We start from the raw sequence: 57,671 nt of genomic DNA on the forward strand, positions 1-57,671 counted from the left end.
TTGGAATGTTGTTAAAGTTATCTGGGGCGGTAACTGGGATGCATTAATCGCTAAAGATACGTCTGGTAAATTATTACAATTAATGGAAGAAACCGTTGATGGTGATTACCAAACATTCAAATCTAAAGACGGTGCTTACGTTCGTGAACATTTCTTCGGTAAATACCCTGAAACAGCTGCACTAGTAGCTGACATGACAGATGAAGAGATCTTTGCACTTAAACGTGGTGGTCATGATTCATCTAAACTGTACGCTGCATTTAAAAATGCAGAAGATACAGCAGGTAAACCAACAGTAATCCTAGCTAAAACAGTTAAAGGTTACGGTATGGGTGCTGCCGCTGAGGGTAAAAATATTGCCCACGGCGTTAAGAAAATGAATGAAGATCATATTCAAAGCTTACGCGATCGTTTAGGTCTACAAGACTTAATTTCTGACGAAAAAGCAGCAACACTTCCTTACCTAACACTTGAAGAAGGTTCTGAAGAGTACAAATACCTGCACGGTAAACGTGAAGCACTAATGGGTTACACGCCTAAGCGTCTACCTAAGTTTACTGAAAAGCTAGCTGTGCCAGAATTAGATAAATTCTCAGCACTTTTAGGTGAGCAGAAGCGTGAAATTTCAACGACAATGGCTTACGTACGTATCTTAAACGTATTGTTAAAAGATAAAGGTATCGGTAAAAATATCGTACCAATCATTGCTGATGAAGCGCGTACATTTGGTATGGAAGGTTTATTCCGTCAAGTTGGTATCTACAACCCACATGGTCAAGAATACACGCCTGAAGACCGCGGCGTAGTGTCTTACTACAAAGAAGCGACTTCTGGTCAAGTATTACAAGAAGGTATTAACGAACTAGGTTCTATGTCTTCTTGGGTTGCTGCTGCAACGTCATACAGTACAAATGACTTACCAATGATTCCATTCTACATCTACTACTCTATGTTTGGTTTCCAACGTATTGGTGATATGGCTTGGATGGCGGGTGACCAACAAGCACGTGGTTTCCTATTAGGTGCTACTGCTGGTCGTACTACGCTAAATGGTGAAGGTCTACAGCACGAAGATGGTCACAGCCATATTCAAGCTAACACTATCCCTAACTGTATTTCATACGACCCAACGTTTGCTTATGAGCTAGCGGTTATCGTTCAAGATGGTATTGAGCGTATGTACGGTGAGAAACAAGAAAACGTATTCTATTACCTAACAGTAATGAACGAAAACTACGCAATGCCGGCTATGCCAGAAGGCGCTGAAGAAGGTATCCGTAAAGGTATCTACAAGTTTGATTCATTACCAGGTAAGAGCAAAGTACAACTACTAAGTTCAGGTACTATCATGAACGAAGTACGTGCTGCTGCAGCTATCCTAAGCGAAGAGTACGACGTTGCTTCTGATATCTTCTCTGTGACTTCATTCAATGAATTAACACGCGACGGTCAAGACGCTGAACGTTACAACATGCTAAACCCTGAAGCAGAGCAAAAAACAGCTTACATTACTGAAGTTCTAGGTACTGAGCCAACAATTGCTGCAACGGACTACATGAAAAACTATGCAGAGCAAGTACGTGCATTTGTACCTGCTGAGTCATACAAAGTACTTGGTACTGATGGTTTCGGTCGAAGTGATAGCCGTGAAAACTTACGTCGCCATTTCGAAGTTAATGCTGGTTACGTTGTTGTTGCTGCATTAACTGAATTAGCTAAGCGTGGCGATGTTGAACGTAAAGTTGTAACAGAAGCGATTGCTAAGTTTGATATTGATGTAAACAAAATCAACCCATTATTTGCATAAATCAGTCTCGGTGTTAACCATCGTTAACACCGACTTTTATTGATTAGGAAAATTATTATGTCTGAATTAAAAGAATTTTTACTACCTGATATTGGTGCTGATGCGGCTGATATTACTGATATCTTAGTTGCAGTTGGCGATACTATCGCTGAAGACCAAGATGTATTAACGATTGAAGGTGACAAAGCGTCAATGGACGTACCTTCATCAGTTGCAGGTGTAGTTAAAGAGATCAAAGTAAACGTTGGTGACAGCGTTTCTGAAGGTAACCTAGTATTAATCGTTGAAGTAGCTGGTTCTGCCGCTGCTGAAGCACCTGCAGCTGAAAAAGCTCCGGCAGCAGCACCAGCAGAAGCGGCGGCTCCAGCAGCTGCAGCGGCAACTGCTGTAAAAGAACTTTGTGTGCCAGATATTGGTGGTGATGAAGTTGAAGTAACTGATATCTTAGTTGCTGTTGGTGATACGATCACTGAAGACCAAGATGTAATCACTGTTGAAGGTGATAAAGCATCAATGGACGTTCCTGCACCATTTGGTGGTGTTGTTAAAGAAATTAAAATCGCAACTGGCGATAAAGTTTCTGAAGGTTCTTTAATCTTATTAGTTGAAGCTGAAGGCGAAGCTCCTGCAGCTGCACCATCAGCGCCTGCTGAAGCTCCTAAAGCGGCTGCACCAGCTCCTGCTGCGGCGCCTAAAGCTGCACCAGCAAAAGCTGAAGTTGCTGTAAACAAAGAAATTAAAGCGTCTCCATCAGTTCGTCGTATCGCACGTGAATTTGATTTAGACCTAAACGTAATTGCTGCTTCTGGTCCTAAAGGACGTACAACTAAAGAAGACGTGCAAAAATACGTTAAAGGCCAATTACAAGCGGCTAAATCTGGTGGCGCTGGCGGCTTAGCTGTAGCAGCTGCACCTAAAGTTGATTTTGCTAAATTTGGTGAAGTGGAAGTGAAAGAACTTTCTCGAATCCAAAAAATCTCTGGTCCTGCTTTACACCGTAACTGGGTTACTATCCCACACGTTACACAGTTCGATGAAGCTGATATCACTGAGCTAGAAGAGTTCCGTAAAGAGCAAAATGCAATCGCACTTAAACAAGATCTAGGTGTTAAAATTAGCCCGTTAGTATTCATGATGAAAGCGGTAGCTAAAGCATTACAACAGTACCCTAACTTTAACTCTTCACTTTCTGAAGATGGTCAAAGCCTGATCCTGAAGAAATACTTCAACATTGGTATCGCAGTAGACACTCCAAACGGTCTAGTTGTACCAGTGGTTAAAGATGTATTAAACAAAGGTATCTTCGACATCTGTCGTGATATCGCAGAGATCTCTAAGAAAGCACGTGCTGGTAAATTAACGGCTAAAGATATGCAAGGCGGTAGCATGACTATCTCTAGCCTTGGTGGTATCGGTGGTACACAATTTACACCAATCGTTAATGCACCTGAAGTTGCTATCTTAGGTGTATCTAAATCAGCAATTAAACCACAATGGAATGGTAAAGAGTTTGAACCTCGCATGATGGTTCCACTTGCACTTTCTTACGACCACCGTGTAATCGATGGTGCTGATGGTGCGCGCTTTATCACTGCTGTTAACAAGCACTTATCTGATTTACGCACATTAATCTTATAAACTTTGTTAACTAGGTCGGCAGTTATGCCGACCATTCATTTACATTCTATTAACATTTGAATAGACTAGAATTCTAATTCGAGTGTTCTTTTTTATAGAGGTCGTCATGAGTAAAGAAATTAAAGCGCAGGTTGTTGTATTAGGTTCTGGCCCAGCTGGATATTCTGCAGCATTCCGTGCAGCAGATTTAGGTCTAGAAACAGTATTAATCGAAAAATACGACACACTTGGTGGTGTTTGTTTAAATGTTGGTTGTATTCCTTCTAAAGCTCTTTTACATGTTTCTAAAGTAATTGAAGAAGCAAAAGCTTTATCTGAACACGGTGTATTATTTGGTGAACCATCTACAGATATCGATAAAATCCGTATCTGGAAAGAGAAAGTTGTATCTCAACTAACTGGTGGCCTAAAAGGCATGGCTAAAATGCGTAAAGTAACAACAGTAAATGGTTTTGGCCGTTTTACTGGTGCTAATACCATTGAAGCTACAAGTAGTGAAGGTGAAGTAACAACAGTTACTTTTGATAACGCAATCATTGCTGCGGGTTCTCGTCCTGTTAAATTACCATTCATTCCACATGATGACCCTCGTGTATGGGATTCAACAGATGCGCTTGAGCTTAAATCAGTGCCTAAACGTTTACTTATTTTAGGCGGTGGTATCATCGGTCTTGAAATGGGGACAGTATACAAATCACTAGGTTCTGACGTAGATGTTGTAGAATTTGCTGACCAATTAGTACCTGCAGCTGATAAAGATATCGTGCAAGTTTACACTAAGAAAGTGAAAAGCAAATTTAACATTATGCTAGAAACTAAAGTGACAGCTGTTGATGCGAAAGAAGATGCATTATATGTTTCTTTTGAAGGCAAAAATGCACCTGCAGAAGCAAAAGCTTATGATGCAGTGTTAGTAGCAGTTGGTCGTGTACCAAACGGTTTATCGCTAGACGCTGAGAAAGCTGGTATCACTGTAACTGAACGTGGTTTCATTGAAGTTGATAAGCAAATGCATACTAACGTACCACATATCCATGCTATTGGTGATATTGTTGGTCAACCTATGTTAGCTCATAAAGGTGTGCATGAAGCGCATGTTGCTGCTGAAGTTATTTCTGGTAAGAAACACTTCTTTGACCCTAAAACAATTCCTTCGATTGCTTACACAGAGCCAGAAATGGCTTGGGTTGGTGTAACAGAGAAAGAAGCAAAAGAGCAAGGCCTTAACTTCGAAAAATCAGTATTCCCATGGGCTGCATCAGGTCGTGCAATCGCATCTGACTGTTCTGATGGTATGACTAAACTGATCTTTGATAAAGATACACATCGTATTATCGGTGGTTCTGTAGTTGGTACTAATGCTGGTGAATTATTAGGTGAAATCGGCCTAGCAATTGAAATGGGTTGTGATGCAGAAGATATCGCATTAACTATCCATGCTCACCCAACACTACATGAGTCTGTTGGCCTAGCTGCTGAGATTTATGAAGGTTCAATTACTGACTTACCAAATGCAAAAGCGGTAAAACGTAAATAATTAGTCCAATCTAATTGTTATTTAAAAGGCAGCGCTTAGCGTTGCCTTTTTTATTACTAGTGTAATAATTTCTTCAAAACGACATTCGTTAATGTTGCCTTCATAATTTAAAGTTGTTGCCTAATCAGTGTAACGATAGATAATTTTCTTATTCATGCTAATCATACTAATCAGCTAATCGATCTTGTTTGTTAGATTATGTCATTTACCTGCACAAAAGGTAGAATGCTTTTTTGAAGACAATTAGTTTTAAAGCTAATGAAGTGACTATTCGTGTGTTGTTGTAACGATCAAGTTATCTATTAGATTTTTATAGTAGAAACTATACAGTTTTTTGTTCATCTTTCTTTGTTCCTATTCAACATTTAACAAACCTAGAAAAATCTCATCAAGTATTACTTAATTAAATAACCATGAATCATGAAATTTATCTTAGCTCAATCCTTTCTAGTAATATGAACTAAATTTAATAAAAATTAACGTATTTTTTATTTGCAGGTTTTAAAAACTATCCTATAGTTAGTTTTAGTGACGATAATTTTATCAAATTATGACATGAGATGAATGTATTTGTGTTTTTACCTTAATTTGATAATATGATTGGGATTATATATAAGAGACTACTAAAGTAGTCCGAAAATAAAACAAAAAATCGCCTGTCCATTGGAACTGGCACATATATTATAAATTTAAAATGGGTACTATTATGTTAGAAAAAAGCTTAGTTGTGGGTGAATTCCACATTGATACGAGTCAAAACAGTTTGATTCACGGCAATCGTAAAGTTTACTTAGGTCCTTTACGTACATCTCTTTTACATTTCTTATGCAAAAATGTTAATTCTGTTGTTACGCGTGAAGATTTAGCTCAACATGTTTGGGGACGTTTAGTTACTGACCACACAATTAACCAACATATTTCTCAACTACGTAAAAGCGTAGGTACATTAAGTCTACATGGACTTAATATTTCTACTATTCCAAAACGTGGTTACATCGCGCGTATGGAAGGTCTAACTGTTTCAGATAATACTGTGTCTCCTATGTCACAAGGTGAAACAACTGCAAACGCAATTACAAGTATGAAAGTACTTATTGTTGAAGGTTCTGCAGAAGGTCGAATCCAATTGATAGAGCAATTAGAAGCATTAAATGTTTCTTATGTTGAAGGTGTTGCTACTACATTAGAAGCAGAGCGTTCTATTGCACTGCAAGATTTTGATCTTATTATTGTTGATGCGTTATTACCAGAATACTCAGGCCTGGAATTAATTAAATCAATCCGTACAGGTCAAACATCTGCTTCTGCAGATATCAGTATCTTAAACTCACATCATGATGTTCAACGTGAACTATTAGGTGTAAACAGCTTATTAGACGTTCAAGGTTTATTATTAAAACCTTTTGAGTCAAATCGTTTAAAACAGATGTTAATGGTTGCTAGCAAGTCAAACGTAGTATTAAAGCCACAAGCTGCTTATGAACTAGTACCAACTAATGTTGTTTCAGCTGAATTTAAAGTAGCTGTAAACAGCTAATTTAACCTTAAGCTTTAAAAACACAACAATAACCCTTGCTAATTTAGCAGGGGTTTTTTTATGCCTTTTTTTACTTATAAGCAGGAAATTAACTCACTCGGGTAGTATGGTTAGTATTATACTTCAGCAATTATTTGAGTGTAGAGAGCAGTAGTATGGAATTTGATTTTAAAAAAGACTATTTTAGCGATAAAGCAACGGTTAAGTTGTCAATGGGACATGAAGCCTTTGGTACATGGCTAGAGCAAGAAGGTCAGAGTAAGCAGTGGGTTAATGCATTGTTAGCCGTCGTTTCAGAGTTGCAACAACGAAATATCACTGAGTATAAGCTAGCTGGAGATGAGTTTGCTCTCTACTTAACCACTGAAGAAGCCAGCATAACTAATCATAGTTTACATATGAGTGGCTCTGATTTAGATGAAGCGAATGATTTAAATTTTTATGATCAAGAAATAGAAGCTGAATGTGGATTGGAAGATTTTTTAAATTTACTAGAGTCTTGGTTAGAGTTTATTAATTGATAGTCGATTTTGTTGCTCCTATAACGGCTTAAATAGCCGTCATAGGGTTAGTTCTTGCTGATAGTGTTAGGTTTTTAATGGCGCAATACTAGGGTTGCCATGCCTAAGAATGAAAACAAGCCAATCACATCGGTAACGGTTGTAAGTGCCATCCCGCCAGCTAGCGCCGGATCTATTTTATATTTATGCATTAACAATGGAATACAAACCCCCGCGATGCCTGCAATAGACAAGTTGATAAACATTGCCCCTGCAATAATATACCCTACCTGTAAATCGCCTTTCCAAAGTACAACTGCAGTGGCGACTAAAATAGCCCAGATCATGCCATTTAAGAGTCCGATTGCAGCTTCTTTACCTATTAGCCAACGTGTGTTGCTACTACTAATATGACCAACCGCAATACCTCGTATGACCAATGCTAAAGTTTGATTACCAGCAATCCCTCCCATACTTGGTACTATCGTCATTAGTACGGCCAGTGTAGCAACTTGTTCTAACGTGGCTTCAAACATATTAGAAACAGAAGCGGCTATGAATGCGGCCATTAAGTTAACCGACAACCATACTGTTCGACGTTTTGCACTAGGAAGGATTGGTGCAAAGGTATCCTCGTCGTCATCCATACCGGCCATACCCATCATTGAATGCTCTGCATTTTCACGGATGATATCGACGATATCATCAATGGTAATTCGCCCCAGTAGCTGTCTATCACTATCTATAACTGGAGCTGATATCCAATCATGCCTTTCAAATAGTTTGGCTATTTCATTTTCTTCCATTAATGCCTGAAGTGGTTCAGTGTCATGATTCATAACATCAGCAATCATTGAGTTTGGTTCTTCAGTCAGCAATGTTGATAATGATACATCACCGAGCAGTTTATTATCAGTATCGACTACATACAGTGCATCGGTTGTATCTGGTAATGAACCTTTTAAACGTAAATATCGAAGTACTACTTCAATGGTTACGTCCGGGCGCACTGTTGTAGTATCAGTGTTCATGATTGAACCGGCAGTATCCTCAGGGTAAGCTAATGCCAATTCAACACGTTGCCTATCTTGGGTATCCATTTGCTCCAACACAGCACGATAAACGCTATCTGGTATGCCACGTAGCACATAGGCTAAGCCATCGGTTTCCATGCCCTCTGTTGCGGCTACGAGGTTGTCTGTGCCCATTAGATTAATTATGCCATCTTTGGCATCTTCATTTAGCTCTTCTAGGATTTCACCATGTTGGTCATGATCGGTTAGGTTCCATAATACTTTACGGTAACCCGGAGGAGAGGATTCTAAAAGAAAGGCGACATCGCAAGCAGGCATTTTATCTAAAATACTGCGAGCTAAAACAAACATACCACTTTCAAGGGCTTTTTTTACTTCTTGAAGTCGTAGCTGGGTATTATCGACTTTAGTATTTTCCAGCATACTAACTCCTATAATTATTCTTCTTCTAAAAATTTATTTTCGATTAATTCGGTTACTGCTTGCATTGCTTCTTGAGCTTGTGTGCCACTTGCTTCGATTTCAATTTCTTGGCCAAAGCAGGTTTCTAGAACAAGCAAACCCAATACACTGCCAGCATCGGCTTTTTTGCCATTGTGTGTAATGGTGATTTGAGCGTCAAATGCATTGACAAGTTCAACTAATTTGATGGTAGCGCGCGTATGTAAACCTAATTTATTTTTTATTGTAATTGTTTGTTTAATGATATCCAATCGGAACTACTCCTTTAAACATTTATGTTCAATTTGTACCTGATATTTATGCTTAAAACGTGCTGCTATTTGTTCTGTTACGTATACAGAACGGTGTTTTCCGCCCGTACAGCCAATTGCGACTGTGACATAATTTCGGTTGTTTTGTTCTAAGTGTGGTAACCAATTTAAAAACAGATTTTCTATATTGGTGATTGTCTCTTTAACAACAGGAAAAGTACTTAAGTAATCTTGAATTATCTTATCTTTACCTGAAAAAGCTTTTAATTCCTTTTCCCAGTAAGGGTTAGGCAAAAAGCGCACATCAAACATATAATCAGCATCCTCTGGATGTGCATATTTAAACCCAAAAGATTGGAAGATAATGAGCAAGTTACTTTTTGTTGAACCCTGTAAGTAGATCTTTAGGTGTTCATTTAAGTTATGCACTGATAATGAGGTGGTATCAATCGCAAAAGCGGCCATAGATTTTAATGGCGATAACATCTCATTTTCTAACTCTAATGCTTGGGATAAGGAGAATTTTTGCTTAGAAAGAGGGTGCAAGCGACGAGTTTCGCTATAACGTCTAATCAACTCACTGGTTAATGCGTCGATATAGATAATTTCTAGCTCAACTTTATTTTGTAGGGTACCTATAAGTTGCTGTATCTGCTCAACTTTTGTTGGCATATTACGTACATCTAAACTAACAGCCACTTTATTGTCTTTAGGATCTAACGTATCAATAAGCTGCTCAAGCAACTGGTAAGGTACACCGTCAATGCAGTTATAACCTAGGTCTTCGAGAACATGAAGTGCAATTGTTTTTCCTGACCCAGAGCGACCACTAATAACAATTAACTTCATATTTTCTCCTGTCTTCTATAGCGTTAGCAGTTCAAATAACTCTTGGGCATTATCCGCACTGCGTAATTGGCGTAAGAATTGTTTGTTTAATAATTTTTCACTAATCTCTGCTAGCGCAGAAAGGTATTCTTTACAAAGGTCTTCTGGAACAAAGATAGCGAATAATATATCCACTTTATTACCGTCATATGAATCGTAATCGATACCTTTTTCACATTGCAAAAAAACAGCGGTAGCAGGTAGCTCGCTAGAAATTTTGACATGTGGAATAGCAATCCCAGACCCAACACCTGTTGACCCAATCTTTTCTCGTGCAATTAAACTTTCAAATAATTCTTGGGCATCTAAATCGAGCTCTTTTGCTGCAATAAGGCTAATTTTTTCAAGTGCACCTTTTTTGCTTGTACAAGTAGTTTTGCAAAATACCGATTGTTGATTTAGTAAAGTAGATATTTTCATAATAATAGTTAACTGTATTTAATGGACGCGCGAGTTTATCAGGTTAGCATTAAATGACTATAGTTAATCCTTATTTATTTGCATTACTTCTGAATTCAAAGTAATTGTTTACGCTGATTAGAAGGTGGAATACCTAAGGACTCTCGGTATTTAGCAATCGTACGCCTTGCTACTTTAATTCCCTTCTCTTCTAGTAATTGAGTGATTTTATTATCACTTAATGGTTTAGTTGTCGTCTCTGCTGAGACTAGTTTTTTGATTAATGCTCGAATAGCCGTTGATGAGCATTCACCACCGCCATTAGTTGCAACATGACTAGAAAAGAAAAACTTAAGCTCATATATGCCACGTGGTGTATGCATAAATTTTTGTGTTGTAACACGTGAAATTGTAGATTCATGCATTTCAACTTCAAACGCTACATCGTTTAATACCATTGGTTTCATCGACTCATCGCCGTATTCGAAGAACGCTTGCTGCTGTTGAACAATACAGTTAGCTACTTTTAATAAAGTATCGTTGCGATTTTCTAAGCTTTTAATAAACCATTTAGCCTCTTGCAAGTGGCCTTTAATAAATTGAGAGTCATTTTTGCTAATATTACCAGAACACATGCTGGCATATTGTTGATTAATCGATAAGTTAGGATCACAGTCTTGATTAAGTGATACTCGCCATTGACCGTTGATCTTTTTGACGTAAACATCAGGAACAATATATTGGGTTTCACTGGTCTCTACTCGATTACCAGGACGAGGTTCTAAACTTTGAATTAAACGCATGATTTCAGCAAGCTGTGACTCTTTCAGTTTACTTTTTCTCGCTAATGTTCGGTAATCTCTATTACCAAGTAGATCCATATACTGTTCTAGTACTTGTATTGCTTCATTACGCCAAGGTGTAGTCTCTGGCAATTGGCGTAATTGTATTTGTAAACATTCTTGGGTGCTTCGTGCTGCAACGCCTAGAGGATCAAAATGTTGAATGCGTTTAAGCACCACTTCTACCTCATCTAGTTCTAATTCATCTAAATCAGCTTGTAAGCTTTCTAAGATACTTTCACAATTAGTCGTTAGGTAGCCAGACTCATCAATAGAGTCAATAATCGCCATGGCAATAATTTGATCTGTTTCAGTGAAAGGCGTTAATTGCATTTGCCATAGCAGGTGATCTTGTAGAGAAGTGGACGATTCGCCTTGATAAAGCGTATTTTCACCTTCATAAGCTACGGCATTAGAGGTTGTTCCGGTAATAGGTGTTGAGTTATAAGACTCTTCCCATTCTTTTTCTGCGGGCAGATCATCTGAAAACTCTTGTTGAGTAATTGCTTCAGTTGTATCCAATGCACTGCTGTCGGCCTCTTTTATCGTATCTTCTGAACCCGTTTGATCATCTTGTTCGAGAAGCGGGTTCGAGTCCAAGGCATTTTGAATCTCTTGCTGCAGATCTAATGTCGAAAGCTGCAATAACTTTATTGCTTGTTGTAATTGAGGGGTCATTGCTAGTTGCTGACCCATTTTCAATTGTAAACCCTGTTTCATCAAAACATATCTTCCTGAACGTGTGGCAATAACTTAAAGTTTAAATTCTTCACCTAGATAAACGCGTTTTACATGATCATTTGCAAGAATTTCATCCTGTGTGCCGACGGCAATAATTTCTCCGTGACTTACTATGTAGGAGTGTTCACAAACATCTAACGTTTCTCTTACATTGTGGTCGGTGATTAACACACCTAATCCGCGATCACGTAATTGCTGAATAATATTTTTAATATCAATTACTGAAATCGGGTCAACCCCTGCAAAAGGCTCATCAAGTAGAATAAATTTAGGCTCGGTTGCTAATGCTCGTGCAATCTCTACACGACGTCGCTCACCACCCGATAAACTCATCCCTTTGTTATTACGAATATGAGTAATATGAAACTCTTCTAATAGTGTGTTGAGCTTCTCATCGCGTTGTTGTTGCGTTAATTCTTTACGGGTTTGTAGAATACCCATGATATTTTCTGTCACAGTTAAGCGTCGAAAAATAGATGCTTCCTGTGGCAAGTAGCCAATGCCTTTTTGTGCTCGAATATGCATTGGGTTACTAGAAATATCTTCATCGTCAATGACGATGCTACCTTGGTCTTGTTTAACTAAGCCAACTACCATATAAAAAGAGGTAGTTTTTCCTGCACCATTAGGACCTAGTAAACCGACTATTTCACCAGTTTTTACTGTTAAACCGACACCATTTACCACAGTGCGGCCTTTATAACTTTTAACTAACCCTGTTGCGCGTAACTCTGCCATAGTTATTTGTTGCCTGTATTTGAAGTTGAGTTAGTGTTTTTAGATTTTTCAAATTGAGCAGGTAAAAAGATGGTTTTTACACGCTCTTTTTTATTTTGGTCTGTACTCACATTCAGTTCTTGAGTCGCTAGGAAATATTCAATCTCAGCACCATTTACTTGGCTATCTAACTGTTTAACTTGTGCGCTTTTACTAAGGGTTATTTTCCCCTTAGCCACATCATAGGTAATCTTTTTAGCTTCAGCATCTAACGGTTTTCCATCATCTTGAGTTTGATGAAAAACAGAGGTGTTACCTTCAGCAATCATTAATTCATGATTAGGTTTGTCACCTCGGATCACGGTTAATTTATCTGCAGTAATTTTTATTGAGCCTTGAGTTAGTAACACTTCATCAGTAAAAATAATTGTATTGGTTTTCAAACTCGCATGCTGCTTGACCGAAGAAACATGGATAGGTTGGTTATAATCTGACTCTAATGCAATCACATTGGCATTAAACAATGAAATGCTTAGTAAGCATGCTAGTTTATTTAGGTTCATTAAAGTATACCGCTTTTATATTCGAATTAAGTTTCATCTCTTCAGCTTCTATAGACGTCCACATGCCAACACCTTCATGTTTAAGCTGTGGTCCGGTCCAAGTTACTTTTAAGTCACTGGTGATCACTTTAGTATCCAGCATTATAGTTGCTTGCGCAGTAGACATCGTCTGCACCATTTGATCTTCTGTTATATTTTTAATAAGTACATTGCCAGATAACAATAAATTACTTTTATCTTTCAATGTGCCTTTTATACTCGTTAGCTGCCAGATACTGACCACACTAGTTTCTTTATCTTTATGGTAGATAACAACTTTAGGATGTTCAAATAAGGTTGTATCATCTTCAGGAAAATTAGTTGCCTTATCAGCAAATACACGATAATCATTAAAACCAGTTTGGTCGTAATGATTACTTTGCAAGTCATCGGCAATATAGCTCGGGTGGTGATCCGGTAATGCAGGATACTCTGTATCCGTCGAAAAATAGACCCATACCGCACAAGCAATAAATAAGACAATAAATGGGATGCTTTGACGTTTGTTCATTTATTCGCTTTTACCTTGTGTCATATCAAGTTGTCCATGACATTGTAAAAATAGGTCACAAATTTCGCGAACAGCGCCAAATCCACCTTTTACAGTAGTAATTAAATCTGCTTTTTGTAATACCAATGGGTGCGCATCATTAACAGCAATGCCCAATCCTGCCAATTGGATAACAGGTAGATCTACCACATCGTCACCGATATAAGCTGTTTGCTCTGCTGTTAGATTTAATTGAGATAACAATTCATTATAAACACTTAGCTTGTCATCTTTACCTTGGAAAATATGCTTAACGCCTAAGGCATTCATTCTGTCGCTGACAATATTAGATTGGCGACCTGTAATAATAGCGACTTCAATACCTTGTTGCATGATTGCTTTAAGCCCAAACCCATCTTTAGTATGGAACGCTTTAAGCTCTTCGCCGTGATTACCTAAATAAATGCGGCCATCAGAAAAAACACCATCCACATCGCATACAAATAGTTTTATCTTTTGTGCTCGTTGAAAGTTTTCTTGGCTGATTTTTCCATAAGGGGTATTTATCATGTATCGACTCTTTTTTTAAATACAGCAAATCTATTATCAAAATATCAAAGTCCGCAAAGAATCGCGAGCATTGTTTATTGTTATAAATTTATGAAATCAAAATATGTGCCAATCATAACAAGACTGTTTCATATTACATAGATTAAACCGAGTTAATGTTACTATTAATATCACCACCCTCGAAACTTACAGCAATATACTTTGTCTGTATTAATGAAAAAAGTGATTAGACCTGCTAAGTTTCGCTTATTTTTGATTTTATAGGTAAAATCCAATTCAAATCGATACTTATCTCGATTCTGATTGGTTAATTAAGTTTTTAAGTGACTTATTAATCAAACTAAACTTTCTTTTTCATAGAGAAAAGGTATTTATGTCAACACAACATATTGTAATTAATCAACTAAGTTTCAAGCGACAACAAAAAACCATATTTGATAATATAGATATGCAGTTTGAACAAGGCAAAATCACAGCCGTATTGGGCCCTAGTGGTATCGGTAAAACGACATTGTTAAAATTGATTGGCGGTCAAATTCCCGCCGATGGTGGAGAAGTACTTTTCAATGGGACCTCAATTCATGATTGTTCTGAAAAAGCGCTATACCAAGCTCGTAAAAAAATGGGCATGTTATTTCAAAGTGGTGCTTTATTTAATGACTTAACTGTTTTTGAGAATGTTGCTTTTCCTCTTAGAGAGCATACTCAACTCGATGAAAAACTATTATCTACTTTAGTTTTAATGAAGCTTCATGCTGTCGGTCTACGTGGGGCAAAAGATCTATATCCGTCACAATTATCAGGCGGTATGGCTAGACGAGTTGCATTAGCGCGTGCTATCGCGCTTGATCCTGATGTTGTGATGTATGATGAACCGTTTACTGGGCAAGATCCAATATCAATGAATGTACTATTAAAATTAGTAAAACAACTCAACGATACATTGGGCCTAACTTCTATTATTGTTTCTCATGATGTAAACGAAGTGTTATCAATTGCGGATAACGTTTATGTATTTGCTGAACAAAAAATTATTGCGCAAGGCTCTGTAGAAGAAGTGCTAGCACAAAAAAATAATGCGTTGTTGCAACAGTTTCTTGCAGGTGCTGTACAAGGCCCTGTACCTTTCCACCTACCTGCAAGTAACTACCTAGTAGACTTAAAAGAGGCCAATAGATAATGGGTTCATTTTTACAAGCGGTTGGGGCTTATACAATACAGTTGGTTGAACGTGCGGGTAAATCTGCATTAATGTTTTACCGTACTTTATTTACCAAGCCTCATCCTAAACTATTTCAGCTTACTGTTGCTCAGGTGTTTCACCTAGGTATTTTATCGTTACCGATTATTGTTACAGCAGGTTTATTCATTGGTATGGTACTAAGTTTACAAGGTTATTACGTACTGGTTGATTATGCGGCTGAAGAAAGCTTAGGCAGCATGGTCGCGTTATCACTTTTACGTGAACTTGGGCCTGTAGTTGCTGCCTTACTGTTTGCCGGAAGAGCTGGCTCAGCATTGACTGCTGAAATCGGGTTAATGCAAAGTACAGAACAAATTGCGAGTATGGAAATGATGGCAGTTTCTCCTTTGAAACGCGTTATCGCACCGCGCTTAATTGCCGGCATCATTGCTTTACCTTTATTGACTCTATTATTTAACGTAGTAGCAATATGGGGAGGATATTTAATTGGTGTAAGTTGGATGGGTATTGATGGCGGCGCCTTCTGGTCTGTAATGGAAGGTAGTGTTAATTTCATTCCTGATGTTGGCAATGGTATGATCAAAAGTCTTATCTTTGCGTTAATCGTTACTTGGGTTGCTTTATATAATGGTTTCCATACTGTGCCAAATGCACAGGGAATTAGTAGAGCAACAACAAAAACTGTAGTACTAGCTTCGTTACTTGTTTTAGGAATGGACTTTTTACTGACTGTTATTATGTTTGGGGGCTAGAATGTCACAGAAAAAATTAGAAATTTGGGTTGGTTTGTTTGTTGTCGCTGCGATTGCTGCATTTGCTATTTTATCTTTCAGCGTTGCTGGATTGTCTTTTAAAGGTGAAGGTAATAGTTATACGCTTGAAGCTAATTTCACTAATGTCGGAGGGCTGAAACCCCGCGCACCAGTTAAATTAGGTGGTGTAGTAGTAGGGCGAGTGGAATCTATTTCTCTGGATAAAGATACTTACACCCCTCTGGTTAAATTATCTATGTATGAAGATCAAGGTTATTTCCCTGAAACATCGTCACTAGCGATTCTTACTTCGGGGTTACTAGGTGAACAATATATTGGCATTAAGCCTGGGTTTGTTGATGATGGCATTGAGATGTTAGGTGATGGTGATGCAATCGAAGATACAAAATCAGCACTAGTATTAGAAGACCTAATTGGTCAGTTTATCTATTCAATTAATAAGGACGACTAACATGCGTTTATTTATTTCTATTATTGCCCTGTTATACACGCTTTCGTTTTCAGTGTTTGCTGCTGATAGTGATACGGGTTTAACTGATCCAAACCAAACATTAAAAACATTATCTAAACAAACTTTTGCTCGCTTAGAGAGTGAAAGAAGCAAATTAGCTGAGCAGCCTGAATATATTAAGGTGATCATTAATGAAGAGCTATTACCTTACTTCGATTACAAATATGCTGCTTATAGTGTTGTTGGTGCAAACTTAAAAAATACAACTGCAGAGCAACGTGAAAACTTTGTTAATGCATTTCGTACTTACTTAGTTAACGCTTACGGCCATATATTAATTAAATATGATGAGCAGACTATAACAATACTCGATAATAATAACTTTAAGGGTAAGAAAATAGTCAGCGTTCCTGTTAGAATGCGCGACAATAACGGACAAGTAACACAATTAAGTTTCAAGTTACGTAAAAACAAAAAAACTGGCGAATGGAAAGTGTTTGATGTGATTGCAGAAGGTATCAGCATGTTAGATACCAAAAGAACAGAATTCGGTTCTTTGATTCAGAAACAAGGCATCGATGAAGTGATTAAATTACTACTAGAAAAAAACGATGAGTTTGAATCATGAGTAAACACTTTTTATTTGACCGAGATTTATTGCTTGCTGGTTTAAGTAAGCAATCTTATCCGGAGATAAGTACCTATCATAGTGTAACGCATTTGGACTTATCTCAATTAGATAATATTGATTCGGCAGGTGTTGCTTATTTAGTGCAAATTAAAACTCAACATCCAGCAATTTTAATGATTAATGCATCAGCTAAGCTATTTGTCTTAGCTGAGCTTTACGGTGTTGAAAACCTTTTTGAAAAATAGTGGTTGTATATGAATACAGAAATAATTAAAGAGAAATTAGAAAAAGCCCTTACATTGGATGTTTGTATTGTTAAAGGTGAAAGTGGCACTTTTCAAGTGATTGCAGTGAGCGATATGTTCATTGATATGAATCGCGTTAAAAAACAACAAACAATTTATGCTCATTTATCTGAAGAAATTGCGAGTAACGCAATCCACGCATTAACGATTAAAGCGTTAACGCCAGATGAATGGCAAAAACAAAAACATTTTATTTAGTTCGTTAATAGGGATTTTCATGGGTCAATTTATTATTCAAGGTGGCTGCCAACTAAGTGGCGAGGTTACTATTTCTGGGGCAAAAAATGCCGCATTGCCAATCTTATTTGCTACTTTATTATCTGAAGGGGACATTAATTTAAGTAATGTTCCATTATTAAAAGATATTTCGACCACTCTTGAGTTATTACAAGAGCTAGGTGCAACAGCAAGTCAAGATAAACACCAGGTACATATTAACGCGAAAGATGTGAAAAATTATACTGCTTCTTACGAGTTAGTAAGAAGTATGCGTGCTTCTATTTTAGCGCTAGGTCCATTAGTTGCTCGTTTTGGTGAAGCTGATATCTCATTGCCTGGCGGTTGTGCTATTGGGGCTCGTCCTGTGAATTTACATATTCATGGTTTAGAGCAAATGGGAGCAACGATAAAAGTTGAAGATGGTTTTATCAAAGCACGTGTTGATGGCCGTTTAAAAGGCTGCCACTTATACATGGACTTAGTGAGTGTGACAGGTACTGGTAACTTAATGATGGCTGCATCATTAGCCGAAGGCGTTACTACTATCGAGAATGCAGCGAAAGAGCCTGAAATTGTAGATCTCGCTAATTTCATTAACGGTATGGGCGGAAAAATCACTGGTGCTGGTACAGATACCATTGTTATCGAAGGCGTAGAAAAATTAGGTGATTGTGCTTACCAAGTTCAACCTGATCGTATTGAAACAGGTACATTCCTAGTTGCCGGTGTTGTCAGTGGTGGTAAAGTTCGTTGTGTGAAAACCGATCCATTATTATTGACAGCTGTTTTATCTAAATTAGAAGAAGCAGGTGCATTGGTTACTACTGGTGACGACTGGATCGAAGTTGATATGACAGGCCGTGACTTAAAATCTGTGAATATCACAACAGCACCGCATCCAGCTTTCCCAACAGATATGCAGGCTCAATTCACTTTATTAAATACAGTGGCGCCAGGTACTGGTCGAATTAAAGAGAATATTTTTGAAAACCGTTTTATGCATGTACCTGAATTAATCCGTATGGGCGCGAATATTGAATTAGATGGTAATTTAGCTATTTGTGGCGATAATGATAAATTGAGTGGCGCAACGGTAATGGCAACTGATTTACGTGCTTCAGCAAGCTTAGTTATCGCAGGTTTAATTGCTCAAGGTGAAACTATTGTTGATGAGATTTATCATATTGACCGTGGCTATGAAGCTATTGAAGATAAGCTAATTCCACTAGGTGCAAAAATGCGTCGTGTGGAAAGCTAAGTTATTACCAAATAGCACCATTGATTATAAAAAAAGAAAGCTTCGGCTTTCTTTTTTTATTTGTGAGTATTGGTATCACTATTTATTGTTGTAATTCACCGATACGTACGTTTAGAACGTGTTCTTTACCTTGCCTGATAATAGTAATTTCAGTTTCAGTACCTGGTTTAATTTTAGCTATTTTATCCATGGTTAGAATAAGGTTTACGGCATCTTTATTATCAATTTTTAAAATAATATCATTTTTTAACATTCCTGCTTTTTGTGCAGGTCCGCCCTCGGTAATCTTTTTCACTATTATGCTGTTTTTAGCTTCCAGACCCCATAAGCGAGCAACTAATGGGTCTAAGTTTTCTGCTTCAATCCCCAAGGAGCCTCGAATAACGCGACCATCTTTAATAATTCCCTGCATAACATGGCTGGCTAAGCGGTAAGGGATAGCAAAGCTGATACCATAAGTGACGTTACTGTTACCAGTATAAAACTCTGAAGTGTTGATACCTACAAGTTCACCTCGACTATTGATTAAAGCTCCGCCTGAATTACCTTCATTAATGGCTGCATCGGTTTGGATGAAGTCTTGGCGACCTGTACTACTCATTCCACCTCGGCCGGTTGCACTGATCACTCCCTGAGTAATCGTTTGCCCTAAGTTATAAGGGTTACCAATGGCTAATACTACATCACCTATCTCAGGGGAATAGTCGGCATTTTGTGGCATAACAGGTAAGTCTTCACCTTCAATTTGCAATACTGCTAGGTCAGTGATTACATCACTACCGATAATATTAGCGGTATATAAACGACCATCTTGTAAAGCAATAAGAATTTGGTCCGCTTGTGCAATTACATGATGATTAGTTAAAATATAGCCTTTTGCATTGAGTATTATACCTGAGCCTAACCCAGTTGGTTGAAGTTGTTGCTTAGTGCCTAGGCTAGAATCGATATATTGTTGAGAGTAGATATTTACAACAGAAGGCGCTGATTTCTTTACTGCGTCAGAGTAGCTAATGATCTCTGGTAACTGATCACCTTGGTTAGTAAATTGTTTCAATATAGTTGGACTATAAATAATTACAGCCGCAAGAAACAATCCCCACAAAATAGGTTTTACGAGATAGTTTAAATAATGCTTTAGTTTCATAACTTTTATTTATAGTTAATATAAAAATGGATGTTTAGTATATAGAAAACTTTAGGCAGGCGAAAAATACTTTTTGATTTAATGCGGTAGCACAATAAAAAACATCGCCGAGAGGCGATGTTTTTAAGGGCTAAGCAAAAGGCTACTGTTTATGAACAATAAAGCTAGCCTTTATGGTTAGTCTATTAAGCGATAACATGTACTGATGAAGTATTTGTTACACCTGAATCAACTAGTGCACCAGCAACCATTACTACTTTGTCGCCTGTTACAACTAAACCTTGCTCTTTAGCAAGCTCCATACCTAGTTTGTAGAAGCTTTCCATTGAGTCTTGCTTTTCAATTACTTTAGCAGAAACACCCTTAGTTAACGCTAATTGTTGGCAAGTTTTAGGATTACTCGTTAAAGCTAAAATCGGAGCAGATGGGTAATATTTACGTAAAGAACGTGCAGACTTACCAGCGCCAGTAGCAACAATAATTAATTTAGCATCTAGTTGTTCTGCATTATCAACAGCACCGCTACAAACAGCTTCAGTGATACGTAAAGTTGAAGTTCTATCATCAGTTTTAGCTGGGATAGTTTTATCAGTACGTTGACAGATAGTTGCCATGATTTCTACAGCTTCTGCAGGGTATTTACCTTTAGCTGACTCACCTGAAAGCATTACGGCATCTGTACCATCGATAATTGCATTCGCTACATCACCAGCTTCAGCACGAGTTGGGCGAGGGTTCTTAATCATAGAGTCAAGCATTTGCGTTGCAGTGATAACTGGCTTACGTGCTTTGTTTGCTTTTTCTATCATCATTTTCTGTGCAAAAATTACTTCTTCAACAGCGATTTCAACACCAAGGTCACCACGAGCAACCATGATAGCATCTGAAACAGCTAAGATTTCATCGAAGTTATCAACGCCTTCTTGGTTTTCAATTTTAGAGATGATTTGAATATCGTCTCCACCGTTAGCTTTTAGCAGTTCACGAATCTCTAAAACGTCTTCTTTTTTACGGATAAACGATGCAGCAATAAAATCAACGCCTTGCTCACAACCAAATACTAAGTCACCTTTATCTTTATTAGATAAAGCGGGTAGTTGAACTTTAACACCTGGTAAATTTACACCTTTGTTCTCGCCTAGCTCACCTGTGTTGATAACAGTACAAACAACGTTAGTATCTGTAATGCTTTTAACCGTCATTTCGATTAAACCATCGTCTAATAACACTGTGTTACCAACAACAAGGTCTTTTGTTAGATCTTCGTAGGTAACTGCAACGATTGTGTTATTACCAACAACTGTTTGGTCAGTTGAAAGTGTGAATTCTTGACCTGCGGTTAACAGAACATCATTACCATTTTCTAATTTTACTGTACGTATTTCAGGGCCTTTAGTATCTAGAAGTACAGCTACATTTTTACCTGTTTCTTCACATACTTCACGGATACGTGTAATACGAGTACCGTGTTCAACAAAATCGCCATGAGAGAAGTTAAGACGCATAACGTTCATTCCGTTCTCAACTAGTTTTGCTAACATTTCTTTAGATTCTGATTTTGGGCCTATCGTACATACAATTTTTGTTTTTCTCACCGTCTTTTCTCCAAGAGTGATTGTGCTTTTTACTTACTTTTATTTACTGTTTCTATTCAAAATTATTCTTTTAATTATGTTGCATATTTTACAAGAATTTATTGAAGAAAAAATTATTTATAATCAATAAAGGTCTATTAAGTGCATGTTTATGTAAATTTATTACATTTTTTTGTGATCTTAGTTAAGAATTATATATATTGGGCGGTTATTTCGCATAATATTTAGCGCAGTTACCATTTTTGACTCAGCTAATGCAGTAATCAATTGTTGTTGGTTTTTCACTTGAGTACGATTTACGGCAATGATCACATCACCTTTGATTAAACCTAAACGTTCGGCTTCAGACTCTTTTTCAACATTGATTACATTTACACCTGCGGTGACTTGCCCTTCGTCTGTATCTTTTAATGTTGCACCTTCAAAAATGATAACAGGCGTTTTAGCCTGAAGATTATCGCCTTCACCACCTAGGGTTACGGTAAGTGTTTTTACCTCTTCTTCTTGTATCACTTTTAACGAGATTTCTTTACCGGCACTGAGAGAGCCAATTTTAGCGCGCAATGCTGCGAAAGATTTTATATTTGTTCCATTGATTGCAGTGATGACATCGCCTGCTTTTAAACCTGCTTTGTCGGCAGCTGAGTCTGGAGTTACTTGATAAATAAATGCACCATAATTTACATCTAGTCCAAAACTTTGGGCAAGTTCAGGCGTCACTTCTCCGCCCTTAATTCCGAGTATTCCACGGCGTATTTCGCCAAACTCGAGTAATTGCTGCATTAGGTTTTTAACCATGTTAGCTGGGATGGCAAAGGCAATTCCTATATTGCCACCGTTAGGTCCTAAAATGGCGGTATTAATACCTATCAATTGACCTTGTAAGTTAATTAATGCACCACCAGAGTTACCGCTGTTAATAGCCGCATCTGTTTGAATATAGTTTTCTAAATTTTGTAAATTCAAACCACTACGGCCTAATGCACTAACAATTCCTGATGTGACTGTTTGACCTAAGCCAAATGGGTTACCGATAGCGATGGTAAAGTCACCAACTTGCAACTTATCAGAGTTTGCAAATGTCATAGCAACTAAAGGTTGTTTACTGTCTATCTGTAAGAGTGCGATATCACTTTGTATATCTTGCCCAACTACTTTCGCTTGGTATTGATGCCCTGAAATTAGTTTAATGAGGATACTATTGGCATTTTTTATTACATGATAGTTAGTAATAATATAACCTTTTTCTGCATCGACAATAACGCCTGAACCTAAACCTGAAAACGCTTGGGTGGGGGCATTAGGCCCTAAAAACTTCAATAAATCTTTTGCATCTTTAGTTAAGACTTTGCTTGCTCCTGATACCGAAATATCAACAACAGCTGGGCTTACTTTTTTAATCAAAGGAGCAAGGCTAGGTACGTTATCACCACCAACAGTCAGAGGTAATGCGGCGTAACTAAATAAACTTGCGCAAAGCATACTCATTAGAAAAAGAAATCGAAGAGGCATATTCACTGTAGTTCCTTACTTTATTAGTCGTAAATACAATAGTCATAAAAGTTTACTATAAAAGAATATCGGTAATAGAGCAAAGCAGCGACCTAAAATGCAATTTAATTAAGTTGGTGAATTTGAATCTTTTTCGCGAGATAGCCCTCAAAACTTACGATACATATTAAATCAGGCTATATAAAAGAGCGCTAAATATGTTATACAAAGGTTAATTTTACTGAATCATTAAGACATTATTGTGACACCACTTGCTCGATACCAAGAAGATTTATTAAACCCCTCCTTTTTTGCAGATTCAGCACAACTGCAAGCGATTACTATGCTGCAGCGTTTATTTGATGATTTAGCGAATAAAGAAGTCGAATCACCTGCAAAAAGCTCTTTTTTTCAGCGTTTATTTAAACCTAGTGTTGACGTCACTAAAAATACTAAGGGGTTGTATTTTTATGGTGGGGTAGGGCGAGGTAAAACGTATTTAGTTGATCTATTCTACGACAGTATTGAAAGCCCACGTAAAAAGCGTTTGCACTTTCATCACTTTATGTTGCAAGTACATAAAAAATTGACCGAGTTACAAGGACAAGTAAATCCCTTAAAAGAGATTGCAAAACAATTTGCTAATGAAACCGATATTATCTGTTTTGATGAGTTTTTTGTCGAAGATATTACCGATGCAATGATTTTAGCTGGTATGTTTGAAGCATTGTTTTCGGAAGGGGTCATTTTGGTTGCCACTTCTAATATTCACCCAGAAAATCTTTATCGTAACGGCTTGCAACGAGCGCGGTTTCTTCCTGCAATAGAACTGATTAAAGCTAATTGTGATATTTTTAATCTAGACGGTGGCGTAGATTACCGGCTAGGGCGTTTGATTGAAGCTGAAGTTTTTCATTACCCTCTATCAAGAGAAGCGGATAAACAAATTAAAAGTAGTTTCGAAACCTTCGCAAGTGGTAAAAAACACTATAATGCAGTGATTAAAATTAATGACCGCCCATTAACTGCAATTGCAAAAAGCCATGATACACTCAGTATTGAATTTGCAGAGTTATGTGATGGGCCACGCAGTGTTCACGATTACATTGAACTCGCTATTTTGTACCGTACCGTTTTAATATCAAACATCCCTCAAATGAACGATCAACACAATGATATTACTCGACGTTTTATTGCTATGGTTGATGAATTTTATGATCGTAATGTTGTGTTAATTATGTCAGCAGAAGTAAAAGTAATTGAACTTTATAAAGGCACACGTCTTGCTTTTGAATTTCAACGTTGTGTGTCTCGTCTCTTAGAGATGCAAAGCAAAACATACCTAAGTAAAGCTCATCATCTTGATATTTAATCGCAAAATTAATTAGTTATATTGACTGTTTAGTAATTAAGCAATCACTCAGGAATGTCTGATTTATTACTTGTGAAAAACTTGTTCATAAATATGCAATAAACAGGTGATCTCTAGTGTACTTTTCTATACAATATGGCCGCCCACGTTATCCACCTCCCCTATTTTATGGTGGATCTGTTTACGCTAGACGTATTCGAAGGGATACGAAAAGGCGAAAAAATACATTTTAGATTACAAATTTGTAGTCTTACTTTTTTTAAATCATTAATTTGGGTATAACTTAATGAAAACTTTTGTTGCAAAACCAGCTGAAGTAAAACGCGACTGGTTCGTAGTTGACGCTGAAGGTAAAACACTAGGTCGTTTAGCTACTGAAATCGCTTTACGTTTACGCGGTAAACATAAAGCTGAATACACTCCGCACGTTGATACTGGCGATTACATTATCGTTATCAACGCAGAGAAAGTTGCTGTAACAGGCAATAAAGCTAAAGGTAAAATTTACTACCACCACACAGGTTTCATCGGTGGCATTAAAGCAATTAGCTTTGAAGACTTAATCGAACGTGCTCCTGAGCGTGTTATTGAAAAAGCTGTAAATGGTATGCTTCCACGTGGCCCACTAGGTCGCGCAATGTACCGTAAATTGAAAGTTTATGCTGGTTCTGAGCATCAACATTCTGCACAGCAACCACAAGTTTTAGACATCTAATAGGAATATAAAACAATGGCAAATCAATACTACGGCACAGGTCGTCGCAAAAGCTCTACAGCTCGTGTGTTTTTAAAAGCAGGTAGTGGTCAAATCACTATCAACAAACGTAACCTAGATGAATACTTTGGTCGTGAAACTGCATGTATGGTTGTTCGTCAACCATTAGTGTTAGTAGATGCAGCTGAAAAATTCGACCTAAACATCACTGTTAAAGGTGGTGGTACTACTGGTCAATCTGGTGCAATCCGTTTAGGCATCACTCGTGCATTAATGCAGTTTGATGAAACACTACGTTCTGAATTACGTGGTGCTGGCTTCGTTACACGTGATGCTCGTAAAGTTGAACGTAAGAAAGTCGGTTTACATAAAGCACGTAAACGTCCACAGTTCTCTAAACGTTAATATCGTTTTACGAATTGCAAAAAGCCCAGTTTATACTGGGCTTTTTTTTGCTTGTTTTTTAGCAAGCTGCACTTTAAGGTAACGTATTAACTATAACAGGAGAAAATCATGCTTAATGAAACCATGGTTCAAAAGCTAAACGAACAAATTAATTTAGAGTTCTACTCTTCAAACTTATATTTACAAATGAGTGCATGGTGCGAAGATCAAGGTTATGAAGGTGCAGCAACTATGTTGCGTACTCATGCTACAGAAGAAATGGAGCATATGAATCGCCTATTTACTTATGTAAGTGAAACTGGTGCATTACCTATTTTAGGCTCTATCGATGCTCCCCCTTTTGAATTCGCATCACTAAAAGAAGTATTTGAAGAGACTTATAAGCACGAGTGCCTAATTACTAAAGAAATTAATGAGTTAACGCACGTTGCCTTCACCACACATGATTATTCTACGTTTAACTTTTTGCAGTGGTATGTCGCTGAACAGCACGAAGAAGAAAAATTATTCAAGGGCATTTTAGATAAGATTTCACTAGTAGGCGAAGACGGTAAAGCATTATATTGGATTGACAAAGATCTAGCTGAAATTGCTAAAACAGGCGCAACATCTATTATGGATACTTCTGCGTAATTTATTAAATAGTATTCTTTATTGTCATAAACTGGTTTTAAATAACCATACAGTATGCAAACTGTGTTTTTTGGATCTCATCGGATGAGTATGACTAGTGGGTGTAGTTTCTGGTATAATTATTAATCTATTCATGTAAGCAAATAAAATACTAGCTTTGAAAAAAGAGTTAAAAATTATTGGTTTATAACTTATTTTGTTTGCAATGAGTGACTGGTTTAAGAAATATATTGACGCGTTATTTATTTATCGTCAAGTGCTTCTTTCTTATTTCTCGGCAATGGTGTCACTGTGATGTCATTGCCGTTTGTGTTTTTAAACACTCAATTTTAATTACTAGGGGTATTCCATGGCTGTAGCTGTAAATAAACGTTCTGTAATGACGTTGTTCTCAGGACCATCTGATTTATATAGTCACCAAACACGTATTGTGTTGGCTGAAAAAGGCGTTAACGTTGACATTACTTATGTTGATCAAGAAAACCCATCTGAAGAGCTAGCTGAAATAACACCAAATAACGATTTACCAACATTAGTTGACCGTGAATTAGTACTATACAACTCACGTATCATCATGGAATATTTAGATGAGCGTTTCCCTCATCCACCACTTATGCCTGTTTACCCGGTTGAGCGTGCAAAAAGTCGTTCTTTAATGCAACGTATTGAAAACGAATGGTACCCATTAGTACCAGTTATTTTATCTGGTGATGCAACTAAAGCAGACGCGGCGCGTGCAACATTACGTGCTAAGATTCTTGAAGTTGCACCTGTGTTTGATCACTTTGCATACTTTATGTCTGAAGAGTTCACTATCGTAGATTGTTACATGGCACCGCTACTGTGGCGTTTACCTGAACTGAAAATTGACCTAGGCTATGATAATGTAACTGGCCTTAAGAGTTACATGGTTAAGATTTTTGAACGTGAATCTTTCCAAGCTTCAATGACTGAAACTGAACGTGAAATTCGTGTTGGCGGTTAATTTATAAAAATTGTAGGTATTTAAAATGTCGGATATGTTAATACAACGCCCTTATTTAATGCGTGCCTTCTATGACTGGATAGTTGATAGTGAATGTACGCCTCATGTAATTGTTGATGCAACAAAACCACATGTTGATGTACCGCAACAGTTTGTTGAAAATGGAAAAATAGTGCTAAATATAGCTCCGCGTTCGGTACTAGGTTTTTCATTAGACGATAATGCATTATCATTTAATGCTCGATTCTCAGGTCAACCGACTCAAGTTTATGTGCCTTTATATGCGATTGAAGGTATCTATGCCCGTGAAAACGGTGCTGGTACTATCTTTCCTGAAGAGGAAGCTTATAACGATTTAGAGCTTGGTGTTGAAGCTGTTGATAATGAACTAAAAGAAGCTCCTAAAAGCTCAGCTAAGAAACCTACATTAACTGTCGTTAAGTAGTGTTATAAGATAAAGCTCTAAATAAAAAGCCGAGTATTTCTCGGTTTTTTTATGCCTCATTAAACAATATAAAAATGAATATTAAAAAAGCCGAATTGAATTCGGCTCTTTTATATCAATGTATTAGGCTATTTAACAAGTAAAGTAGACGTGTCTTTGGTATTAATTTATTTCGACCAACGGTGTTTCAGCAAAATGCTTTTTAGCAAAAGCTACTCGCTCTTCAACACTCATCTTATCTGCATCTTTAAGGCCTTCAATTAATTTTAATCGTGGCAAAATCCCAGTCCCATTAGCAATTTGAATGGCTAAACCTGGACGAGCATTTAACTCCAATAACATCGGTCCTAAATCTCTGTCTAATACCATATCAGTGCCTAAATACCCCATACCAGACATCTCATAACAACTCGCAGCTAAATAAATTAAACGTTCCCATCTTGGTACATTAAGCAGTTTCAGTTCTTTATTTGTGTCAGGATGGCGCTCCACAGGCATATCAAATTGCACTGCATTAATTGCTTTACCTGTACCAATATCAATACCTACACCAACAGCACCTTGATGCAGGTTTGCTTTACCATCTGAAGCTGCTGTTGATAAACGCATCATAGCCATCACTGGAAAGCCTTTAAAGACGATAACCCGAACATCAGGCACCCCTTCAAAACTGAAACCATCAAAAGCACTATCAAACTGAATTAAGCCTTCTACGACGGCAACATCTGCACTGCCACCAAGGCTAAATAATCCAGCTAAAATATCTGTAACATGACGTTTAATATCAGCTAAAGTTTCTTCGCTACCATTTGGTTTGTAATAGCGACCATTTTCGATCTTTGTGATAACGAGTATGCCTTTACCACCACTGCCTTTTGCTGGTTTAATAACAAAGCCAGGTGTATTCTCAATGAAGCTAGCTACTTTCTCAACTTCCACTTGCATCGAAATAACACCTAATAATGCAGGAGTAGTCACGTTAGCTTCACGAGCGATGATCTTAGTCTTTAATTTATTATCAACTAAAGGGTACAGACGTCGTGGATTATAGCGACCAACATAACCACTGTTACGTTGGTTCATACCCATAATACCTTTTTTTCTAAGTTTAAAAGGGCTAGAGAAAAACATCGTTTAATCCTTATCCGCCAATGGTTTAAAGCGACGTAACTCTAATAAACGGTATCCAGTGTAACTGCCTAAGATTAATACAAAAGACATTACAACAAACTGTAAGCCAATAAAATTAAACATTAAGTGACGTGCTACTTCATTGCTCATAATAAAGTAGGCAAGTACAGCAACAACCAGGCTACCACCACCTTGGGTAAATACTTCTTTAGGGCCTTCTTCTTCCCACAACACAGACATGCGTTCGATAGTCCAAGATAAAATAATCATTGGGAAGAAAGTCACTTTTAAACCTTCTGTTAAACCTAACTTGTAAGAAAGTACACCAAACAAAGCGATCAATAAAATAACCATGATAATGACGGTGGATATCCTAGAAACCAACAATAAGTTTAGGTGGGATAAATAAGATCTTATAAATAAACCTACTGCGACTAACAGAATAAAACCAATTAATCCGGTTATTAAGCTTGTTTGGATAAAGGCCATCGCAATTAAAACTGGCATAAAGGTGCCAGATGTTTTGAGTCCGATTAATACGCGCATAATGACCACAATCAGTACGCCTAATGGGATCATTAGAATCCCTTTAAACAATGATTGATCTTCAACAGGTAAACTATGTATTGAAAAGTTAAATAAATGCTCGTTATCAGTTTTTTGCAGTATAGCAGCTAAGGCTGGTTGGTCCTGTTGAATCATAGAGAAGCTAACTTTAGAGTTAACACCGCCTGTTAATTCCAATAAAGCTTTACCACTTTGATCCCATAATAACAGGTTATTACGCTCTACGGCTTTAACCGTTGATGCATCAAATAATCGAGACTCAATTTTACCATCTTTCTCTTGAAATACTTGTACTAAAGGTTGTAAATGTTGACGACGTCGACCATCTTCAAGCACCAATGCTCCAATACGTTTATTAGGTATTTTAGCTTCATTTAACAATGCCATTAATACATCTGTTTTAGTTGCTTTACCTGATAGTACTAAGCTAACGTTTTGGTTTGGATCTTCTGCGTTTAATTGTTTTAACAACTCACGCGTAAAACTAAATGCATCCGCACTGGTTTCTAGAGAATCTTGAATAATGTCAGAACTAGCTGCTAAATCAGCTGCAACACCTGCACCGCCATATTCAATATCGACAAGCTCAGGCATCTTATTTATTGCTTGATCTTGGCTTTCTTCATCAACTAACAGCTGAATATTATAATACAAAGTTTGTGGCCCATCGGCTTGACGGATGGTCCATTGTGCTTGCGGATGGTTGTCTTCATATAAAAATGATAATCCGTATCCAGGTGACGCCGCATTTTGACTAATTTGAGTAAAGCCTGCTTGAGTATAAGGTGTCGTTAATGAAGCTAATATAGCCTTATCTGTTGCGTCGAACTCAACCTTAGCATCAATGTTCCATACTGTTCTTGTTTCGCCAGGCATCCACGGGATATCAAAGGCCACATGTCGCTGAATTGTTTGTGTTATACCTAACACAAACAAACCTGCCACTAAGGTGTAAAAGAAAATACGTGCGTTCATGGTGTTCCTTACTATTTATCCTGAGGTTGGTATTTAGGGTGAATATAATCTTGGCTTACATCCACTAAAATAACATCTTGTATAAAGCTACGACCGATCAATACTGGATAATCCATATGTTGACGGTCGGTTAATGTAAATTCTGATTTGTGTGCAACACCACCGATACGTACGTGTAGTTCAACAACTGGACGACGGTCGTATTCACCTGGCTCACTTGATTGTAATATTTTTACGTAGCGAACGACTGGAGCTTCAATAATTTGTTTTTCGCCATCTGCATTATGAGTAATATTAAACTTTACCCAGTCTTTGCCATCGCGTTCAAATTCCTGTATTTCAACAGCATTGATTGAAGAGGTTGTTGCACCTGTATCGATACGTGCTTTAAAGTTTTGCTTTGCCTTAGTAACGTATATCCATTCGGCTTGCCCCAAAACAGTTTTATCTAAGTAATCGGTTTTTGCTGTTTCTTTTACAACTTGCTTACTACTTCTAGCTCTTGATCTTTCTTTTAAAATCTTTTGTTGAAGCTCTTCATCAAGCTTCTGCTTCTCTTCTTTAAGTTGCTCTAATTTACTTTTTGCTTCCGCTAACTCAATTTGCTTTTGTTCAGCATCCACTTTTGATTCTGTCAAAGCGGTTTCTAGTTCAGTAATTTTAGTTTCTTGAGCTTGAAGTGTAGTTGCAACCTTCTGTGTTTCCTCATCGGTTGAAATAGAGATACATCCAACGGTCAAAAATAGCGTTGACAGTGTAATGATGGCCGTTTTCTTAAAAAGCATGAAGATTCCTCTAGTACTGGTGAAAAATAAAAATATGGTATCAGTTTGATACATAAATATCAGTTATAAATTGGCATCAAATTACCAGTATTTCTGTTTATTAACCTTTATTTAGGTGTTTTAATCTCAGTTCATCTTATAACGCTCAACTCTGCTTTAATAATCTCAATACAAGATGAATTAATAGATTATAAAGTGGCATTAATTAGCCTGTATATTTTATAAAAATAACTCAAAAATTTTTGTCTAAAGAGATATTAACAGTTTCCTTTTATTTGCTTATTAATAAATAAAATTAAGCAATACACAATACGTTAGTTATGAGAATAAAGTTTAAATTTTATAACTATAAGTAAGATGTTAGTAGCGTAATGCATTGTGGTAATAGGCTTTTGAGTCAACTTGTATTAAAAAGTTCCTTTCAGAACTAGCGACTTAAGTTTGCAGTGTCGTTTTGAAACAAACTAAGTCGCGACTTATCAAGTTTAAAATAGGAAGAGCTATATTTTTATAGGTCGTTTAATTAAATATAATGCACTGAGTAGCGCTAATACACAGAAAATAAAGAGTGGTGTTTGTCCGGCACGTTGATAAGGTGTGAAGCCATAGGCTGGCTGTACTTCATCACGTAATACTGCATCAACATTAGCAGGAAGACGACCCATCTCGTGTCCTTTGCCATCAAAAATAGCTGTAATGCCATTATTTGTGCTACGTAATAAAGGTCTACCTAATTCAATGGCACGCATTCGTGCTATTTCTAAATGTTGGGCTGGGCCAATGGAATCACCGAACCAAGCATCATTACTTAAAGTAAGTATTAAACCGGTCTTCTCATGTATGTTTTCACGTAATAACTCGGGGAAGGCTATTTCATAACAAAGTGCCGCTGCCAACGTTGTATCTGCAAATTTTAAGTTGGCTTGATGTGCTCCACCACGCTGAAAACTTGACATAGGTAGGTTAAAATAGGGCGCTAAAGGACGTAATAAACTTTCAAATGGTACGAACTCACCAATTGGTAATAGCTGATGTTTGGCATAGCGGTTTGGGCTCGTTTGTGAATAGCCTTGGTTATTTGGGAGTTCGCCTAGCATAATAATGCTATTAAAATATTCATCTTTATTAATGTCGTAATTAATGATGCCGGTTAATAGTGCTTTGTTCTCTTCTTCTAACTTACGTGATAGAGACTGTAAGAAACGTTGCATATCAATTTCTAACGCTGCGATAGCAGATTCAGGCCAAATGACCAGTTCAGTTTGTTGTTTTTTTTCTTTAACCACTTTTGCCGTTTCTGTCGAAGTAGCATCATTCTTAATGCCAGATAAGCCTAGGTATTTTAAAATAGAAGGATAAAGTTGGTCTGGTTCCCATTTGTGTTTTTGATCTATATTCCCCTGCACCAATGCCACCTTAATTGGGGCTTGCAGCTCAGTAAAAGAAAGTTGCTTTAAGTTATAACCACTCATGACTATTGCCAATATGAGTAACAAAGAAAACTTTTGAGATTGCTTTAATAATAATAAAGTTAGGCAAGCACAAATCAGCATAATAGCTAAAGTAATACCTTGTACGCCTAAAATTGGAGCAAATCCAACTAATGGTGTATCGGCATGGCTGTAGCCTAAATAAGCCCAAGGGAAGCCTGTTAAGAACCAACCTCTGACCCAATCCATAATCAACCAAAAACTTGGAAGAATTAGCAATAAACGAATAAAATTGGATTGAGTTGAAATGCGATAGCTTAACCACAGCGCAATACTAGGGAAAATAGCTAAATAAGCACAAAGTAAAACGATAAGCAGGGCACTTGCAATAAATGGCATTCCACCAAATAGATCCATGCTGACATAGATCCAGTGCAAAGTGGCAATAAACATTGAAAGGTTAAAGACAAAACTAACTAAGAACAGTTTTTTATGATGAAGTTGAACTTGTTTTAGTAGTAAGAACATTCCAACAAATGAAGGATATAATATCCACCATTGTTGGAATGGAGCAAATGCAAATACTTGAATTGCCCCTAACAATGCAGCCACAATTAATTGACCATACACAGAAGAGGTAATTTTAGTTAGCATAAGTTTACTCAATCTTTTTTAAGTTCTTTTTTTAATTCTCGAGGGACACGGACTTGAAGTTGTATTAAGCGACGGTTGTCAGCATGGGTCACTTTAAACTTATGCTCTCCGACAGTGATTTTTTCTCCACGACTTGGTAAATGGCCAAGTTCATGCAAAATATAACCACCTATTGTGTCTTGAATTTCCGGATTATATTCTGTTTCAAAGAATTCGTTAAAATCAGCTAATGTGGTTAACGCACTTACAGCGTAACTACGTTTACCTATTTTTCGAATTTCATCTTCTTCTTCGTAATCGAATTCATCTTCGATTTCACCAACAATGACTTCTAAAATATCTTCGATGGTCACTAATCCTGATACACCACCATACTCATCTACAACAATCGCCATATGGTAACGCTGGCTTCTGAATTCTTTTAATAATGTATCTAAGCGTTTACTTTCAGGGACAACAACAGCTTCTCGCAGAATATCATCTATTTTAAAGTCGTCAGGATTAGAGCTAAAACCGTATTGAAGTAGATCTTTTGCTAATAATAAACCAACAATATGGTCTTTATCTTCCGTGATCACTGGGAAACGAGAATGAGCTGAATTGATAATTTCAGGTAATAGTTCTTCAACAGGTTGAGACAACCCAAGTGTTACCATTTGTGAGCGTGGGATCATGATGTCTCTAACACGAAGTTTAGATACATCGATAACGCCTTTTATCATTTCTTTGGTTTTTTGATCGATCACTTGGCGGTCTTTTGCGCTATCGATCACGTCTAATAATTCATCTTGGCTTTTAGGTTCGCCTTGAAATAGGTTACCTATTTTATCGAGCAAACCTTCTTTAGGCTGCTCGTTACTAGAATGATAATCTTCGGACATTAATTTTATTTACTCTTTTTCGCTTATATAAGGGTCACTATAACCTAACTCAATCATAAGTTCGGTTTCAATACCTTCCATCACTTCCGCTTCTTCATCTTCTATATGGTCGTAACCTAAAAGATGTAGCGTGCCATGAATCAGCATATGCGCCCAATGTGAAATTAACGGTTTTTGTTGTTCCGCTGCTTCCTGTTCAACTACTGCTTTACAGACTACCAGATCACCCAGTAAAGGTAACGTGATCCCCGGTGGATTCTGAAAAGGAAAAGATAAGACATTAGTTGGTTTATCTTTTCCCCGGTAATCAGCGTTTAACTGCTGACTTTCTTCGCAGTCTACAATACGAACTGTCAATTCAGCAAGGTCTCGTTTTTGATCGCTTGCTTTGAGAATAGCCGCACTTACCCATTTTTCCAATTGTGCTAGATTAGGTAAGGCTTGCTGGTCTGTACTAGCAAGCTGTAAATCAACATCTAATTCCATTAAGCGTCTCTCGCTTCGCTTTCTGCTATTTCTGTTTTTCTGTCAAAGGCGTCGTATGCTTTAACAATACGAGCAACAACAGGATGACGCACAACATCATCGGCTAAGAAGAAATTAAAGCTAATACCTTCGTCTACTTCACCCAATACTTCGATGGCGTGGCGTAGGCCAGATTTTTGATGGCGAGGTAAATCAATTTGAGTGATATCACCCGTAATAACGGCTGTTGAATTAAAACCAATACGTGTTAAGAACATTTTCATTTGTTCCGTTGTAGTATTTTGGCTTTCATCAAGGATCACAAAGGCATCATTTAGTGTACGACCACGCATGTAAGCAAGTGGTGCAATCTCAATAATGTTTTTTTCAATGAGTTTTTCTACTTTTTCAAACCCAAGCATCTCAAATAGTGCATCGTAAAGTGGGCGAAGATAAGGGTCTACTTTTTGTGATAAATCACCTGGTAGAAAACCTAATTTTTCACCTGCTTCAACTGCAGGGCGAGTCAATAAGATGCGACGTACTTCTTGACGCTCAAGGGCTTCAACGGCACAAGCAACGGCTAAATAAGTCTTACCTGTACCTGCTGGGCCAACACCAAAGCTAATATCACTGCGTAAAATATTACTCACATATTTAGTTTGATTTTCACCCCGAGGCTTAATTACACCACGTTTGGTTTTGATAGTGAGGCTTTTGAAACCGACTTCTTGAGATTCAACTTTAACCTCTAATAAGCGGTGCTCGCTAATAAGGTTTTGCAAAGCTAAGTGCACATCTTCGTCAGTTAAACGACCAATTTTTCCTTTTACAGGTTGCGTTTCAATGTACAGATCATTAATTAACTCACTGCCAGCTTGTGCATAACGATGCTCACCAACAATTTGGAAGTGTGCATCTTTGTAGATGACTTCAACGCCTAAACGGCGTTCAATTTGTTTAATGTTATCGTCAAAAGAGCCGCATAAGACCGCTAAACGATCTTTGTCGGCAGGAACTAAATCAAGATGAATTGTGGTTAATTTTGTGCTCAAGTATAAGGACCTTATTTATGCTGGGATAAAAGTTTCAACGCCAAGTTTATTTGTATTTTTATTTACAATATCACTTGGGCGAATTGATTCACGTAAGTTCATTTCAGACTCTCCGCGGATAAACTTACCACGAATAGAGTTAGTATGAACTTCTGTAATTTCAACATCAACAAAACCACCGATAGAACGATGATCTCCTTCAAAGTTTACGATGCGGTTATTTTCAGTACGGCCGCATAACTCCATAATATTTTTACGAGATGGACCTTCCACTAATATACGTTGTACAGAACCGACCATACGACGACCAATCAATTGTGAGTGTTGATGAATACGGTCTTGTAAGATTGCTAAACGTTTCTTCTTCGTTTCTAAATCTACATCATCAGGCATATCTGCAGCTGGGGTACCAGGTCGTTGGCTGTAAATAAAACTATAACTCGTATCAAAACCAATATGGTTAATTAAATCCATTGTTTCTTGGAAGTCTTGGTCGGTTTCATTGGGGAAACCAACAATGAAATCAGAGCTAATCGTTAAGTTCGGACGTACCGCTTTTAGTGCCGCAATTTTTTCTTTGTACTGCGCGACAGTATGGCCACGCTTCATTAGATTCAATATACGGTCTGCACCAGCTTGTACTGGTAAATGTAAGAAATCAACTAATTCAGGTGTATCACGATAAACATCAATAATTTCATCAGTAAAGTCGATTGGGTTACTTGTTGTGTAACGCAAGCGATCGATACCATCGATAGAAGCGACATAGCGTAATAATTCTGGAAAGCTACATTCATCTCCATCATGCATTTCACCGATGTAAGAGTTTACGTTTTGACCTAGTAGATTAATTTCACGTACACCTTGCTCGGCTAACTGTGCAACTTCGAGTAAAATATCATCTAGTGGGCGGCTAACCTCTTCACCACGTGTGTACGGTACTACACAGAAAGTACAGTATTTTGAACAGCCTTCCATGATCGAAACAAACGCGGTTGCACCTTCTGCTTTTGGCTCTGGCATTGAGTCAAATTTTTCAATTTCAGGAAAGCTTACATCAACAACTGTGCCTTTATTATCTTGCACTTCTTGAATCATTTTTGGTAGACGATGTAGTGTTTGTGGGCCAAATACAATATCAACATAAGGTGCACGGCTACGAATCGCTTTACCTTCTTGCGATGCGACACAACCACCTACACCGATTACGATGTTAGGATTTTTTTCTTTTAATTTTTTCCAACGACCAAGCTGATGGAATACTTTTTCCTGTGCTTTTTCACGGATAGAACAAGTATTTAATAAAATTACGTCAGCATTTTCCGCTTCATCAACGGAAGTGTAACCGTTACTTGCATTTAAAAGGTCCGCCATTTTTGATGAATCATATTCATTCATCTGACAACCCCATGTTTTAACGTGTAATTTCATACTCATATCTATTGCCTATTATGCTGACTAAATTAGTGTGTTTCTTAAAACGAGGTCGCATTTTACGCACTTCAAAGCAATCATGCTACTGTTTGTTTGCTAGCATGACGTTTATCGTAAATGTTGGGAAAAACTAATTTTTAAGCTATTAAAAAAACTAGGTTTTTTTACCCTAAATGGCATCTTTTTACGTACAATCATAAATTCAAGAAAGTCACAGTTGAGGCGTTGATGGTAAATACGAAAATAATAATTGTAGGTGGAGGGATGGTTGGTGCGCTATCTGCTCTATTACTAGCAAAACAGGGGAGTACTGTACATCTAATTGAAAAATCTACCTTTACTATGCCTAACAACAATGATCCTGTGGATCTCCGCGTATCTGCCTTCAGCGCGCAAAGCAAGCATTTACTTGAAACAGCCGGTGTTTGGAAAGATATTCCTGAACAGCGTCTTTGTCCGTATAAAGGGCTGCAAACGTGGGAAAAAGGCAGTCAGAAACTGATTTTTTCTAGTGATGATATCGGTGCGGAACAATTGGGGTACATTGCTGAAAATCGTTGGATTCAAGCTGTATTATGGCAAGCCTTGCAAGGTATGCCTAACGTGCATATATATCAACAAACACAAGTGACTGATATCCAACAATCTCCTAAACAAGTCATGGTAACGCTTAAAGAACAACAGGTTATTGAAGGTGAATTATTACTTGCTTGCGATGGTGCAAATTCAGCGGTACGTAATTATTTACAAATGCCGATGACCAGTTGGGATTATCGTCATCATTGTTTGTTAATTAATATTACGACCGATTCACCTCAGCAAGATATAACATGGCAAGAGTTTCGAGAAACTGGTCCGTGTGCTTTTTTACCTTTAGCTGGTCATCATGCAAGTTTGGTTTGGTATCATAATCCGCAAAAAGTTAAACACTTACAAAGCCTTAATAACCTGCAGTTAAAGCAAGCCATTAAAGATGAATTTCCTACTTTAAGTTTTGATTTTGAAGTAGATACCAAAGGAGGCTTTCCATTAATTCGTCGTCATGCTCAACAGTATTACCAAGGGCGAGTCGCTTTGCTTGGAGATGCTGCGCATACGATTAATCCTTTAGCTGGGCAGGGGGTAAACCTAGGCTTTAAAGATGTGCAATGTTTAGTAGAACTATTAACTGAATGTAGTGATTTAGGCATACCTGAAATATTGAATCGTTATCAATGTAAACGAAAACCAGCTAATTTATTAATGCAAACTGGCATGGATGTGTTTTATAAAGTCAGTAAATCAGAGTCGAATTTAGTGCGTGTATTACGTAAAGGCTTTCTCGGTGTGGCTCAACAATCGGGACAACTGAAAAATCGTGTGATGCGTTATGCGATGGGGATTAATTAGACTGAACTTATAAACTCAATCATTCTCTAGGCTATTATCATTAGCCTAGAGAATCGAAAGAGGTTTATTGTTTAATGCTTAGAAAGAAGTACGACGATAATCTCGGTATTGCGGTAACCAGAAGTTAGCTTGTAAACGACGATGCATATTTTCGTTAGTAACAGGTAAAGCCAGGTTATCTTCTATTGCTTGTAGTGCAACTGCGCAGGCAATTTTCTCACTGATTTTTTGAATTACTTTTAATGGTGGTAGTAAAGCGCCAGGTGCTTTTTCATATTCCATTGAAGCGTCAGCTAATGCTTGGCTTGCTACCATTAACATATTGTCACTAATACCTGTAGCACGTGCTGCTAGCACACCTAAGCCAATACCCGGGAAAATGTAACTATTATTACATTGTGATATTTCAAAAGACTGTTCGTTGTACACTGTGTTCGGGAAAGGACTACCTGTTGCGATAATTGCTTTGCCTTTACTCCAGTTAGTGATCTCTTGTGGTGTAGCTTCAACACGAGAGGTTGGGTTAGACAGCGGTAATACAATTGGGTTTTCAGTGTTTTCGCACAGGGCTTCAATAACACTTTGAGTAAATAATCCTTTTTGACCACTTACACCAAATAATACTGTGATTTTAGCTTGTTTAACGACCTGTTCTAGACCCAGTTTCTGACTCTTATCCCAGCTTGCAATATCTGCTTCTTTTTGGACAAGTGGCGCTTGGAAAGGTTGTAGCTCTGTCATGTTATCTGTTAATAAACCATAACGGTCAACCATAAAGACCTGTTTGCGTGCTTGTTCTTCTGTTAAACCTTCACGCTGCATTTGACGGATAATATGCTCTGCGATACCACAACCAGCAGATCCTGCTCCTAAAAAGGCAATATTTTGTTCGCTTAGCTTTTGCCCTTTATTTAAACAAGCTGCAATTAATGTCCCCACTGAAACTGCTGCTGTTCCTTGGATATCATCATTAAAACAACATAATTGATCACGGTATTTATTTAATAATGGAGTTGCATTGGTTTGTGCAAAATCTTCAAATTGTAATAACACTTCAGGCCAACGACGTTTAACGGCTTGAATAAATAGATCTACAAATTCGTTGTATTCTTCACCGTTGATACGTGGGTTACGCCATCCCATGTACATTGGATCTTCAAGTAATTGCGTATTGTTAGTACCTACATCTAATAAAATAGGTAAGCAGTGAGCCGGGCTGATACCACCACAAGCCGTATAGAGTGCTAATTTACCAATAGGGATCCCCATTCCACCGATGCCTTGGTCACCTAATCCTAAAATACGCTCACCGTCTGTTACTACGATTACTTTTACATTCTGTTTAGTTGCATTTTGTAGCATGTCATCAATCTTATGACGCTCAGGATAAGAGATAAACAAGCCACGTTTACGGCGGTAAATTTTAGAAAACTTTTCACAAGCTTGACCTACCGTTGGCGTGTAAATCAATGGCATTACTTCTTCGATATGCTGATCGATTAGATGATGAAATAGCGTTTCATTAGTATCTTGAATATTACGTAAGTAAATATGCTTATCTAAGTCACTAGAGAAAGATGATAACTGTTGGTAAGCACGTAATGATTGCTCTTCAATCGTTTCAATCGTGCTTGGTAATAATCCAGTTAAATTAAAGTTATCACGCTCTTCAGATGAGAAAGCGCTTCCTTTATTTAGTAGTGGTGCTTCTAACAGCGCAGGGCCTGCAAAGGGGATATATAAAGGACGTTTATTTGGCATCATAAATTTTCTCAGTAGATGAAAGCGTAAGGCGAAATGCTATTTTAGTACATTATGTAAAAGTTCTGTGGATCTTATAAAAATATTGTTACTTGATCATTAAATAACTTCAGTTTTTGCTAGATTAATGCAAGTTTATTTTTTTTGAAGTGATCTTTTAAATAATCTATCAATAATCTCAGCTTTTTCGTCTCTGCTCCCCCTGGAGGAAACACCGCATACACATCAATATCATTTAATTGATAGTCCGTTAAAACTTGCACTAAACTTCTTTGCTTTAATTTTGGTTGTGCATCATACAAAGGGATGCGACCAATTCCGTGCCCACCCTCGACAAAAGCTGTTCGCGCTGCTGCATTATTGGTACTTATATTGCCCGTTAATTTTACCGTGTAGGAACGTTTACCTTTTTTTAGGGTAATAGATTGCCCTGCTAATTGGTAAATAACCCATTGATGTGATGCTAACTGAGCAGGGGTATTAGGATGCCCATATTTAGCTAAATAATCAGGGGAAGCATATAAATTGGTCGTTAAACTAGATAGCTTTGTAGCTTGTAAGCCTGAATCAGTTAATTCAGCGCCACGAATGGCAATATCAAAACCTTCTTTAATAATATTGACCACCTCATCACTTAGGTTTACTTCTAATTGTATATTAGGGTAATGCTTAGCAAAAGCGTTTAGAGCAGGCACGATTGCATACAAACCGACACTCATCGGACAGCTTATTTTGATTAACCCCGTAGGGTTTTCTTTTAAGTTTTCGATTTGTTGATTAGCGGTTAATGCGGCATCAACAATGACTTTACATCGTTGGTAATATTGTTCGCCAGCTTCCGTTAAGGTGATACTGCGTGTTGAACGATTAAGTAGTTTAATTCCTAATTGTGTTTCTAGCTTTTTAAGGTGATAGCTAACCACGCCACGTGATAGTTTTAAATGTTTAGCGGCTGCGCTAAAGTTGCCTTGTTCAATTACTTGAGCAAAAACAACCATACTTTTTAACTGTTCAAATGATAATTCCATAAACCTACAACGCTGAACTTGACCCATGTGAAGCATCATTGTATCAATTTTTGATACAATGATGTTGATACAGTGTGCATTGTTCAGTTTTTCTATGAGCCTATAATGAAATTCTCAGTTATTGATATTGATTATTTCCTCAATATTACTAGCAATTAAATGTATTAAAAATAAGGTTATTATCATGAGCAAGAAAATTTTAATGGTTATCACGTCACATGATCAACTAGGTGATACAGGCAATAAAACTGGTTTTTGGGTTGAAGAATTTGCTGCACCTTATTACGTATTTAAGGATGCAGGTTTAGATATTACATTAGCGTCGCCGTTGGGCGGACAGCCACCTATTGACCCATCAAGTGAGTTAGATGACTTTGTGACAGATGCGACTAAGCGATTTGATAACGATCAAGAAACAAAACAGCAGCTAGCTAACACGGTTGCATTGTCTTCAGTGAATCAAGCAGATTTTGATGCAGTATTTTACCCTGGTGGTCATGGTCCTTTATGGGATTTAGCAACAGATGCTACGTCAATTGCATTAATTGAATCATTTTTAGCAGCAAACAAACCTGTAGGTGCAGTATGTCATGCAAGTGCTGTTTTATTAGACGTAAAAGATAATACTGGTGAGTATGCAGTTAAAGGTAAAGCTGTTGCAGGCTTTACTAACAGTGAAGAAGAAGCTGTTCAATTAACTAATATCGTTCCTTTCTTGGTGGAAGATGAGCTAATTAAACGTGGTGCAGACTACCAAAAAGCAGATGACTGGAGTGCTTTTGCAATACAAGATGGTTTGATTATTTCAGGTCAGAATCCTGCTAGTTCAGAGCTGGTCGCAGAGAAATTGTTAGCGCAATTAGGTGCTTAAGTTTCTTATCTCACCGCAATGAATATGATTCATTGCGGTTTCTTATGTGAATAAATCAACTATCGCTACTTACAATAACGCTTAACTCTCCATTACCATCATCACTGACGTAGAAGTTAATAGGTTGGCAACAGACCTGGCAGTCTTCTATGTATTCTTGATCAGTATCAGAGGGATCTAATAAGATCACTATACTTTCACCACAATAAGGACAGTAAATATTTTCTTCCTGTAGAAATGCCATCTTGTTTGTTCCCCTTAATATTTTCATTTCATAATAATACTCATCATGCTAATTAAAATACTTGTTAAAATAACTTATTTATTCGTTGTAATTTTCGCAAATAGAGCAGCTTTTTAACTCAAATTACGCCTGAACTCAGTTATTTTTCCTGCGAAAAATTTAGAACATTTATTTAATATAATTAGTATCACTTGTGTTTTATTTCAATATCGACTTACTTTTTATAGTAAGTTGTATTGATGATGCCTCTTAACAAGAAAGGTAAATGATGAATATTGCAATATATATATACGATAATGCTGAGGTGCTTGATTTTTCTGGACCATTTGAAGTGTTAAGTACAGCGAAACGTTTGGGCAATAAAGATTGGAATATTTTTTTAATCTCTGAAACGTCAAATCTAGTACAAGCTCGTGGTGGTTTCCCGATAAAAGCCCATTATTCATTTGCAGATCATCCCTGCATTGATTTACTTATTGTAGTCGGTGGCGTACATACCGAAGAAGTAAATAAACCAAAGGTTATAAGTTGGATTGCTGATACAGCAAGTCAATCATCGAAAGTAGTCTCTGTTTGCACAGGTGCATTTTTGCTAGCTGAAGCGGGTTTATTAGATGGTTTGAAAGTAACTACACATTGGGAAGATATTGATGACCTAACAAAAGCTTATCCTTTATTACAAGTGATTAGCGGCCAGCGTTGGGTTTCTGATAAAAAATATACAACATCTGGTGGGATATCAGCAGGCATTGATATGAGTTTATATTTAGTGTCACAAATGGATTCGCTAATATTGGCAGAACAGACTGCAAAACAGATGGAGTATCGTTGGGAAAAGAGTATGGTTAAATACTAACCATCATGGATAGATAGCTTACCAATACAGGATATGTAAATGGATATTGTAAATTACCTTCCCGAACTACTTTCAGTGAGTATCATTGCTATTTTTATGGCAATTAGTCCTGGTGCTGACTTTGTAGTGATCACTCGTAATAGTATGTTTCATGGGAGGCAGAGCGGCCTTTATTCTGCCTTGGGAATAGGCTTAGCGATATGGATACACGTTGCTTATTCAATCGCTGGCTTAGCTATCATTATCTCTAAGTCGATTGTGTTATTTTCATTAATTAAATACTTGGGCGCTGCTTACCTTATTTATATCGGCTATAAAACCTTTATGGCTAAAGGGAAGCTAAATGATGAACAGGTAAACGAGACTCAACTATCATCTTTTGGTGCCTTAAAGCTTGGCTTTATTACTAATGCTCTTAACCCTAAAACAACGCTATTCTTTTTAAGTTTATTTACACAAGTAGTTAATCCCTCAACACCTATTTGGGTACAACTGTTGTATGGACTAATTATCTGTTTAGCACATATTATTTGGTTTTCATTTGTTTCAATATTTTTTAGTCACCCTGCATTAGTGAGTAAATTTAATACTCACAAACAAAAGATAGAAAAAGTGGTAGGCACGGTATTAATTGGCTTTGGTGTAAAGGTGGCTGTAACAACTATTAACTAGTTCCAATAAGTAAACGCATCGATAAGCTTAAATAAATTTTTAGGCGGGAATAGGAATAGTGCGATATAAGGCTATAACCCAATAACTTAGTTACTTTCTTTAATAGTTTATTGAAAGCAATGATGCGCCTTGAACTATTTAACCTCAATACAGGATAAGAAAAGCGAGTCAATACAGCTATTTATACGGATTTTTGCTTTAAATTATTTCTCAATAATTTGCTTTGAACTACGCACAACTAGCAGTATTGTCTATTACATGATTTAACTATCTGACTTTATATGATGTTTCGCTTCTATTAACCAGAACTGAGGTTATTTAACCTTAATAGCTTTGTATTATTCAAACATATGACTGATGCCTTCTAATATATTTTAGTTATATCGATTTTGTATTGTATCTTCTTTTTATATTTAGCTTTCTGCGAAAACTATCATTTATTTACGTTAATCAAATTAAGTAACTTTGGTTCCTAACCTATTTATTAAACTAACTACTCCTTGAATTTTATCCCTCGTTAATGTTTTCAGAGGCTTATGCCTATTTGTTAATTATATAATTTTGTATTTATAAAAAAATCACCAAATACTGCTTTGAACTTGATTTTAATTTTGTAGTCCTAAATCTTGCATTTTAATGTAAATAGTTATCATTACCTATTTTTTGGTAGCTCCGTAATTATATGCAAACAGTGACTTGTAGAGTGATTTGATAGCTTTTTGTTCTTTCTACAGCGAACAAGCTATTACATCGACTTTTATGATGGACAATAATTTAATTAAAGGAAAATAGTATGAATTATGTTGTAAACAAACCTAAGAAGGAGATATTTAAAAAAAGTAGTTTATCTTTTGCGTTATTGCTTGGGATGAGTTCAATGGCTAATGCATTTGTTGAGCCATTAACAGTAAGCGGAAATCAAGTCTTGGCAGGAGGTGAGACCACCAGCTTTGCTGGGTTAAGCTTATTTTGGAGTAACACAGGGTGGGGAGCTGAAGATTTTTATACTGCCGACAATGTCAATAGTGCCAAATTAGAGTTTAATGCGAATATTATTCGAGCGGCTATTGGGCATGGTACTGATTATAGTGGAAGCTTAAATTATGACTGGGATGGCAATATGGCAAGGTTGGATACAGTTGTGAATGCAGCTATTGCTGAGGATATGTACGTAATTATTGATTTTCATAGCCATAATGCACATCAAGATCAAGAAACGGCCATTGCATTTTTTGAAGAAGTTGCCAACTTATATGGTGATTATAATAATGTTATCTATGAAATATATAACGAGCCCTTAGGTGTTTCTTGGCCTAGCGTTATTAAGCCCTATGCTGAAACAGTTATTGATACAATTAGAGAAATCGATCCAGATAACTTAATTGTAGTTGGAACGCCGACATGGTCTCAAGATGTAGATGTGGCATCTGAAGATCCTATTGATCGTAGTAATATCGCTTATACTCTTCATTTTTATGCAGGAACTCATGGGCAGTCTTACCGTGATAAAGCACAAACAGCATTAGACAATGGTATTGCTTTATTTGTTACCGAATGGGGAACAGTGGATTCTAGCGGTGATGGTAATGTGAACAGCGAAGAAACCGATGCATGGATGACATTTTTGAAAAATAATCAAATTAGTCATGCTAACTGGTCGATTAATGATAAAGATGAAGGTGCATCGCTATTTACTGTTGGCGGTGATTGGTATTCATTAACAGATTCTGGAGAAAAGGTTAAAGAGATTGTTCAATCTTGGGAAAGTTCTGGTGTTGATGATACTGAAGAAACGAGCAGTGATGAGGGCTCTACTGATGACAATACAGAGGATACAAGCGTTGTTGATGTGATAGAGAATGAATCAACAGAAAGTTCCACGGATGTTATGGAATGCGCTGGTATCAATACTTATCCTGATTGGTCGAAAAGTGATTACGCTGAAGGTGAGAATACACATAATGATTCAGGTGATTTGATGCAATATGAAGGGAGCGTATATAGTGCTAATTGGTACACAAATAGTACTCCTGGTAGCGACAGTTCTTGGACGTTAGTTGCGAACTGTAGTTAGTCTTATTGCTAGTATTAACCACTGAAGGATAAATTATATTTATCGTAAATAATTGGTTAATACCACTTAATCTTAATTCTGGTAGTTGTACGTATTTAATGAAAAAGCCAGTGTTGAGGTTGTTTAATATACAATGTTGTTATTGTTTTTTAGTAAAGAATATAAGCTAAAATAAATAACCTTTTGCTTACAACAGCAACATTGTATTGTGAGTAGCTTTACTCTTTTAGTTAGAATCTAGAGCTAGCTAAAAATTCCAGTTTTTGTTTTATCAGCTTCGAAAGCACATAGTTCGTTTCCCATTTAAATGACTTCTAGTAGATCACTACCTAAGTTTTAGTTGATGTTAAAATTATAAATAGTAACTTCAATACTTATCTCAATCCTTTTTTAAACTCCTTTCTTTTTCATACTATTTTCAAATAATATCCGCATAAAAAATATTTACTTAGCTTGCTAACTAATGTTAGAGTGCGCACCTTTGGTTAGCCTGCTAACTATTATTTGGAGGCAATAATGGATAAACAAGTCCCTTTTCATGAAACACTCAATTTAACTTTGATCGGTAATATGGGGCGAGTAAATCGTTTGTGCCGTGAGGCGGTTACTCATGCTGTTGAACCACTAGGTCTAACACAGTCCCGTTGGACAACTTTAATGCATATAAAAATGCTATCAGAAGGTGTTACGCAGTTAGAAATTGCACATAGTTTATCCATCGAAATGCCATCGCTGACTCGTATATTAAAACAGTTAGAAGAGCAGTCATTAATTATTCGACGTATTGATGAGTACGATAAACGTAGTAAAAAAATTTATTTCACTGACAAAGGACGACAAATATTAAGCTCTTTGCAAGAGGAAGTAGATGAGATAACACAACAAATTTACAGTGGTTTAAACCATCAACAACTAGATGCTATGGCACATCATTTGATTAAGTTAGAACAAAATGCACAAGCATGTATTAAACAACAAATACAAAAAAAGGTTAAGAAATGACTCCAGAGCAAAAATTTACGCGTTATGTTAGATGTTCGTTAATCGCGTTTATCTGTGTTTTTATCTATTACTTGATTGCAGATATTTTCTTACCTGTAACGCCACAGGCCCGTGTTTATCATTCTGTTGTTCAAATTTCACCACAGGTTAATGGAAGGATCACTGAGGTTGCAGTAGAAAATAATCAAGCAGTTAAAACGGGTGACTTACTTTTTACTATTGATCAAGGGCCTTATTTATTAGCTTTAGAGCAAGCGCAGCTCGCACTCGCAGATGCTCGTCTGCAAAACAAACGCTTTGATACCAACATTAAAGCGATTAAGGCTCAGATAAGTGCATCTAAAGCTAAATTGCATGAACAAAAATTATCAAAAGAGAGAGGGCAAAAGCTTTATAAGCAAGGCACATTATCTGAACAGGATCTAGAAGGCTTGGTTGCAAATTATGAAGTTAGTAAAGCTGAGCAAGCTGCTCTAAAAGCAGAGCTTTCAGAGGCAATACTAGCTCGTGGCGAGTTAGGCGATAATAATTTAGCCCTTCGTCATGCAATTAACCAAGTTTCACAGGCTAAACTTAATTTATCTTATACCCAAGTAAGAGCCTTAAGTGATGGTGTCGTTACCAATTTACAGTTGCTTGATGGTGCCTATGCATCCGTTGGTAAACCTTTATTAGCCGTTGTGGCTAAAAAGGCTGATTTAGTTGCTGACTTTAGAGAAAAGTCTTTGATGAATATGCATCAAGATAGTCTCGCTCGCGTGGTATTTGATAGTCGTCCAGGAAAAGTTTATCAGGCTAAAATTAGTAATTTTGAAGCGGGCGTAAGTAGTGGTCAACTTAATGCTGATGGTTCATTAACGACAACAGAAACCAGCACTCGTTGGGTACGTGACGCACAACGTCAACGTATTCATTTTACAGTAGAAGGGAACAAAGAGTTTATGTCCTTTTTGCCCAGTGGCGCTAGAGCAACTGTGCAGCTATTGCCTGACAATTTAATTGGACAATGGTTTGGTGCTGCACAAATTCACATCATTAGTTGGTTACACTACATCTACTAAGGAAGCGTGATGACACAAGAAACAAAAGAAAAAGCTCCTGAGTTGGACGAGAATGGCTTGCGTCAAGCATTACGAATTGCTGGTGGCTGTACTTTAGGCTTTACCATTTGTAAGCTAATGGAGTGGCCATATGGTATCTTTTTTACTGTTTATCCCATGCTGTTATTAGGAATGGTACCGACGTTAAGTAAAAGTGTTATCCGTCAGTTTTTTGGATCTGCGGTGTTTTGTGCTTTCGTTGTTTTAGTGTTGCAAGGTTACTTGTCTCATCTCCCTGTAGTGATGACTGGATTCGCATTTTTAAGTTTCTGTGGATTATTTTTTGTCATGAGTAATGGTCGGGCTTTTTTGTTTGGTGCATTAGGTGTTGTTAGCTTGTCAATCCAGTTACATTATTCCAGTTATGTTGATCAAGGAAGTAGTATTTATCCATTAATTATCAGTAACATAACTGCTATTACATTAACCGTGTTAATAGCATTATTAATGCATCTATTATTCCCTGATATCGAGCCTAGAACACCACGAACAATACCTAGTAAAAGTAAACAAAGTATTCGTCATGAAGTGTTATTGTGTGCAACAGTTGCGACGTTATCATTTATTGTTTTTCAAGTATTGGACTTGCAAGACTCTATTTCAGCTCAAGCTGCATCGGTTTTAATTTTATTTTCATTATGCTGGAAAGCGGTGGGTGTCGCGAGTTGGCATCGAGCTGTGGGCACTTTAATTGGCTGTAATATTGCTCTAGTATCGCAATTAATTTTATATAACCATGCAGATATTTTATTATTTTCTGTTTTTATATTATGGTTGCTGTCTTTTATCTTTGCTCGCTTTCATATTTTGGGAGGTGGAGCACCCGGTATTGGCTTTGGTGTTTTAACTACTTTTGGTATTCTATTTGGTCAATACCTAGGGCCGGATAAGACATTTGTTTATAGTACTTTATATCGTTTTAGTTCAGTATCTGTGGCAATTGTTGTGAGTTTAATTGCTGTTTATGTTATGCATATAATACTCAACAGTTTTAGCGTTACACGTCATCATACTTATATGTAAGTAATCAAGGATAGATCATGTACATTAGTCTTTTCCTCATTGAGCTAAATTCCCTTAGTTATAATGAGTGCCTGCCATGAAGAATATTATTATTTTTCTCATATTATTAGCTTTTGGTTTATATCAGTGGATAAGCAGTAAAAGTAAAAATAACACTGTTGTTGAGGAGAAAAAAGAAACCCCGGCGTTAACTGTAGAGCGTAATTCTCATGATGATATCGAAGCTGCTTATCTCGCTAAAAAGCGAGAAGTTCAAGTCAAGGGGAGTGGTGTTGTTGTTAAGTTATTAAAAGATGACAATGAAGGTTCTCGTCATCAAAAGTTTATTTTACGACTGACTTCTGGTCAAACTATCTTATTTGCCCATAATATTGATTTAGCACCAAGAATTAATAGCATTGCCCGTGGAGATCATATTGAATTTTATGGGCAATATGAATGGAATGCACAAGGAGGAGTTGTGCATTGGACACATAAAGATCCTAAAGGAAAACATCTAGCGGGGTGGTTAAAACATAAAGGTGAAATATACCAATAATAAAATACCAATGATGATTTTTATTTAACCTGTGCTAGGGTAAGATTATCCATTCTAGATACAGTTAAGAGGATTCTATGTCGAGTATTTCAGGTAGTTGTTTATGCGGTAAAATTTATTTTGAAAGTGAGAATAAATTTACTAGCTTCCACCTTTGCCATTGTATCCAATGTCAAAAAGTAACCGGCTCTGCTCATGCCTCAAATATTTTCACCGAACCCGATAATATTAAATGGCTAAGTGGGCAAGAATTAGTAAAACGTTTTGATGTACCTGGACGTACTATATCAACTGCTTTTTGTGCTGAATGTGGTGCCCCTGTCCCTTATCTTTCTCTTGATAATAAAAGCTTGATTATTCCTGTTGGTTGTTTAAATGGAACCCCAGAAATTGCTCCACAGGATAATATTTTTTGTTCAGAAAAAGCAGCATGGTATGAGCAAGCAATTACTGCGAAGTGTTTCGATAAATTCCCAGATTAGCCTGCATAATTAATTTACTTTACTTGTTAAAATAACTTACTTCTTCGCTTTTTTTTTTGCTAAAGGAGTAAGTGTTAAAGGTGAGATTATATTCGTTAATCATTAAGATATTCTGTTCTTGTCACTCAAGTTAAGCAGCCCTACTAAATTTCAATTATTTTATTATATATCTGTCCCCTAGCCTTTGTGATTAAAATCAACAAATGATAACTATTCTTAAATGGCTTGAATTTCTTTTGATTTTTATTGATAATGATTCCTATTACTTTTAATTTGATTGAGGTAATCAATGCAAAATTGGGAAAATTTAACTAAAAAAGCTAATAAAGCTTATTCAAATCATGACTTCTCTGATGCGCTTGTTCTAAACCAACAAGCTTTAAATATATTAGAAACTTCTTTTCATGAACATTTTAAAGTTGATATTGAATCCTATATTTCAGCTGCCGCTGTTAGTTTTTTAAATCTCGCTGAATCTTATGTTGCATTAGATAACCCGCTGCTTGCGAATAACCAATATGAGAATGCGATTAACTTCTTACAAGCCGTCTTGTCGCATTCGGAAATTGAAAGCCAGCATTATTGTTTAGTGATGCATACCGTCACACGCATTCGATGTGAATGGGAGATGTTTAATGAACAGCAATCTAAACAGTCATCACAAAATAAACAGGTATTTAGTACATTTACCAAAGCGCCTTACTCGGGACAAGTTATCCACCATTAACTCTCAGCCTCTAAAGAGGCCTTTTATGTTTATCAAAAGGAAGTAAAAATGAAAAAAATAGTAAAAAGCTCTGCGGTGTTAAGTGCACTAATGGCGGTTAGTCAAGTTGTACAAGCTCACCCAGGACATGATCATTCTCATTGGGCGAGTAATTCTATTCATTTACTAACAGTACTTGCCGTTGCTGCGGTTGTTGTCGTAGGAGTTGCTTATAAAAAATCACGCGGTAAAAATGCAACAACTAAAGGAGAAAAAGCATGATTCATCGTCTATTTCAATCAATTGATAAAGCGCTTCACTTTAAAACAGCAAAAGCACATTGTGATATCCCATGTAAAATTTATGATCCTTCTACAGCCCAGCTTGCTGCTTTAAGTTGCGTGCGTCTAATGGATTTAATTAAAGAAGTAGAGGATAAAGGTGAATTAGGCGTTGCCGATTATGCACAAGTTGCTCGTCTAGTCAGTGAAAAAGAGTCTGCAAGCACAGAAGTGAAAGAAGCTGTACGTATCATTTGGGGTGATTACTTTAAAGCACCGCAGTTTGAGCAATTACCTCATGCTCATGAATTGACTCATAATATTATGTTACAAGCTTCAAAATGTAAGCAAAGCATTACACGAGAAGAAGGTGAAAAACTTGTTGAATTAGTTAATGAATTTGCCGCTGCATTTTGGTTAACCAAGGGGGTAGAAACATATACTGCTGCGTGTCCTTATCCACCGGCACTAGATGTTGTTTACCCAGACCTTAAAGCATAGATATTGATTAAGTTAGGTCGATAATGTTAAGCGTGGTTAAGGTACAAGGTGTGAGCATGGCTCCTCGACTTAAAGATGGGGACTATGTGGTGATCAATCGTTTTTATTCTCGAATAAAAGTAGGGCACCTTGTGGTTGTTAATCACGCAACTTATCAACATATGATTAAACGGGTACAAAAAATTAATAGTAATGGCTCCCTGTGGCTCACAGGCGAGAATGAAAATAGTGTTAGACCTGAAGCAATGGGCTGGATTCCGGCAGCTCGCATCTTAGGAAAAGTTATATTTTGTATCCGAGCTAAACCTGAATAAGAAGCAATTTCTTATTTTTTAAGTTAGATGGTCTTCAATTCATAAAAGTATTCTTCACTTTAATAAATTCTTTTTTATATTCACATTTATTAGTACTATTATTTTAATTAAAATTAAATCAATAAAAAGTATAGTTTAAATTTAAATTTGAATTTGAATTATAAGTGTAATGAGCTAGGTATTTGCGATCTAAGTGTAATAAAACCCATCTTTAGATTGCTCATCGAAATGTAATCAATCACAATGCACGCCTAATGATCCTAAGGTAATAATGGGTCATTGTGTGCATCGGCTTAAATGTCGACTTTCTCTACTTAACTATAAATGGATGACATAGTGAAAAAGAAATTAACAACGTTATTAATATCAGGGACTTTGATAGCAACATCGGCGTTGGCTGCTTCTGAACAAGAAAAACTAACGATTTATACTTACAGCTCTTTTGCCTCTGAATGGGGTCCTGGGCCTAAGATTGAAGCCTCTTTTGAAAAATTTTGTGAGTGCGATCTCGAGTTTATTGCACTAGATGATGGTGTCACTATTCTCAATCGTTTGCGCTTAGAAGGTAAAAGTAGTGAAGCTGATATTTTACTAGGGTTAGACGATAGCTTAATGGCTACCGCTAAAAAAAGTAACTTATTAGCTAAACACAATATTGACTTGAAACCAGTCAATGTAGAAGACGGTTGGAAAGATGATACTTTTGTACCATTTGATTACGGTTACTTTGCATTTATTTACAACAGTGAAAAATTAAAAAATCCGCCTAAAAGCATGAAGGAATTAGTGGAAGATCGCGACGATCTTAAGATTATCTATCAAGATCCCCGTACTTCGACGCCTGGTTTGGGTTTTATGTTATGGCTAAAGGCTATCTATGGTGATAAAGCGCCAGATGCTTGGAAAAAGTTAGCAGCCAAAACTGTGACCGTAACAAAAGGGTGGTCTGAATCATATAGCATGTTTTTAAAAGGCGAGGCTGATATGGTGTTGTCTTATACAACATCTCCTGCTTACCATATTATTGCTGAAGGTAAGCAACAATATGTCGCTGCTAGCTTTAGTGAAGGTCATTACCGCCAAGTAGAAGTGGCTGCCATCGTAAAAAATACAAAACACAAAGAGCTTGCGACTACTTTTATGAATTTCATGTTAAGTGATGCATTTCAGTCGGAAATCGCAACTGGAAATTGGATGTATCCTGTTACTAACGTACTTTTACCTACTGAATTCGAACAGTTAACATTACCCGTTAAAATGTTAACTTGTGATAGTGAACAAGTAGATAAATACCGTAAAACATGGACGAGAGAATGGTTAACATCGTTAACTGAATAATCGGTTAATTGAGGTCTAGAGTGATAATGAAACAGATTAAAAAGGTTCAAATACCTGGGTTATTACTCTCTTTAGGCATCTTCTTGTTTGTATCGATGGCCGTCGGTACTTTACTAACACATTCATCTGACCTGGATCTTGCTATGATCTGGTCAGATAGTTACTACAGACACATCACTAAATTTAGCTTTTATCAGGCTTTTTTGTCTACTCTGTTAAGCATCGTATTAGCAATACCTATAAGTCATGCACTCTCAAGACGAACCTTTTGGGGAAAAAGCTTTTTATTAAAACTTTTCGCAACAACCTTAGTATTACCTGTGCTAGTTGCGGTTTTTGGTATCCTTGCTATTTATGGTAATAGTGGCTTATTAGCTAACCTATTTACCTATTTTGAAGCAAAATTACCTTTTTCTATCTTTGGTTTAAATGGTATTTTATTAGCCCATGTATTCTTTAATCTTCCCTTTGCTTGTCGTCTTTTTTTGCAAGGCTTAAATTCAATTCCTCAGAAACAACATCAACTCGCTAGCCACTTAGGCTTAAAGCATTGGAATAAATTCCGTTTAATAGAGTGGCCTTATATCGCAGGGCAAATACCTCATACTGCAGGTTTAATTTTTATGCTGTGTTTTACTAGTTTTGCTGTGGTGATGGCGCTTGGCGGTGGACCAAAGTCAACGACTATCGAGCTAGCAATTTATCAAGCGATTAAATTCGATTTTGATTTGCAAACCGGTGCTTTATTAGCGTTGTGGCAAATTTGCTTATGTGGGATTTTAGCTATCTTTATCCAAAAATTTTCTCGTCCTGTATTGCTGAGTACTAATTTCCAAGGCGCAGCTAATACATTTCCTCATGATACTTTTTTATCTAAGTGCTGGGATATATTTTGGATCTCATGCATCACTCTATTAGTTGTACCACCTTTAGCCATGGTACTTATCTCGGGCATTAACCCCAAAATTTGGACTGTAATTGCAGATTTAGGTTTTTGGCTTGCTTTGAAAAATTCCATTATAATTGCTGTTTTTGCTGGCTTGATTGCAGTTGTATTTGCTTTTTTTATTCTCTTAGCGAGCCGCCAATGGCGTTTAGTTGGCTTGAATAATAGAGCTGATAAAATAGAGATGTTAGCAACTATTATTTTGGTTACACCAGGGCTAGTGATTAGTACTGGTTTGTTTTTATTGTTACGTGAATTTTCGAGTTTTTCTTCGTTGTCTTTGTATATTGTAATTGCTGTTAATGCACTAATGGCTTTGCCTTTTACATTGAAAAGCTTGGCTGTTCCTATGTTACAAAATGCTCAAAAGTACGAGCTATTATGTCGTAGTTTAGGTATTTTCTCCTTGTACCGTATTTACTGGGTAGAATGGAAGTCATTAAAATATCCAATCTTGCAGGCTATGTCTTTGAGTTTTGTTCTATCTATTGGTGACTTAAGTGCAATCGCGTTATTCGGTAGCCATTCTTTTAGTACATTACCTTTGTACTTATTTCAGCTACTTGGCAGTTATCAATTAGACTCTGCAGCAGTGGTTTCATTAGTTTTATTAATATTAAGTGTGGGGACTTTTATGGTTATTGAAAGCCTATTTAATGAGGCAACACCCCAGGCTAAAAGAGCAAAGAATGATTGAGTTTTCACAAGTTTATTATCACTATCAACAACAAAACTTTACTTTTGATCTGAATATTGAAGAGGGTAGCATTGTCGCTATCTTAGGGCCGAGTGGTGCGGGGAAAAGTACTTTACTCAACTTATTAACGGGGTTTATTGATCCTGTGAAGGGAGATATTACGATCAATGGTAAGTCAGTATTAAATCGAGCTCCACATCAACGGCCATTATCTATACTATTTCAGGATAATAACCTATTTAGTCATTTATCTGCTTACGATAATATTGGTCTGGGATTACACCCTGGTTTGAAGCTTAATGAACAACATAAAAAGCGTTTACAAACTGCAGCACTTCAAGTGGGCGTTGAGGACTTATTAGAACGCTTCCCTGCTCAGTTATCTGGTGGCGAACAGCAACGTGTCGCTCTTGCTCGTTGTTTTGTACAACATAAACCTATCTTACTGTTGGATGAACCTTTTTCTGCATTAGATCCTATTTTACGAGTATCTATGTTAGAGCACGTAAAATCATTAGCTGAATCAGAGGGTGTCACCGTATTAATGGTCACACATCATGTTGATGATGCACGAGCTATTGCATCAGATTTTATTTTTGTGGATCAAGGCAAAGCATTAAGCGTAGAAAAAATAGCACACTTAAATACAAGCCATCACAATGTTAACCTGGCTAGCTTTATTAGTGCGGAAGTAAATCAATAAAGTGTACTATTTATCTACGAATGACTATTTTTCTAGGTATTAACTCAATCCCTGCCTGATAACGTTTAGCCGACGCATTAAGTGCTAGTGCTAAAGCACTATCTGCGATTAACTCAAACTGTTGAGGTAAAGAGTTAATCTTAATAGGCAAAAAGTCGAGTAATCTGTTATCACCAAATGTACCTAACTTGAGTTTGTCCATTAAGTTTGGTTGATCAATCAATACATCTAAAATGCCTTCTAATAAAGTATAAGAGGTGACAATGATTGCATCAGGTAACTTATTTTCAGCTATCCATGTGTTTAAAATCGCTTTCCCTGATTCGCTATTAAAATTATCACCATAACCACTGATTACCTTTAAACCTTGCTCTTTAACTTGTGCTTCAAAGCCAGCATGACGTTGACGAGAAATATTAAGATGAGGTAATGCGCCAATTAACCCAACGGATTTAACTTCTTTAGAAATTAAAGAGGCGGTTAGCTCATAAGCACCATCAAAGTCTTCACTAATTACACACCCAAAATGTTCATCATCTAAAGCGCGGTCAATGGCAATGATCGGCGTACCTTGTTGCTGGATAGGCAGGTAGTAATTACTGCCATCGGCTAATGAGCTAGCAACAAATAAAGCATCAATACGACGGCTTAATAAAGCCTTCACTAGATTTTTTTCTGTCTCAGAGTCATCGTCAGAGCAACCAATGAGAATTTGATAGCCTGCTTTGCGCGAGTTACATTCTAATAGCTTTGCGAGCTTGGTATAACTACTATTTTCGAGATCTGGGATAATTAAACCAAAAGAGCGACTGCTACCAGCGCGTAAAGAAGAGGCTGCATGATCCGGACTATAATTGTGCTCATTAACCACTGCCATCACTTTTAACTGAGTCTTTTCACTAATTCGATACTGCTTTGCTTTACCATTAATGACATAACTTGCTGTGGTTTTTGACACGCCTGCTAGTTTTGCAATTTTGTCTAATGTCATTGTTTGGATCCTTAATTTTGTCGGCAAGATCATATTAATGACGATCTCTTTTATTAACTGGTTGCATTATACGCTGAATCGATTCAGTATAAAAGCTGAAACGATTCAGTATTGTTTTAGCTTGGCAAAAAGGTGATTTCATAACGAACTTTAATTTTTTACTGGCTAATTTACATTAACTGAATTTTTTTACATTACTTGCTGAATCGATTCAGTTTTGGTGGGGATGTAATAATTAATTCTATAAATATACGTGAGAGGTTCAGGTTGATGCTGACACTAACCAACAATGACATCACCATGGCACAAGCTGCTAAAGACAAAATGGCTGCGATTGAAGTACTGGCAAAACAGATGAATGAGCGAGGTTTAGTCACTGCTGAATATGTGACTGGCATGCTAAATCGAGAGGTACAAAATTCAACATTCTTAGGAAATGGTATTGCTATTCCACATGGCACAACCGATACCCGATCATTAGTAAATCAGACAGGTGTAGTTATTCATCATTTTCCTAACGGAGTGGATTGGGGAGATAGCAACTTAGTTTATGTTGCAATTGGTATCGCAGCTAAGTCAGATGAGCACTTGGATATCTTAAAGCAGTTAACGAAAGTGTTATCCGTTGATGGAATAGAAGACAAATTAAAAGTCGCAACTAATAAAGAAGATATTATTTCGTTATTGAATGGAGATGTGCAATTTGAAGCTGACTTTAATCAACAGCTTATTCAATTAAACTTCCCGGCGACGGATATCATTCAAATGACTGCTGTTGCTGGCGGTTTGTTAAAAAACCAAGATGCTGTTGATAGTCCGTTTGTAGCAGAATTAGTAGTTAAAGAGCCAACCCATTTAGGCAACGGCTTATGGCTTATTAGTGGCGAAAAAGCAGTTAAACGATCTGCAATGGCTTTTGTAACCACGAGTGAGCTTTGTAAGATAAATAATAAAGAAGTAAAAGGTTTGATTGCTATTGCAGCTTGCAACCATACTCACCAGCATTTTTTAAAAGTGTTAAGCGATTGTGTTTTTGAACAGCAGCAAGAGCAGTTACTAACCGCCACTCTTGATAAATTAATCGATTTATTTTCTGCGAGTAAAAGTACTGACATCAAAACTGATGATGCATT

General features: G+C 37.0%; 60 protein-coding genes (2 of these 60 only partly in view). 36 read left to right on the top strand and 24 right to left on the bottom strand.

Going from position 1 to position 57,671, the window contains the following annotated elements:
• The 5 genes from aceE to V5290_RS08990 all read left to right on the top strand — a co-directional run.
• Nucleotides 1–1,807, top strand: the 3' portion of a protein-coding gene (aceE, locus tag V5290_RS08970; RefSeq protein ID WP_333384287.1) for a pyruvate dehydrogenase (acetyl-transferring), homodimeric type. The gene continues 854 nt to the left of window position 1, outside the view; 1,807 of the gene's 2,661 nt are visible here — the last part of the coding sequence; the start codon falls outside the window, past its left edge; it ends in the stop codon at nt 1,805–1,807.
• Between the two features lie 57 nt (nt 1,808–1,864).
• Nucleotides 1,865–3,445, top strand: coding sequence for a dihydrolipoyllysine-residue acetyltransferase (gene aceF / locus V5290_RS08975; protein ID WP_333384290.1), 1,581 nt, complete (start codon nt 1,865–1,867; stop codon nt 3,443–3,445).
• Between the two features lie 106 nt (nt 3,446–3,551).
• Nucleotides 3,552–4,982: a dihydrolipoyl dehydrogenase gene (lpdA, locus tag V5290_RS08980; protein ID WP_333384294.1), complete on the top strand. Its 1,431-nt coding sequence runs from the start codon at nt 3,552–3,554 to the stop codon at nt 4,980–4,982.
• 706 nt (nt 4,983–5,688) lie between these two features.
• Nucleotides 5,689–6,519, top strand: a complete 831-nt coding sequence (locus tag V5290_RS08985) for a winged helix-turn-helix domain-containing protein (RefSeq protein WP_333384297.1) — start codon at nt 5,689–5,691, stop codon at nt 6,517–6,519.
• A 155-nt stretch (nt 6,520–6,674) separates the two neighbouring features.
• Nucleotides 6,675–7,040: a YacL family protein gene (locus V5290_RS08990; RefSeq protein WP_333384300.1), complete on the top strand. Its 366-nt coding sequence runs from the start codon at nt 6,675–6,677 to the stop codon at nt 7,038–7,040.
• A gap of 74 nt (nt 7,041–7,114) precedes the next feature.
• On the opposite strand, the gene mgtE is transcribed toward V5290_RS08990, so the two are convergent.
• From mgtE to kdsC, 9 genes are all read right to left on the bottom strand, one after another.
• Complete coding sequence (gene mgtE, locus V5290_RS08995) at nt 7,115–8,476, bottom strand: magnesium transporter (RefSeq protein ID WP_333384303.1); 1,362 nt, start codon at nt 8,474–8,476, stop codon at nt 7,115–7,117.
• Nucleotides 8,477–8,490: 14 nt separating this feature from the next.
• The gene (locus tag V5290_RS09000) at nt 8,491–8,766 is read right to left on the bottom strand and encodes an HPr family phosphocarrier protein (RefSeq protein ID WP_290039026.1); all 276 of its coding nucleotides are present in this window, start codon (nt 8,764–8,766) and stop codon (nt 8,491–8,493) included.
• Between the two features lie 6 nt (nt 8,767–8,772).
• Nucleotides 8,773–9,615 (bottom strand): RNase adapter RapZ, encoded by an 843-nt coding sequence (rapZ, locus tag V5290_RS09005; RefSeq protein WP_333384307.1) that lies wholly within the window; start codon nt 9,613–9,615, stop codon nt 8,773–8,775.
• Nucleotides 9,616–9,630: 15 nt separating this feature from the next.
• Entirely contained in the window at nt 9,631–10,074 is a 444-nt protein-coding gene (locus tag V5290_RS09010) for a PTS sugar transporter subunit IIA (protein WP_333384310.1), read from the bottom strand.
• 95 nt (nt 10,075–10,169) lie between these two features.
• Nucleotides 10,170–11,615, bottom strand: coding sequence for an RNA polymerase factor sigma-54 (locus tag V5290_RS09015; protein WP_333384313.1), 1,446 nt, complete (start codon nt 11,613–11,615; stop codon nt 10,170–10,172).
• A gap of 33 nt (nt 11,616–11,648) precedes the next feature.
• Nucleotides 11,649–12,374 carry an LPS export ABC transporter ATP-binding protein gene (gene lptB / locus V5290_RS09020; RefSeq protein WP_416351607.1) on the bottom strand — a complete coding sequence of 242 codons (726 nt, stop codon included), beginning with the start codon at nt 12,372–12,374 and terminating at the stop codon, nt 11,649–11,651.
• A 2-nt stretch (nt 12,375–12,376) separates the two neighbouring features.
• Nucleotides 12,377–12,916, bottom strand: a complete 540-nt coding sequence (gene lptA / locus V5290_RS09025) for a lipopolysaccharide transport periplasmic protein LptA (protein ID WP_333384316.1) — start codon at nt 12,914–12,916, stop codon at nt 12,377–12,379.
• Nucleotides 12,903–13,466: an LPS export ABC transporter periplasmic protein LptC gene (gene lptC, locus V5290_RS09030; protein ID WP_333384318.1), complete on the bottom strand. Its 564-nt coding sequence runs from the start codon at nt 13,464–13,466 to the stop codon at nt 12,903–12,905. Before lptC ends, lptA begins: the two co-directional genes overlap by 14 nt.
• Nucleotides 13,467–14,015: a 3-deoxy-manno-octulosonate-8-phosphatase KdsC gene (gene kdsC / locus V5290_RS09035; protein WP_333384321.1), complete on the bottom strand. Its 549-nt coding sequence runs from the start codon at nt 14,013–14,015 to the stop codon at nt 13,467–13,469.
• Between the two features lie 373 nt (nt 14,016–14,388).
• Between kdsC and V5290_RS09040 the strand changes: the two genes are divergently transcribed.
• Genes V5290_RS09040 through murA form a run of 7 tightly spaced genes read left to right on the top strand, consistent with a single transcriptional unit; the run spans nt 14,389 to nt 18,856 of the window.
• On the top strand, nt 14,389–15,195 hold the full coding sequence (locus V5290_RS09040) for an ATP-binding cassette domain-containing protein (protein WP_333384323.1): 807 nt from the start codon (nt 14,389–14,391) through the stop codon (nt 15,193–15,195).
• On the top strand, nt 15,195–15,971 hold the full coding sequence (mlaE, locus tag V5290_RS09045) for a lipid asymmetry maintenance ABC transporter permease subunit MlaE (RefSeq protein WP_333384327.1): 777 nt from the start codon (nt 15,195–15,197) through the stop codon (nt 15,969–15,971). Before V5290_RS09040 ends, mlaE begins: the two co-directional genes overlap by 1 nt.
• A 1-nt stretch (nt 15,972) precedes the next feature.
• Entirely contained in the window at nt 15,973–16,443 is a 471-nt protein-coding gene (gene mlaD, locus V5290_RS09050) for an outer membrane lipid asymmetry maintenance protein MlaD (RefSeq protein WP_333384329.1), read from the top strand.
• Nucleotide 16,444: 1 nt separating this feature from the next.
• On the top strand, nt 16,445–17,071 hold the full coding sequence (locus V5290_RS09055; protein ID WP_333384332.1) for an MlaC/ttg2D family ABC transporter substrate-binding protein: 627 nt from the start codon (nt 16,445–16,447) through the stop codon (nt 17,069–17,071).
• A complete protein-coding gene (locus V5290_RS09060) occupies nt 17,068–17,319 on the top strand; it encodes a hypothetical protein (protein WP_333384334.1) in 252 nt (83 codons plus the stop codon). The genes V5290_RS09055 and V5290_RS09060 overlap by 4 nt, the downstream gene beginning before the upstream one ends.
• Before the next feature lie 9 nt (nt 17,320–17,328).
• Complete coding sequence (locus V5290_RS09065) at nt 17,329–17,577, top strand: BolA family protein (protein ID WP_113820303.1); 249 nt, start codon at nt 17,329–17,331, stop codon at nt 17,575–17,577.
• A gap of 19 nt (nt 17,578–17,596) precedes the next feature.
• Nucleotides 17,597–18,856: a UDP-N-acetylglucosamine 1-carboxyvinyltransferase gene (murA, locus tag V5290_RS09070; protein ID WP_333384339.1), complete on the top strand. Its 1,260-nt coding sequence runs from the start codon at nt 17,597–17,599 to the stop codon at nt 18,854–18,856.
• A gap of 82 nt (nt 18,857–18,938) precedes the next feature.
• On the opposite strand, the gene degS is transcribed toward murA, so the two are convergent.
• From degS to V5290_RS09085, 3 genes are all read right to left on the bottom strand, one after another.
• Entirely contained in the window at nt 18,939–20,003 is a 1,065-nt protein-coding gene (gene degS / locus V5290_RS09075; RefSeq protein ID WP_333384342.1) for an outer membrane-stress sensor serine endopeptidase DegS, read from the bottom strand.
• A 185-nt stretch (nt 20,004–20,188) separates the two neighbouring features.
• Nucleotides 20,189–21,598, bottom strand: coding sequence for a pyruvate kinase PykF (gene pykF / locus V5290_RS09080; RefSeq protein ID WP_333384345.1), 1,410 nt, complete (start codon nt 21,596–21,598; stop codon nt 20,189–20,191).
• Between the two features lie 180 nt (nt 21,599–21,778).
• Nucleotides 21,779–23,110: a DegQ family serine endoprotease gene (locus V5290_RS09085; RefSeq protein ID WP_333384582.1), complete on the bottom strand. Its 1,332-nt coding sequence runs from the start codon at nt 23,108–23,110 to the stop codon at nt 21,779–21,781.
• A 241-nt stretch (nt 23,111–23,351) separates the two neighbouring features.
• Between V5290_RS09085 and zapE the strand changes: the two genes are divergently transcribed.
• The 6 genes from zapE to V5290_RS09115 all read left to right on the top strand — a co-directional run bounded on the left by zapE (nt 23,352) and on the right by V5290_RS09115 (nt 27,644).
• Nucleotides 23,352–24,461, top strand: a complete 1,110-nt coding sequence (gene zapE, locus V5290_RS09090) for a cell division protein ZapE (RefSeq protein WP_333384347.1) — start codon at nt 23,352–23,354, stop codon at nt 24,459–24,461.
• 286 nt (nt 24,462–24,747) lie between these two features.
• Nucleotides 24,748–25,176, top strand: a complete 429-nt coding sequence (gene rplM / locus V5290_RS09095) for a 50S ribosomal protein L13 (RefSeq protein WP_113820309.1) — start codon at nt 24,748–24,750, stop codon at nt 25,174–25,176.
• Nucleotides 25,177–25,191: 15 nt separating this feature from the next.
• On the top strand, nt 25,192–25,581 hold the full coding sequence (gene rpsI, locus V5290_RS09100; RefSeq protein WP_113820310.1) for a 30S ribosomal protein S9: 390 nt from the start codon (nt 25,192–25,194) through the stop codon (nt 25,579–25,581).
• 108 nt (nt 25,582–25,689) lie between these two features.
• Nucleotides 25,690–26,214 (top strand): non-heme ferritin, encoded by a 525-nt coding sequence (gene ftnA / locus V5290_RS09105; RefSeq protein WP_333384356.1) that lies wholly within the window; start codon nt 25,690–25,692, stop codon nt 26,212–26,214.
• A 349-nt stretch (nt 26,215–26,563) separates the two neighbouring features.
• A complete protein-coding gene (gene sspA, locus V5290_RS09110; protein WP_113820312.1) occupies nt 26,564–27,199 on the top strand; it encodes a stringent starvation protein SspA in 636 nt (211 codons plus the stop codon).
• Between the two features lie 34 nt (nt 27,200–27,233).
• Nucleotides 27,234–27,644 carry a ClpXP protease specificity-enhancing factor gene (locus V5290_RS09115; RefSeq protein ID WP_333384584.1) on the top strand — a complete coding sequence of 137 codons (411 nt, stop codon included), beginning with the start codon at nt 27,234–27,236 and terminating at the stop codon, nt 27,642–27,644.
• 162 nt (nt 27,645–27,806) lie between these two features.
• Here V5290_RS09115 and V5290_RS09120 read toward each other — a convergent pair whose 3' ends face one another.
• The 8 genes from V5290_RS09120 to miaB form a co-directional block, all read right to left on the bottom strand.
• Nucleotides 27,807–28,775, bottom strand: a complete 969-nt coding sequence (locus tag V5290_RS09120) for an alpha-L-glutamate ligase-like protein (RefSeq protein WP_333384362.1) — start codon at nt 28,773–28,775, stop codon at nt 27,807–27,809.
• 3 nt (nt 28,776–28,778) lie between these two features.
• Nucleotides 28,779–30,317 carry an inactive transglutaminase family protein gene (locus V5290_RS09125; protein WP_333384364.1) on the bottom strand — a complete coding sequence of 513 codons (1,539 nt, stop codon included), beginning with the start codon at nt 30,315–30,317 and terminating at the stop codon, nt 28,779–28,781.
• Nucleotides 30,318–30,328: 11 nt separating this feature from the next.
• Nucleotides 30,329–31,102, bottom strand: a complete 774-nt coding sequence (locus tag V5290_RS09130; RefSeq protein WP_333384367.1) for a RimK/LysX family protein — start codon at nt 31,100–31,102, stop codon at nt 30,329–30,331.
• Between the two features lie 500 nt (nt 31,103–31,602).
• Nucleotides 31,603–33,186: an apolipoprotein N-acyltransferase gene (gene lnt / locus V5290_RS09135; RefSeq protein WP_333384370.1), complete on the bottom strand. Its 1,584-nt coding sequence runs from the start codon at nt 33,184–33,186 to the stop codon at nt 31,603–31,605.
• An 8-nt stretch (nt 33,187–33,194) separates the two neighbouring features.
• Nucleotides 33,195–34,067 carry an HlyC/CorC family transporter gene (locus V5290_RS09140; RefSeq protein WP_333384373.1) on the bottom strand — a complete coding sequence of 291 codons (873 nt, stop codon included), beginning with the start codon at nt 34,065–34,067 and terminating at the stop codon, nt 33,195–33,197.
• Nucleotides 34,068–34,076: 9 nt separating this feature from the next.
• A complete protein-coding gene (ybeY, locus tag V5290_RS09145; protein ID WP_333384376.1) occupies nt 34,077–34,553 on the bottom strand; it encodes an rRNA maturation RNase YbeY in 477 nt (158 codons plus the stop codon).
• Nucleotides 34,553–35,587: a PhoH family protein gene (locus V5290_RS09150; protein WP_333384379.1), complete on the bottom strand. Its 1,035-nt coding sequence runs from the start codon at nt 35,585–35,587 to the stop codon at nt 34,553–34,555. Before V5290_RS09150 ends, ybeY begins: the two co-directional genes overlap by 1 nt.
• Before the next feature lie 15 nt (nt 35,588–35,602).
• A complete protein-coding gene (gene miaB / locus V5290_RS09155) occupies nt 35,603–37,024 on the bottom strand; it encodes a tRNA (N6-isopentenyl adenosine(37)-C2)-methylthiotransferase MiaB (protein WP_333384382.1) in 1,422 nt (473 codons plus the stop codon).
• Nucleotides 37,025–37,285: 261 nt separating this feature from the next.
• On the opposite strand from miaB, the gene V5290_RS09160 reads away from it, so the two are divergent.
• A complete protein-coding gene (locus V5290_RS09160; protein ID WP_416351608.1) occupies nt 37,286–38,410 on the top strand; it encodes an FAD-dependent monooxygenase in 1,125 nt (374 codons plus the stop codon).
• 78 nt (nt 38,411–38,488) lie between these two features.
• Here the strand turns inward: V5290_RS09160 and V5290_RS09165 are convergent, their stop codons facing one another.
• Nucleotides 38,489–40,174, bottom strand: a complete 1,686-nt coding sequence (locus V5290_RS09165; RefSeq protein WP_333384389.1) for an NAD-dependent malic enzyme — start codon at nt 40,172–40,174, stop codon at nt 38,489–38,491.
• Between the two features lie 116 nt (nt 40,175–40,290).
• The gene (locus V5290_RS09170; protein WP_333384391.1) at nt 40,291–41,199 is read right to left on the bottom strand and encodes a LysR family transcriptional regulator; all 909 of its coding nucleotides are present in this window, start codon (nt 41,197–41,199) and stop codon (nt 40,291–40,293) included.
• Between the two features lie 184 nt (nt 41,200–41,383).
• Here V5290_RS09170 and V5290_RS09175 point away from each other — a divergent pair, with 184 nt between their 5' ends.
• On the top strand, nt 41,384–42,070 hold the full coding sequence (locus tag V5290_RS09175; protein ID WP_333384394.1) for a type 1 glutamine amidotransferase domain-containing protein: 687 nt from the start codon (nt 41,384–41,386) through the stop codon (nt 42,068–42,070).
• Between the two features lie 55 nt (nt 42,071–42,125).
• Here the strand turns inward: V5290_RS09175 and V5290_RS09180 are convergent, their stop codons facing one another.
• On the bottom strand, nt 42,126–42,314 hold the full coding sequence (locus tag V5290_RS09180; protein ID WP_333384397.1) for a CPXCG motif-containing cysteine-rich protein: 189 nt from the start codon (nt 42,312–42,314) through the stop codon (nt 42,126–42,128).
• Between the two features lie 268 nt (nt 42,315–42,582).
• Here V5290_RS09180 and V5290_RS09185 point away from each other — a divergent pair, with 268 nt between their 5' ends.
• From V5290_RS09185 to thiQ, 15 genes are all read left to right on the top strand, one after another.
• The gene (locus V5290_RS09185) at nt 42,583–43,170 is read left to right on the top strand and encodes a DJ-1/PfpI family protein (RefSeq protein ID WP_333384399.1); all 588 of its coding nucleotides are present in this window, start codon (nt 42,583–42,585) and stop codon (nt 43,168–43,170) included.
• A gap of 39 nt (nt 43,171–43,209) precedes the next feature.
• On the top strand, nt 43,210–43,842 hold the full coding sequence (locus tag V5290_RS09190; protein WP_333384403.1) for a LysE family translocator: 633 nt from the start codon (nt 43,210–43,212) through the stop codon (nt 43,840–43,842).
• A 793-nt stretch (nt 43,843–44,635) separates the two neighbouring features.
• Nucleotides 44,636–45,916: a cellulase family glycosylhydrolase gene (locus V5290_RS09195; protein ID WP_333384405.1), complete on the top strand. Its 1,281-nt coding sequence runs from the start codon at nt 44,636–44,638 to the stop codon at nt 45,914–45,916.
• Nucleotides 45,917–46,432: 516 nt separating this feature from the next.
• A complete protein-coding gene (locus tag V5290_RS09200; RefSeq protein WP_333384408.1) occupies nt 46,433–46,918 on the top strand; it encodes a MarR family transcriptional regulator in 486 nt (161 codons plus the stop codon).
• Complete coding sequence (locus V5290_RS09205; protein WP_333384411.1) at nt 46,915–47,979, top strand: HlyD family secretion protein; 1,065 nt, start codon at nt 46,915–46,917, stop codon at nt 47,977–47,979. The genes V5290_RS09200 and V5290_RS09205 overlap by 4 nt, the downstream gene beginning before the upstream one ends.
• Nucleotides 47,980–47,988: 9 nt before the next feature.
• Nucleotides 47,989–49,041: a DUF2955 domain-containing protein gene (locus tag V5290_RS09210; protein ID WP_333384414.1), complete on the top strand. Its 1,053-nt coding sequence runs from the start codon at nt 47,989–47,991 to the stop codon at nt 49,039–49,041.
• Nucleotides 49,042–49,117: 76 nt separating this feature from the next.
• Nucleotides 49,118–49,579, top strand: a complete 462-nt coding sequence (locus V5290_RS09215; protein WP_333384416.1) for a DUF3465 domain-containing protein — start codon at nt 49,118–49,120, stop codon at nt 49,577–49,579.
• 77 nt (nt 49,580–49,656) lie between these two features.
• A complete protein-coding gene (locus V5290_RS09220; RefSeq protein ID WP_333384419.1) occupies nt 49,657–50,061 on the top strand; it encodes a GFA family protein in 405 nt (134 codons plus the stop codon).
• A gap of 289 nt (nt 50,062–50,350) precedes the next feature.
• Entirely contained in the window at nt 50,351–50,788 is a 438-nt protein-coding gene (locus V5290_RS09225; RefSeq protein WP_333384422.1) for a hypothetical protein, read from the top strand.
• Nucleotides 50,789–50,836: 48 nt separating this feature from the next.
• Nucleotides 50,837–51,049, top strand: coding sequence for a hypothetical protein (locus V5290_RS09230; RefSeq protein ID WP_333384425.1), 213 nt, complete (start codon nt 50,837–50,839; stop codon nt 51,047–51,049).
• On the top strand, nt 51,046–51,549 hold the full coding sequence (sodN, locus tag V5290_RS09235) for a superoxide dismutase, Ni (RefSeq protein ID WP_333384427.1): 504 nt from the start codon (nt 51,046–51,048) through the stop codon (nt 51,547–51,549). The genes V5290_RS09230 and sodN overlap by 4 nt, the downstream gene beginning before the upstream one ends.
• A 23-nt stretch (nt 51,550–51,572) precedes the next feature.
• On the top strand, nt 51,573–51,863 hold the full coding sequence (locus V5290_RS09240; RefSeq protein ID WP_333384430.1) for a S24/S26 family peptidase: 291 nt from the start codon (nt 51,573–51,575) through the stop codon (nt 51,861–51,863).
• A gap of 336 nt (nt 51,864–52,199) precedes the next feature.
• On the top strand, nt 52,200–53,201 hold the full coding sequence (gene thiB, locus V5290_RS09245) for a thiamine ABC transporter substrate binding subunit (RefSeq protein ID WP_333384432.1): 1,002 nt from the start codon (nt 52,200–52,202) through the stop codon (nt 53,199–53,201).
• A gap of 26 nt (nt 53,202–53,227) precedes the next feature.
• Nucleotides 53,228–54,844, top strand: coding sequence for a thiamine/thiamine pyrophosphate ABC transporter permease (gene thiP, locus V5290_RS09250; protein ID WP_333384435.1), 1,617 nt, complete (start codon nt 53,228–53,230; stop codon nt 54,842–54,844).
• On the top strand, nt 54,837–55,547 hold the full coding sequence (gene thiQ / locus V5290_RS09255) for a thiamine ABC transporter ATP-binding protein (protein WP_333384438.1): 711 nt from the start codon (nt 54,837–54,839) through the stop codon (nt 55,545–55,547). Before thiP ends, thiQ begins: the two co-directional genes overlap by 8 nt.
• Nucleotides 55,548–55,557: 10 nt before the next feature.
• Here thiQ and cra read toward each other — a convergent pair whose 3' ends face one another.
• Nucleotides 55,558–56,538, bottom strand: a complete 981-nt coding sequence (cra, locus tag V5290_RS09260) for a catabolite repressor/activator (protein WP_333384439.1) — start codon at nt 56,536–56,538, stop codon at nt 55,558–55,560.
• Nucleotides 56,539–56,808: 270 nt separating this feature from the next.
• Between cra and fruB the strand changes: the two genes are divergently transcribed.
• Nucleotides 56,809–57,671: the 5' portion of a fused PTS fructose transporter subunit IIA/HPr protein gene (gene fruB, locus V5290_RS09265; protein ID WP_333384442.1), read on the top strand. Its footprint extends 271 nt past the window's final position; 863 of the gene's 1,134 nt are visible here — the first part of the coding sequence; its start codon is at nt 56,809–56,811; its stop codon lies beyond the right edge, outside the window.

The sequence above is a fragment of the Psychromonas arctica genome (assembly GCF_036697365.1).
GTDB lineage: Bacteria > Pseudomonadota > Gammaproteobacteria > Enterobacterales > Psychromonadaceae > Psychromonas > Psychromonas arctica_A.

Excerpts from the sequence above, each read along its gene's own strand:
- aceF (WP_333384290.1), top strand. The coding sequence starts at position 1,865 with ATGTCTGAATTAAAAGAATTTTTACTACCTGATATTGGTGCTGATGCG.
- lpdA (WP_333384294.1), top strand. The coding sequence starts at position 3,552 with ATGAGTAAAGAAATTAAAGCGCAGGTTGTTGTATTAGGTTCTGGCCCA.
- V5290_RS08985 (WP_333384297.1), top strand. The coding sequence starts at position 5,689 with ATGTTAGAAAAAAGCTTAGTTGTGGGTGAATTCCACATTGATACGAGT.
- V5290_RS08990 (WP_333384300.1), top strand. The coding sequence starts at position 6,675 with ATGGAATTTGATTTTAAAAAAGACTATTTTAGCGATAAAGCAACGGTT.
- mgtE (WP_333384303.1), bottom strand. The coding sequence starts at position 8,476 with ATGCTGGAAAATACTAAAGTCGATAATACCCAGCTACGACTTCAAGAA.
- rapZ (WP_333384307.1), bottom strand. The coding sequence starts at position 9,615 with ATGAAGTTAATTGTTATTAGTGGTCGCTCTGGGTCAGGAAAAACAATT.
- V5290_RS09010 (WP_333384310.1), bottom strand. The coding sequence starts at position 10,074 with ATGAAAATATCTACTTTACTAAATCAACAATCGGTATTTTGCAAAACT.
- V5290_RS09015 (WP_333384313.1), bottom strand. The coding sequence starts at position 11,615 with ATGAAACAGGGTTTACAATTGAAAATGGGTCAGCAACTAGCAATGACC.
- lptB (WP_416351607.1), bottom strand. The coding sequence starts at position 12,374 with ATGGCAGAGTTACGCGCAACAGGGTTAGTTAAAAGTTATAAAGGCCGC.
- lptA (WP_333384316.1), bottom strand. The coding sequence starts at position 12,916 with ATGAACCTAAATAAACTAGCATGCTTACTAAGCATTTCATTGTTTAAT.
- lptC (WP_333384318.1), bottom strand. The coding sequence starts at position 13,466 with ATGAACAAACGTCAAAGCATCCCATTTATTGTCTTATTTATTGCTTGT.
- kdsC (WP_333384321.1), bottom strand. The coding sequence starts at position 14,015 with ATGATAAATACCCCTTATGGAAAAATCAGCCAAGAAAACTTTCAACGA.
- V5290_RS09040 (WP_333384323.1), top strand. The coding sequence starts at position 14,389 with ATGTCAACACAACATATTGTAATTAATCAACTAAGTTTCAAGCGACAA.
- mlaE (WP_333384327.1), top strand. The coding sequence starts at position 15,195 with ATGGGTTCATTTTTACAAGCGGTTGGGGCTTATACAATACAGTTGGTT.
- mlaD (WP_333384329.1), top strand. The coding sequence starts at position 15,973 with ATGTCACAGAAAAAATTAGAAATTTGGGTTGGTTTGTTTGTTGTCGCT.
- V5290_RS09055 (WP_333384332.1), top strand. The coding sequence starts at position 16,445 with ATGCGTTTATTTATTTCTATTATTGCCCTGTTATACACGCTTTCGTTT.
- V5290_RS09060 (WP_333384334.1), top strand. The coding sequence starts at position 17,068 with ATGAGTAAACACTTTTTATTTGACCGAGATTTATTGCTTGCTGGTTTA.
- V5290_RS09065 (WP_113820303.1), top strand. The coding sequence starts at position 17,329 with ATGAATACAGAAATAATTAAAGAGAAATTAGAAAAAGCCCTTACATTG.
- murA (WP_333384339.1), top strand. The coding sequence starts at position 17,597 with ATGGGTCAATTTATTATTCAAGGTGGCTGCCAACTAAGTGGCGAGGTT.
- degS (WP_333384342.1), bottom strand. The coding sequence starts at position 20,003 with ATGAAACTAAAGCATTATTTAAACTATCTCGTAAAACCTATTTTGTGG.
- V5290_RS09085 (WP_333384582.1), bottom strand. The coding sequence starts at position 23,110 with ATGCCTCTTCGATTTCTTTTTCTAATGAGTATGCTTTGCGCAAGTTTA.
- rplM (WP_113820309.1), top strand. The coding sequence starts at position 24,748 with ATGAAAACTTTTGTTGCAAAACCAGCTGAAGTAAAACGCGACTGGTTC.
- rpsI (WP_113820310.1), top strand. The coding sequence starts at position 25,192 with ATGGCAAATCAATACTACGGCACAGGTCGTCGCAAAAGCTCTACAGCT.
- ftnA (WP_333384356.1), top strand. The coding sequence starts at position 25,690 with ATGCTTAATGAAACCATGGTTCAAAAGCTAAACGAACAAATTAATTTA.
- sspA (WP_113820312.1), top strand. The coding sequence starts at position 26,564 with ATGGCTGTAGCTGTAAATAAACGTTCTGTAATGACGTTGTTCTCAGGA.
- V5290_RS09115 (WP_333384584.1), top strand. The coding sequence starts at position 27,234 with ATGTTAATACAACGCCCTTATTTAATGCGTGCCTTCTATGACTGGATA.
- V5290_RS09120 (WP_333384362.1), bottom strand. The coding sequence starts at position 28,775 with ATGTTTTTCTCTAGCCCTTTTAAACTTAGAAAAAAAGGTATTATGGGT.
- V5290_RS09125 (WP_333384364.1), bottom strand. The coding sequence starts at position 30,317 with ATGAACGCACGTATTTTCTTTTACACCTTAGTGGCAGGTTTGTTTGTG.
- V5290_RS09130 (WP_333384367.1), bottom strand. The coding sequence starts at position 31,102 with ATGCTTTTTAAGAAAACGGCCATCATTACACTGTCAACGCTATTTTTG.
- lnt (WP_333384370.1), bottom strand. The coding sequence starts at position 33,186 with ATGCTAACTAAAATTACCTCTTCTGTGTATGGTCAATTAATTGTGGCT.
- V5290_RS09140 (WP_333384373.1), bottom strand. The coding sequence starts at position 34,067 with ATGTCCGAAGATTATCATTCTAGTAACGAGCAGCCTAAAGAAGGTTTG.
- ybeY (WP_333384376.1), bottom strand. The coding sequence starts at position 34,553 with ATGGAATTAGATGTTGATTTACAGCTTGCTAGTACAGACCAGCAAGCC.
- miaB (WP_333384382.1), bottom strand. The coding sequence starts at position 37,024 with ATGAGTATGAAATTACACGTTAAAACATGGGGTTGTCAGATGAATGAA.
- V5290_RS09160 (WP_416351608.1), top strand. The coding sequence starts at position 37,286 with ATGGTTGGTGCGCTATCTGCTCTATTACTAGCAAAACAGGGGAGTACT.
- V5290_RS09165 (WP_333384389.1), bottom strand. The coding sequence starts at position 40,174 with ATGATGCCAAATAAACGTCCTTTATATATCCCCTTTGCAGGCCCTGCG.
- V5290_RS09170 (WP_333384391.1), bottom strand. The coding sequence starts at position 41,199 with ATGGAATTATCATTTGAACAGTTAAAAAGTATGGTTGTTTTTGCTCAA.
- V5290_RS09175 (WP_333384394.1), top strand. The coding sequence starts at position 41,384 with ATGAGCAAGAAAATTTTAATGGTTATCACGTCACATGATCAACTAGGT.
- V5290_RS09180 (WP_333384397.1), bottom strand. The coding sequence starts at position 42,314 with ATGGCATTTCTACAGGAAGAAAATATTTACTGTCCTTATTGTGGTGAA.
- V5290_RS09185 (WP_333384399.1), top strand. The coding sequence starts at position 42,583 with ATGAATATTGCAATATATATATACGATAATGCTGAGGTGCTTGATTTT.
- V5290_RS09190 (WP_333384403.1), top strand. The coding sequence starts at position 43,210 with ATGGATATTGTAAATTACCTTCCCGAACTACTTTCAGTGAGTATCATT.
- V5290_RS09195 (WP_333384405.1), top strand. The coding sequence starts at position 44,636 with ATGAATTATGTTGTAAACAAACCTAAGAAGGAGATATTTAAAAAAAGT.
- V5290_RS09200 (WP_333384408.1), top strand. The coding sequence starts at position 46,433 with ATGGATAAACAAGTCCCTTTTCATGAAACACTCAATTTAACTTTGATC.
- V5290_RS09205 (WP_333384411.1), top strand. The coding sequence starts at position 46,915 with ATGACTCCAGAGCAAAAATTTACGCGTTATGTTAGATGTTCGTTAATC.
- V5290_RS09210 (WP_333384414.1), top strand. The coding sequence starts at position 47,989 with ATGACACAAGAAACAAAAGAAAAAGCTCCTGAGTTGGACGAGAATGGC.
- V5290_RS09215 (WP_333384416.1), top strand. The coding sequence starts at position 49,118 with ATGAAGAATATTATTATTTTTCTCATATTATTAGCTTTTGGTTTATAT.
- V5290_RS09220 (WP_333384419.1), top strand. The coding sequence starts at position 49,657 with ATGTCGAGTATTTCAGGTAGTTGTTTATGCGGTAAAATTTATTTTGAA.
- V5290_RS09225 (WP_333384422.1), top strand. The coding sequence starts at position 50,351 with ATGCAAAATTGGGAAAATTTAACTAAAAAAGCTAATAAAGCTTATTCA.
- V5290_RS09230 (WP_333384425.1), top strand. The coding sequence starts at position 50,837 with ATGAAAAAAATAGTAAAAAGCTCTGCGGTGTTAAGTGCACTAATGGCG.
- sodN (WP_333384427.1), top strand. The coding sequence starts at position 51,046 with ATGATTCATCGTCTATTTCAATCAATTGATAAAGCGCTTCACTTTAAA.
- V5290_RS09240 (WP_333384430.1), top strand. The coding sequence starts at position 51,573 with ATGTTAAGCGTGGTTAAGGTACAAGGTGTGAGCATGGCTCCTCGACTT.
- thiP (WP_333384435.1), top strand. The coding sequence starts at position 53,228 with ATGAAACAGATTAAAAAGGTTCAAATACCTGGGTTATTACTCTCTTTA.
- thiQ (WP_333384438.1), top strand. The coding sequence starts at position 54,837 with ATGATTGAGTTTTCACAAGTTTATTATCACTATCAACAACAAAACTTT.
- cra (WP_333384439.1), bottom strand. The coding sequence starts at position 56,538 with ATGACATTAGACAAAATTGCAAAACTAGCAGGCGTGTCAAAAACCACA.